The organism is Streptomyces antnestii, from assembly GCF_004005495.1.
Taxonomy (GTDB): Bacteria; Actinomycetota; Actinomycetes; order Streptomycetales; family Streptomycetaceae; genus Streptomyces; species Streptomyces antnestii.
Window position 1 is genome coordinate 1 of the sequence record NZ_RZYA01000012.1, and the last position, 56,460, is coordinate 56,460.

A 56,460-nucleotide genomic window follows, 5' to 3' on the forward strand; every position below is an offset into this window, starting at 1 on the left:
GCTCGGCGTTCCGCTCGGCCTCTTCGTCCCCTGGACCGGCAGGGGGACGGGCGCACTCGCCCAGGCCCTCCCTAAACGCCGACCATGCGGGGCCGATCACTCCGCCGGTGCCGCCGCCTCGCCCCGGGAGACATCCCGGGTCCGGCAAGGCCGACTAGCCCGTGCGGCCACCGTCCTTCCGGGGCCTCTTCCCCCCGGCGGCCGGGGGGAAGAGGCCCCGGAAGGACGGGCCGCCGCCGTCGGGAGGAAGGCCGCCGGGCCGGCGCTGAGGCCCGGCGCGCCTGGCGGGCCCCGCCCCGGTCATGGCGGGGGGAGGAAGCGCGTCGTCCGGCTTACAGGACTCGTACCGTCTGGCTTCAGGGGCCTCGTACCGCCCGGATTCAAGGGCTCGTACCGTTCGGCTTCAGAGGCAGGCCCGCACCACTGGGATTCAGGGCCCCGCCCCGCCCGGCGCATGGCGAACCGGCCGCCCTGCGCGTGGCGAACCGGCCGGTCGGGTGGGGTGTGGGACGTGTCCGCCACGCGGACCTCCGCCGCGCCACTCGGCGCGGGCCGGATAACGTGGGAGCACCATGAGTGCTTCGCAGCCCCGTCACCCCGCCGACGTCCCGGTCGCAGTTCCGGACGACGTCCCGACGCTCCTCGTCAAGATATTCGGCAAGGACCGCCCCGGCATCACCGCCGGGCTCTTCGACACCCTCGCCGCCTACTCCGTCGATGTCGTCGACATCGAGCAGGTCGTCACCCGTGGCCGCATCGTGCTGTGCGCCCTGGTCACGGAGCCGCCGCCCGGTCTCGAGGGCGATCTGCGGTCCACCGTCCACAGCTGGGCGGAGTCCATGCGGATGCAGGCCGAGATCATCTCGGGCATCGGCGACAACCGCCCGCGCGGGCTCGGCCGCTCGCTCGTCACCGTGCTCGGTCACCCGCTGACCGCGGAGACGACGGCCGCCATCGCCGCCAAGATCACCGGCACCGGCGGCAACATCGACCGTATCTTCCGGCTCGCGAAGTACCCCGTGACCGCGGTCGAGTTCGCCGTCTCCGGCACCGAGACCGAGCCGCTGCGCACCGCGCTGGCGACCGAGTCGGCGGCGCTCGGCGTCGATGTCGCGGTCGTCGCGGCCGGGCTGCACCGGCGCGCGCAGCGTCTCGTCGTCATGGACGTCGACTCGACGCTCATCCAGGACGAGGTGATCGAGCTCTTCGCGGCTCACGCCGGCTGCGAGGACAAGGTCGCCGAGGTGACCGCGGCGGCGATGCGGGGCGAGCTCGACTTCGAGCAGTCGCTGCACGCGCGCGTGGCACTGCTCGAAGGGCTCGACGCGTCGGTCGTCGACAAGGTCCGCAGCGAGGTCAGGCTCACCCCGGGTGCCCGGACCCTGATCCGTACGCTGAAGCGGCTCGGCTATCAAGTGGGCGTGGTCTCGGGTGGGTTCACGCAGGTCACGGACGATCTGCAGGACCGGCTCGGGCTCGACTTCGCCCAGGCCAACACCCTGGAGATAGTCGACGGGAAGCTGACCGGCCGGGTCACCGGCGAGATCGTGGACCGCGCGGGCAAGGCGCGTCTGCTGCGCCGGTTCGCCGCGGAGGCCGGGGTGCCGCTCGCGCAGACCGTGGCGATCGGTGACGGTGCCAACGACCTGGACATGCTGAACGCGGCGGGGCTCGGCGTCGCCTTCAACGCGAAGCCCGTGGTCCGCGAGGCCGCGCACACCGCGGTGAACGTGCCGTTCCTCGACACCGTCCTCTACCTCCTCGGCATCACCCGCGAAGAGGTCGAGGCGGCGGACGCCCACGACGACTGAGTGACGACTGAGTGACGACTGAGTAGGGTCACCTCACTCGTGCCGCTACGCCGACGGGCCCCGGTATCCGTGCGATACCGGGGCCCGTCGGCGTATCAGGGTCCGGTCCGGCGGCGCCGCGGGACCGGGGCCGTCACTTGGACGGCGCCCAGTAGTCGAGGAGGGTGGCCGCGCCCGGTTCGACCGCCTTCCAGGGGCCGGTGAAGGACAGGACCGCGAAGGCGGAGGTCGGGAAGCCGCGCCGGGCCATCCGCTCCCCCGCGTCGCCCTCGACCTTCCCGGCGAGGACATCGGCGAGCCCGTGGATGCCGGGGTTGTGGCCGATCAGCACCACGTTCCGCACGTCGTCCGGGGTCTCGTTGAGTACGGCGATGAGCTCGCCGGGCGAGGCCTCGTAGATCCGCTCCTCGTACACGGTCCTGGGCCGCTGGGGCAGCTCCGAGACGGCGAGCTTCCACGTCTCGCGGGTCCTCACCGAGGTCGAGCAGAGGGCCAGCTCGAGGTCGATACCGGAGTCGGCGAGCTTGCGGCCGGCGACGGGGGCGTCCTTGCGTCCCCTCTCCGCGAGCGGCCTCTCATGATCGGAGACCTGGGGCCAGTCCGCCTTCGCATGTCGGAAAAGGACAATCCTGCGGGGTTCTGCGACGCTCATGGGTCCCAGCTTCGCACGAAACCCGCCATAGGGCGCTGGGAGTTGACGTGCTCGACCTGCAAGGGTGAACAAGGCCTCCGGGGCCGCTCACGGGGCCGTGTGCAGCACCGCCTGCTGGATGCGGGCGAGGAGGTGGCCTAGCGCCGGGTCGCCGGTCGCGGCGTGCGCGTCGGCCGGATTGCGTATGAGAAGCAGGAGCGCGGCGAAGGTGATCGCGGGCAGGACGATCGCCCACCACGGGAGCCTGATGTCGACGCCGCCCGCTTGCGCCGGGTGGGGCCGGGTGTGCGTAGGGGCCGACATGACGCCTCCGGGGTCCTCGAGATGCTCGGTGCCGTGGCCGCGGTGTTCGCGGTCACATCTCGAAGGTACGGAAGCCGGGGCCCTCAACCCATCCGGTGATCCACCCAGTTGACCCTGAGACTGCCCCCCTAGGGGTTGGTGGGGCCAGCACCAGTGGATGGTGGGGCCGGCACCACCGTCCCCGGCCACAAGGGTCCGGGGACGCGGGTCACGGTGACGGTGACGGGATCGAAGCGCTGATCACGGTGACGTGGTGATCACGGCGAGGCGATCGACGCGATGACCGCGATGATCACGGTGATGGCCAGCATCGCGCCGAGCACCATGAGGAGCTTCTTCTGGCCGTTCTGGGGGTTCGGATCGAGCACAGGCGACATGCGGCCAGTCTCGCACCCTTTGCCCCGGCTTCCGGAGCCGGGGTGGGGTCCGTCCCGGCTTCCGGAGCCGGGACGGAGACGGGCCGGAGCCGGGCAGAACCCCGCCTGGCGGTCAGCGCGCGGCGGCCGGAGCCAGCTCGTCCTCGACCGTACGGTTGCGGCCCGCGAAGACGCCGACCACGATCTGCGGCACCATCAGCGCGGCCATGAGCGCGATCGGCATGCCCCAGCCGCCGCTGTGCTGGTAGAGGACGCCGACGAGGAGCGGCCCAGGGATCGAGATCAGGTAACCGGTGGACTGGGCGAAAGCGGAGAGCTTGACGACGCCGGCGCCCGTGCGGGATCGCATGCCGACCATGGTGAGGGCCAGCGGGAAGGCGCAGTTGGAGATGCCGAGCAGGACCGCCCAGATCCAGGCTCCGGAGGCCGGGGCGAAGTACAGGCCCGCGTAACCGGCCAGGCCGCACACGCCGAGGAAGACCACCATCGGGCCCTGGCTGGGCAGCCGGGCGGCGACGCGCGGGATGACGAAGCCGAGCGGCACACCCATCACCATGCAGACGGCGAGCAGCACACCGGCGGTCGAGGCGGAGACCCCGGCGTCGCGGAAGATCTGCGCCATCCAGCCCATGGTGATGTACGCCGCCGTGGCCTGGAGGCCGAAGAAGAAGGCGAGCGCCCAGGCGGTGCGGCTGCGGGCGATGCGCAGACCGCCGCCCTCGGCGCCGTCGGCGGGCGCGGCCTCGGCCGGTGCGGCCCCGCTCTCCTGCGCGGCGTCCTTCCGGCGTCGGACCAGCGGGAGCCAGGGCAGCACGGCGGCGGCGCCGAGGAGGGCCCACACGGCGAGGCCGGTCTTCCAGCTGCCGCCGAGGGCGCTGGTCACCGGGACGGTGATGGCGGCGGCCGTCGAGGTGCCCGCGGCCAGGGCCATCGAGTAGAGGCCGGTCATGGTGCCGACCTTGTCGGGGAACCAGCGCTTGACGATGACGGGCATCAGGATGTTGGCGACCGCGATGCCCATCAGGGCGAGGGCTGTGGCGGCCAGGAAGGCGACCGTGTTCCCCGTGTAGGGGCGGATGACCAGGCCGGCGGCGATGGCGGCCATGCCGAAGCAGACGACGGCGGCGGGGCCGAAGCGCTTGGCGAGCCGGGGCGCGGTGACGCCGAAGATCGCGAAGCAGAGCGGCGGCACGGAGGTGAGGACGCCCGCGACGCTGCCGCTCATGCCGAGCCCGTCGCGCACCTCTTCGAGGAGGGCGCCGAGGCTGGTGATGGCGGGGCGCAGGTTCAGAGCGGCGAGGACGATGCCCACTGTCATCAGACGCACGGTCCACGTGCGCGTGGGGGCTGATTTCGCTTCGGGTGCGGTCTCGGTTCGTAGCGGGGTCTGTGTCATCGTCGGGGTTTCCTCACTGGCCATGAACCCATCTTAGATTCATGGGATGATTGGATGTCCAATCGATCAGGGTCACACTGGTCACATCACACCGTCCGCCCCCGGTTCGCCCCGGACACTGCACCAAGGACCGTCATGCCCCTGACCTCCCCCAGGCGCTCGGCTCTCTCCGAACAGGTCATCGCCGAGCTGCGCGCCCAGATCTCGTCGGGCGAGTGGCCGGTCGGCTCGCGCATCCCGACCGAGCCCGAACTGGTCGAACAGCTCGGTGTCGCCCGCAACACGGTGCGCGAGGCCGTGCGCGCGCTCGCCCACAACGGCCTGCTCGACATCCGGCAGGGCTCGGGCACCTATGTCGTCGCGACCAGCGAGCTGGCGGGTGTGATGCAGCGCCGCTTCGCGGACGCCGACACCCGGCACGTCGCCGAACTGCGGTCGACCCTGGAGTCCAGCGCGGCGAGCCTGGCCGCGCAGCGCCGTACCGAGCGCGATCTCAAGCAGCTCGACGCACTGATGGTGCGCCGTGAGGACGCGTGGGAGTCGGGCGACGCGGAGGCGTTCGTGGCGGCCGACGCGACGTTCCACCTGGCGGTCGTGGCCGCGTCCCACAACGACGTGATGACGGCGATGTACGCGGATCTGGGCGAGGTCCTGCGGGACGTCCTGCGCGGCGACGTGGGCGAGCATCTGACGCCCGAGAACCACATGGACCACACGCGTCTGCTCGACGCGATCCGGGCGGGCGACGCCGAGGCGGCCGCGGCGGAGGCGGCGAGCTACCCGTTCCTGTGCCGCTGAGGCCTCCCCGGCCGGCCCGCGGACCGGTGAGCCGACGACGGCCCTCGCGCATCAGTCGCCAGTCCTGACCTCCTGACCCATCATTCGCCGGTCCTGCCCCCCTCAGTCGTCAGTCCTCGCGTGGCTGACCCAGGCCGAGCGGACCTCTTTCCAGCACCGGCCGGTGAGCCGCACGGTCTCGGCCGCACCGGCCGGGCGCGGCGCGCCGTCGCTGTCGATGTCCCACCAGCGGTCGCACTCGATGTGGAGGCTGACCGCGTCGGTCTCCGGATACGGGTTGTGGCAGTACGCCGTCACCTCCGAGCCGGTGACGGCCACCCGGCAGTCAGCCCCGAACGGTTCGGTCCTACGGTCGCCGTCGGACACGCGCGCGTGGGGTGCGGTTCGAGCGGTGTGGGAAGCGGCGTCGTACGGCACCGCGAGGAGGAGGACGAGGATCGCGATGACCGGGACACCACGCTGGGAGAGGCGCACAAGGGGGACCTCCTCGGCCGTACGGGTGAGGGGGAACGCCCTCTCAGCCTGCGTGACGGCCCCGCGCGCCCGCCCGGCCGGTGGGCCGAACGGGTGACGCCCCGCTCCCCGCGCGGTGCGGGGAGCGGGGCGTCGGCCACGTAAGGGCTGTCAGGCGGGTACGAGCGATCAGGCGCCGATCGCGTGCAGGCCGCCGTCGACGTGGATGATCTCGCCGGTGGTCTTCGGGAACCAGTCGCTCAGCAGGGCGACGATGCCGCGGCCGGCGGGCTCCGGGTCCTCCAGCTTCCACTCCAGCGGGGAGCGGCTGTCCCAGACGGCGGCGAGCTCGCTGAAGCCGGGGATCGACTTCGCGGCCATCGAGCCGAGCGGACCGGCGGAGACCAGGTTGCAGCGGATGTTCTGCTTGCCGAGGTCACGCGCCATGTAGCGGCTCGTGGCCTCCAGGGCGGCCTTGGTCGGGCCCATCCAGTCGTACTGCGGCCAGGCGAACTGCGCGTCGAAGGTGAGGCCGACGATGGAGCCGCCCTCGGTCATCAGCGGCAGCAGCGCCATCGTCAGCGACTTCAGGGAGAAAGCGGAGACGTTCATGGCGGTGGCCACGGACTCGAACGGCGTGTTCAGGAAGTTGCCGCCGAGCGCGTCCTGCGGCGCGAAGCCGATGGAGTGCACGATGCCGTCGAGACGGTCGCCCAGGTGCTCACGGACCTGGCCCTCCAGACGGGCGAGGTGCTCGTCGTTCGAGACGTCGAGCTCCAGGACCTTGACCTTGTCGGGCTGGGGCAGCTTCTTGGCGATGCGCTCGGTCAGCGTCGGCCGGGGCCAGGCGGTGAGGATGATCTCCGCGCCCTGCTCCTGGGCCAGCTTCGCGGCGTGGAAGGCGATGGAGGACTCCATCAGCACACCGGTGATGAGGATCTTCTTGCCCTCGAGGATTCCAGACGAGTTCGTCATCGTGCTCAGTGACCCATTCCCAGTCCGCCGTCAACCGGGATGACGGCTCCAGTGATGTACGAGGCGTCGTCGGAGGCGAGGAACTTCACCGTGGCGGCGATCTCCTCCGGCTGCGCGTAGCGGCCGAGCGGCACCTGCTTCACGATGCCCTCGCGCTGCTCGTCGGTGAGCGCCTTGGTCATGTCGGTGTCGACGAAACCGGGCGCGACGACGTTGAAAGTGAGGTTGCGCGACCCGAGCTCACGGGCGAGGGAACGCGCGAATCCGACCAGACCCGCCTTCGACGCGGCGTAGTTCGCCTGACCGGCGGAGCCGAGCAGGCCGACCACGGAGGAGATCAGCACGACGCGGCCCTTCTTGGCGCGCAGCATGCCGCGGTTGGCCCGCTTCACGACGCGGAAGGTGCCGGTGAGGTTGGTGTCGAGGACCGACGTGAAGTCCTCCTCGGACATGCGCATGAGGAGCTGGTCCTTGGTCACGCCGGCGTTGGCCACGAGGACCTCGACGGGACCGTGCTTGTCCTCGATCTCCTTGTAGGCCTGCTCCACCTGCTCGCTGTCGGTGATGTCGCACTTGACGGCGAGGAAGCCGGCCTTCTCCAGCTCGGCGGCGTCGCCCGAGCGGTACGTGATCGCGACCTTGTCGCCGGCGTCGGCGAAAGCACGGGCGATGGCGAGGCCGATGCCCCGGTTTCCTCCGGTGACGAGAACCGAGCGGCTCAACGGATCACCCTTTCGATAGCGGGTCTGGTACCTCGAAAACCTATCGGTACCGCCCGGGATACGGAGAATCGGCCACCGACAGTGGCGCCGGACAGTCGCTGTCGGGTCCCTACAGAAAAGTGTGGCCGCGGGGGCCGCCGACGCGACATGATCGGAGCTGACCGGTGCCCGCGTCCGGGGACGGCCGGCGCCCGAGGCTCCTGACAGCGCTCCACACCAAAGGGAGACATCCGTGCCCCATACGATCGATGAAGCCTTCACGGCGCTGCCGCTGCGGGCCCTCGCCGACGCCGCGCTGGCCCGCGCGCGGGCCCTCGGCGCCGACCACGCGGACTTCCGCCTGGAGCGGGTGCGCAGCGCGGCCTGGCGGCTGCGGGACGCGCGTCCGGCGGGCTCGTCGGACACCACGGACCTGGGGTACGCCGTACGGGTCGTGCACGGCGGGACCTGGGGTTTCGCGTCGGGCGTGGATCTGACGATGGACGCGGCGGCGAAGGTGGCCTCGCAGGCGGTGGCGATGGCGAAGCTGTCGGCGCAGGTCATCAAGGCGGCCGGGTCGGACGAGAGGGTCGAGCTGGCCGCCGAGCCGGTGCACGCCGAGAAGACATGGGTGTCCGCGTACGAGATCGATCCGTTCGCCGTGCCGGACGAGGAGAAGGCCGGGCTGCTCGCCGACTGGAGCGCGCGTCTCCTCGGGGCGGACGGGGTCGACCATGTGGACGCCTCGCTGCTGACCGTGCACGAGAACAAGTTCTACGCGGACACGGCGGGGACGGTGACGACGCAGCAGCGCGTGCGGCTGCACCCGCAGCTGACGGCGGTCGCGGTGGACGGGTCGAGCGGTGAGTTCGACTCGATGCGGACGCTCGCGCCGCCGGTGGGGCGCGGCTGGGAGTACCTCACCGGGACCGGCTGGGACTGGGACCGTGAGCTGGCCGAGATCCCGGAGCTGCTCGCCGAGAAGATGCGGGCGCCCAGCGTCGAGGCGGGCCTGTACGACCTGGTTGTCGACCCGTCCAACCTGTGGCTGACCATCCACGAGTCGATCGGCCACGCGACGGAGCTGGACCGGGCGCTCGGCTACGAGGCGGCGTACGCGGGCACGTCGTTCGCCACCTTCGACCAGCTCGGCAAGCTGAAGTACGGCTCCGAGATCATGAACGTGACGGGTGACCGCACCGCCGAGCACGGCCTCGCGACGGTCGGGTACGACGACGAGGGCGTCGCCGGGCAGTCCTGGGACCTGGTCAGGGACGGCACGCTCGTCGGCTATCAGCTGGACCGGCGCATCGCGAAGCTGACGGGCTTCGAGCGGTCGAACGGCTGCGCCTACGCGGACTCCCCCGGCCATGTGCCCGTGCAGCGCATGGCGAACGTGTCACTCAAGCCGGACCCGGGCGGCCTGTCGACGGAGGACCTGATCGGGGGCGTCGACCGCGGCATCTACGTCGTCGGCGACCGCTCCTGGTCGATCGACATGCAGCGCTACAACTTCCAGTTCACCGGGCAGCGCTTCTACCGCATCGAGAACGGCCGGCTCACCGGTCAGCTGCGCGATGTCGCGTACCAGGCCACGACCACCGACTTCTGGGGTTCGATGACGGCGGTCGGCGGCCCGCAGACGTATGTCCTCGGCGGCGCGTTCAACTGCGGAAAGGCCCAGCCGGGCCAGGTGGCGGCGGTGTCGCACGGCTGCCCGTCCGCCCTCTTCAAGGGCGTGAACATTCTCAACACCACGCAGGAGGCCGGACGATGACTCGACTGAGCACTCGTACGAACAAGCCGCACGAGATCGTCGAGCGGGCCCTCGAACTGTCCACGGCCGACGGCTGTGTGGTCATCGCCGACGAGCACTCCACCGCCAACCTGCGCTGGGCGGGCAACGCGCTCACGACGAACGGGGTCACGCGCGGGCGCACCCTCACGGTCATCGCGACCGTCGACGGCAAGGAGGGCACGGCCTCCGGTGTCGTCTCCCGCTCGGCCGTGACCGCGGACGACCTGGAGCCCCTGGTGCGGGCCGCCGAGGCCGCCGCCCGGGGCGCGGCCCCCGCGGAGGACGCCGGGCCGCTGGTCTCCGGTGTGCCGCACTCCCCCGACTTCACGGACGCGCCGGCCGAGACGTCGTCGGCCGTCTTCGCGGACTTCGCGCCCGCGCTCGGCGAGTCGTTCGCCCGCGCCCGAGCGGGCGGCCGCGAGCTGTACGGCTTCGCCAACCACGAGCTCGTATCGAGCTATCTCGGTACGTCGACGGGCCTGCGCCTGCGGCACGACCAGCCGAACGGGACCCTGGAGGTGAACGCGAAGTCGCCGGACCGGACGCGTTCGGCGTGGGCCGGCCGCTCCACGCGCGACTTCAAGGACGTCGACCCGGGCGCGCTCGACGCCGAGCTTGCGCGGCGCCTCGACTGGGCGCGCCGCCGTATCGAGCTGCCCGCAGGGCGCTACGAGACGCTGCTGCCGCCGACCGCGGTCGCCGACCTGCTGATCTACCAGCTGTGGTCGGCCGCGGCCCGGGACGCCGCCGAGGGCCGGACGGTCTTCAGCAAGCCGGGCGGCGGCACGCGGGTCGGCGAGCGGCTCACGGAGCTGCCGCTGACGCTGCGCAGCGACCCGAACGAGCCGGGCCTGGAGTCGGCCCCGTTCGTCCTCGCCCACGCCTCGGGCGACAGCGCCTCCGTCTTCGACAACGGGCTGCCGCTCGCGCCGACGGACTGGGTGCGCGAGGGCGAGCTGGCGCATCTGACGACGACCCGGCACAGCGCGGGCCTCACGGGTCTGCCGGTGGCCCCGGCGATCGACAACCTGATCCTGGACGGCGGCGAGGACCGCTCCCTGGACGAGATGGTCGCGGCCACCGGGCGCGGGCTCCTGCTGACCTGCCTCTGGTACATCCGCGAGGTCGATCCGGCGACGCTGCTGCTGACCGGCCTGACCCGGGACGGCGTGTACCTGGTGGAGGACGGCGAGGTGGTCGGCGAGGTGAACAACTTCCGGTTCAACGAGTCCCCCGTCGGCCTCCTGGGACGCGCCGTGGAGGCCGGGCGCACGGAAAAGACACTGCCCAGGGAGTGGAGCGACTGGTTCACCAGAGCTGCGATGCCGGCCCTGCGGGTGCCGGACTTCAACATGAGCTCGGTCAGCCAGGGCGTCTGACCGCCCCGGTCCCGGCCGTAGACTGGCGCGTACCCATCAGCACTTCTCGAGGAGACACACGACCGTGACGGACATCGTCGACGAGCTGAAGTGGCGGGGCCTGTTCTCCCTGTCCACCGACGAAGATGCACTGCGTAAGGCGCTCGCGGACGGTCCCGTCACGTTCTATTGCGGCTTCGACCCGACCGCGGCCTCCCTGCACGTCGGCCACCTGGTCCAGGTGCTCACCGTGCGCAGGCTCCAGCAGGCGGGCCACCGCCCGCTGGCGCTCGTGGGCGGGGCCACGGGCCAGATCGGTGACCCGCGGCCGACGGCCGAGCGCACCCTGAACGACCCGGAGACGGTCGCGAACTGGGTGAACCGGCTGCGTTCGCAGATCGAGCCGTTCCTGTCCTTCGAGGGCGAGAACGCCGCGGTCATGGTGAACAACCTGGACTGGACGGCCGGCATGTCGGCCATCGAGTTCCTGCGCGACATCGGCAAGCACTTCCGCGTCAACAAGATGCTCACGAAGGACTCGGTCGCCAAGCGCCTGGAGTCCGACCAGGGCATCAGCTACACGGAGTTCAGCTACCAGCTCCTGCAGGGCATGGACTTCCTGGAGCTGTACCGGCGCTACGGCTGCACGCTCCAGCAGGGCGGATCCGACCAGTGGGGCAACCTCACCGCGGGTCTCGACCTGATCCACCGCCTGGAGCCGGACGCCACCGTGCACGCGATGGCGACGCCGCTGATGGTCAAGGCGGACGGCACCAAGTTCGGCAAGTCCGAGAGCGGCGCCGTCTGGCTCGACCCGGAGATGACGACCCCGTACGCGTTCTACCAGTTCTGGCTGAACGTGGACGACCGGGACATCTCGACCTACATGCGGATCCTGTCCTTCAAGTCCCGCGAGGAGCTGGAGGAGCTGGAGAAGGTCACCGAGGAGCGGCCACAGGCGCGGACCGCCCAGCGTGCCCTGGCCGAAGAGCTGACGACGCTGGTGCACGGCGCCGACCAGTGCGCTGCCGTCATCGCCGCGTCCAAGGCGCTGTTCGGGCAGGGCGATCTCGGTGAGCTGGACGAGGCGACCCTCGCGGCCGCGCTGTCCGAGCTGCCGTACGCGAAGGTCGACGAGCTCGGCACGGTCGTGGACCTGCTCGCCGAGGTGGGTCTCGTGGCGAGCAAGTCGGCCGCGCGGCGCACGGTGAAGGAGGGCGGCGCGTACGTGAACAACGTGAAGGTCGCTTCCGAGGACGCCGTGCCGGCCCGCGAGGACCTGCTGCACGGGCGCTGGCTCGTGCTGCGCCGCGGCAAGAAGAACCTGGCGGCGATCGAGGTCGCCGGCGCCTGAGCGCACCACGCAAGAGAAGGGCGGCCCCGCACCTGGTGCGGGGCCGCCCTTCTCTTGCGTGTCAGGTGCGTTGCTTGTTGCCGCGCAGGGCCACCCAGGCCATGTCGCCGAGCCACACGATGACGACGGCTCCGGCCAGTTGGAGGAGGTGGCGGGTCCAGTCGATGCCCTTGGTGTCGTTGACCCCGATCCAGGTGGCGACCGAGTTGCCCACCACGCTGCCGAGGATGCCGAAGATCACGGTCAGCCACAGCGGGATCTGCTGCTTGCCGGGGATGATCGCCTTCGCGATCAGCCCGAGCACCAGACCCACGATGATCGCCCACAACCAGCCCATACTTTCGCCTCCTCCGTGGCGCGCGGCGCGCGTCTGCGCTCAGTCTTGGCCGATACGCCATACGGCGCATGTCGGGCGCGTCCGTACGCGGTGCGGCCCGATCGGGTGCGCCCAGGTGGGCCTGACCCGGTCTCCGCGACGGCGCAGGCCGGGCGTACCGTGGAAGCAGTCGGAACGGGGAGAGTCCGGCATGGGCAGGCAGGCGGTGGAACGTGATGCGGAAGCAGAGCAGCGGCGAGGTTTTCCGGATCACCGGGGCGAGGCAGAGTCTCGCCGAGGACGTCCGCGGCCGGCAGCGTCGCTATGTGATTTCGATGTCGGTCCGCACGGTGTCCGTGATCCTCGGTGTCGCGCTGTGGAATGTCGAGCGCCCGGTCGCGATCGCGGCCATGGTGATCGGTCTGCTGCTCCCCTACATCGCCGTCGTGATCGCCAACGCGGGCCGGGAGAACGCCCCTTCACTCCCGTCGACGTACGTTCGGGCGCCGGCACGGCCGATGCTCACGCCGCCCCCCGCGGCGGGTCCCGCGGAATCCGTTCCGGAGGACACGGCCGGGGCGCAGCACGAGGAAGAGCGTGATCACTCGGGCGACCGCGGCTGACCACGGACGATCCGCAAAGCTCAAGAAAAGCTCAGATCAATCATGTAGATCCGGTGCCGGGCGGACGGTCCCCCATGACATACTTCCTACGCGCTCCGCATCCCCCGTCGGAGCGACAGACCGACGCCGGGCAGCTCCCCCCGTGGCTGCTCGGCGTCGCCTTGTTTCCGGGGCCTTGTTCAGACGTAGTTGGTGGCCTTACCCGTGAGTGAAGAAACCCCGATCTGTTCCGCCAAGGGCTGCCGCGCAGACGCTGTCTGGGTGCTCGCATGGAACAACCCCAAGCTGCACACGCCGGACCGGCGCAAGACGTGGCTCGCGTGCGAGGAGCACCGCGAGCACCTCTCCCAGTTCCTGGGTGTGCGGGGCTTCCTCAAGGACGTGGTGGCCCTCAAGGACTGGGACGCCTGACCGACCGGGATTGCTGACCGACCGAGATTCCTGACCGACCCCGCACCTGCCTCGGTCAGCCGCCGATCGCCGACATCGGGCGCTCGGGCTGGAGGAACGTCGGGTCGTCCAGACCGGAACCGGCCTTCTTTCCCCACATCGCGAGCTTCCAGATGCGGGCGATCTCGTCGTCCCCGCTGTCCGAGCGCAGGGCCGCCCGCAGGTCCGTCTCCTCGGTGGCGAACAGGCACGTGCGGACCTGTCCGTCGGCGGTGAGCCGGGTGCGGTCGCAGGCCGAGCAGAACGGGCGGGTGACGGAGGCGATGACGCCGACGCGCTGCGGTCCGCCGTCGACCACCCAGCGCTCGGCGGGGGCGGAGCCGCGCTCCTCGGAGCCCTCGGCCGTGAGGTCGAAGCGCGTCCGCAGGGACGCCAGGATGTCACCGGCGGTGATCATGCCGTCGCGCTTCCAGCCGTGCTGGGCGTCGAGGGGCATCTGCTCGATGAAGCGCAGCTCGTAGTCGTGCTCGACGGCCCAGGCGAGGAGGTCGGGGGCCTCGTCGTCGTTCAGCCCCGGCATCAGGACGGAGTTGACCTTGACGGGGGTCAGGCCGGCCTCGCGGGCGGCTTCGAGGCCCTCGATGACGTCCTTGTGGCGGTCGCGGCGGGTGAGGGTCTTGAAGACGTCGGGGCGCAGGGTGTCGAGCGAGACGTTCACCCGGTCGAGGCCGGCCGTCTTGAGGGCTGCGGCGGTGCGCTTGAGTCCGATGCCGTTCGTCGTCAGGGACATCCTGGGGCGGGGCTCCAGCTGGGCCACGCGCTCCACGATGCCGACGAGGCCGGGGCGCAGCAGGGGCTCGCCGCCGGTGAACCTGACCTCGGTGATGCCGAGCTGCGTGACGGCTATCCGGATGAGGCGGACGATCTCGTCGTCGGTCAGCAGGTCGGGCTTGGCCAGCCACTGCAGTCCCTCTTCGGGCATGCAGTACGTACACCGGAGATTGCACCGGTCGGTCAGTGAGACGCGGAGGTCGGTGGCCACTCGGCCGTAGGTGTCGATGAGCACGTGGGCCCCCTCTCCGATGCGGGTCAGATACGTGTGAGCCTACGTGATGGGTCTGACAGTCGTGGGCGCCCGATCCCACGGGAGCGGGACGGCCGCGTCGTAGGTCTCTACGACAACCAGCGGCGCGGCCGTCCGGATCCGCAGGTCAGTGGGCTCCCGTGCCGGTCAGGGACCGGACTTCGAGCTCCGCGTACTTGCCGGCGTCGGCCTTCTCCTTGGACAGGAGGGTGCCGAGCCAGCCGAGCAGGAAGCCGACGGGGATCGAGATGATGCCCGGGTTCTCCAGCGGGAACCAGTGGAAGTCGACGCCCTTGAACATGGACGTCTTCGGGTTGCCGGACACGACGGGCGAGAACAGCACCAGGAAGACGGCCGTGAAGAGGCCTCCGTAGATCGACCAGAGGGCGCCCCGGGTGGTGAAGCGCTTCCAGAAGAGGCTGTAGAGGATCGTCGGCAGGTTGGCGGAGGCGGCGACCGCGAAGGCGAGCGCGACCAGCCCGGCCACGTTCAGGTCGCGGGCGAGGGCGCCGAGGCCGATGGAGACGATGCCGATGAAGACGGTCGCCCAGCGGGCCGCCTTCATCTCCTCCTTCTCGGAGGCGTTGCCCTTCTTGATGACGTTCGCGTAGATGTCGTGCGCGAACGAGGAGGACGAGGCGAGGGTGAGGCCCGCGACGACCGCGAGGATCGTGGCGAACGCGACCGCCGAGATCGTGGCGAGGAGGATCGCGCCCCACGACGAGTCGACGCCGCCCAGGTGCAGGGCGAGCAGGGGCGCCGCGGTGTTGCCCGCCGGGTTGGAGGCGATGATCTCGTCCGGCTTGATGAGGGCGGCGGCGCCGAAGCCGAGGGCGATGGTCATCAGGTAGAAGGCGCCGATGATGCCGATCGCCCAGTTCACGGACTTACGGGCGGCCTTCGCGGTGGGGACCGTGTAGAAGCGGATCAGGATGTGCGGCAGGCCCGCGGTGCCGAGGACGAGCGCGATGCCGAGCGAGATGAAGTCGATCTTCGACGTGGGCGTGGCGCCGTACTTGAGGCCCGGCTCCAGGAACGCGGCGCCCTTGCCGCTGTTGGAGGCGGCCTTGCCGAGCAGGTCGGAGATGTTGAAGTGGAACTTCAGCAGGACCAGGAAGGTGAGCAGGAGCGTGCCCGCGATGAGGAGCACGGCCTTGACCATCTGGACCCAGGTGGTGCCCTTCATGCCGCCGATGGTGACGTACACGATCATCAGGACGCCGACGAGGGCGACGATGCCGACCTTGCCCGCGTCGGACGTGATGCCGAGCAGCAGCGAGACGAGGACGCCCGCGCCCGCCATCTGTGCGAGCAGGTAGAAGATCGAGACGACGATCGTGGAGGTGCCGGCGGCGGTGCGGACCGGGCGCTGGCGCATCCGGTAGGCGAGGACGTCGCCCATGGTGTAGCGGCCGGAGTTGCGCAGCGGCTCGGCGACCAGGAGCAGGGCGACGAGCCAGGCGACGAGGAAGCCGATGGAGTAGAGGAAGCCGTCGTAGCCGAAGAGGGCGATGGCGCCGGCGATGCCGAGGAACGAGGCGGCGGACATGTAGTCGCCGGAGACGGCGAGGCCGTTCTGGAAGCCGGTGAACTGGCGGCCGCCCGCGTAGAAATCGGCGGCGCTGCGGGTCTGGCGGCCCGCCCAGACGGTGATCACCAGGGTGGCGAGGACGAACACCGCGAACAGGGAGATGATCAGCGGCCGGTGCTGTGTCGCCTCACCCGCGGCGAGTACCTGCGTGACTGCGGGGCTCATGCGCCGCCCTCCATCCGGGACTTGATCGCCTCGGCCTTGGGGTCGAGCCTGTTGGCGGCGTGGCGGGAGTACCACCAGGCGATGAGGAACGTGGTCAGGAACTGGGCGAGGCCCAGGACGAGGGCGACGTTGATGTTGCCGAAGAGCTTGGTGCCCATGAAGTCGCCCGCGTAGTTCGACAGCAGGACGTACAGCAGGTACCAGGCGATGAAGGCGACGGTCAGCGGGAAGGCGAACGAACGGTGCGTGTGGCGCAGTTCGGCGAACTCCGCGCTCTCCTGCTCAGCGATGAATTCCGCCGTGGTGGGCGGTGCGGGTCGGGTGCCGGAGCCGCCTTTCGACGGTGGCGGTGCATCGGTGGCCACGGAGTCTCCTCGCGGTACGGGTGCGGCGGGTGAAGCGGACATGGCGTTCTCGGACCTCATAGTGACGTGGATCACGTGGGCCGGGTGGCGATGGTAGGGCCGCCCGACGTGATCCGACAGGGGGCGTCGATCGTGCGCGTGCCCCCTGCTCAACGTCACGGGGACACGCGCGCGTCGGTTCAACTGCCTTGCCCGGTCATGCGTTTTCTTTGGGAAATCATTGCTGGCCTGCGAGGACCCGGGATACGTTCACCCCTGCACCACGCGTCATGTACCTGCCCGGGCACCACTGTGTTCGGGCTTTTCCATATACGACGGATGATGTGGAGATCCCATGGCTCATCTGCGCTCCAGACGCCGCCCAGCTCTCACCCTGCCGCTCGGCCTCGCGCTCACCGCTTCCCTCGGCTTCCTGCCCGGCGCCGCGTCCGCCGCGCCGGCCGACTCCCCCGCGCCCGCGGCCCGTTCGGCCTCGGCCGACGCCGGGTCGCTCGCGTACGTCGTGAACACCGGGACGGACCAGCGCACCCTCGCCTCCGTGAAGAAGGCGATCGCCACGGCCGGCGGCACGGTCGTCGTCTCGTACGACAAGATCGGTGTGATCGTCGTCCACTCGTCCGCCGCCGACTTCGGCAGGCGGATCCGCGCGGCCGACGGCGTGACCTCGGCGGGCGCCACCCGTACGTCCCCGCTGAAGGCGGCCGGCACCACGGACGAGGGCGCCGCCCGGGTCCTGTCGAAGGATGAGGTCAAGTCCCTTGCCGCGCAGGCCACTTCGGGTGACGAGCCGCTCGAGGCCGACCAGTGGGACCTGCGGGCGATCGGCGCCGACAAGGCCGCGAGGATCAACCCCGGCAGCCGCGACGTCACGGTCGGCGTCATCGACACCGGCGTGGACGACACCCACCCGGACCTCGCCCCGAACTTCTCGGCGTCGCAGTCCGCGAACTGTGTCGGCGGCAAGGCCGACACCTCGCCCGGCGCCTGGCGCCCGTACAACCCGGCCGAGGACTACCACGGCACGCACGTCGCCGGTGAGATAGCCGCGGCCCGCAACGGCATAGGCGTCGCCGGGGTCGCTCCCGGCGTGAAGGTCGCGGGCATCAAGGTCAGCGACCCGGACGACGGCCTGTTCTACCCGGAGAACGTGGTCTGCGCCTTCGTGTTCGCCGCCGACCACGGCATCGAGGTCACCAACAACAGCTATTACGTGGACCCCTGGCTCTACAACTGCATGGACGACCCGGACCAGAAGGCCATCGTCGACGCGGTGAACCGGGCCCAGCTGTACGCCCAGAAGAAGGGCACCGTGAACGTCGCGTCCGCCGGCAACTCCGGCGACGACCTGGACTCCGACGCGATCGTCGACGACTCCAGCCCCGACGACGCGACGCCGGTCACCCGCACCATCGACCCGCACGAGTGCTTCGACGTGCCGACGCAGCTGCCGGGCGTCGTCACCGTCAGCGCCACCGGAGTCACGAACCTCAAGTCGTACTACTCCAGTTACGGCAAGAACGTCATCGACATCGCGGCCCCGGGCGGCGACAAGTACGTGAGCCCCACGGACACCCCGTCCAAGAACGGCCGCATCCTGTCCACGATGCCGGGCGGCCAGTACGGCTTCCTCCAGGGCACGTCGATGGCGTCCCCGCACGCGGCCGGTGTGCTCGCCCTCCTGAAGTCGGCGCACCCGGAGGCCACCCCGGCGCAGCTCCAGGCCCTCCTCAAGGCGCAGGCCGACAACCCGGGCTGCCCGGACAAGCCGTACGACTGGAACGGCGACGGCAAGGTCGACGCCACCTGCACGGGCGGCGGCCGCGTCAACAGCTTCTACGGCTTCGGCATCGTCGACGCGCTCGACGCCGTCAAGAAGTGACGCACCGGCCCGCCGCCCCGCACCCCCGAACCACGACGATCCCTGGAGACACCATGACGGCGCCTCTCGCGCGCTCTCGCACCCTCCGCCGTTCCATAGCCGTCCCGGCCGGGATGGCCATGGCCACGGCGCTCGCGTTCCTGCCGAACGTGACGGCCTCGGCCGCCGGCCGGGCACCGCAGGCGGCCCCGGCCGCGACGAGCGGCCCCTCGCTCAGCTATGTCGTCAACGTCCGCCCTGGGGCTGGTAGTTCAGGGGTTCAGAAGGAGATCGCCGCGGCCGGCGGCACCGTCGTCATCGCGTACGACAAGATCGGTGTCATCGTCGCGCACTCCTCGAACCCGGACTTCGCGAAGACGATCCGCGGGGCCCGCGGGGTCGAGTCGGCGGGTGCCACGCGCACCGCGCCGCTGCCCGCCCAGTCGACGACCGACGTCGGCACCCCGAAGGCGCTGACCGCGGCGCAGGTCAAGGCCGCCGCGGGCGAGGCCACGGCCGGCCAGGACCCGCTGGAGCCGTTGCAGTGGGACCTGCCCGCCATCAAGGCGGACAAGGCGCACGAGAAGTCCCTGGGCAGCAGGGACGTCACCGTCGCCGTGATCGACACCGGCGTCGACGACACCCACCCCGACATCGCGCCGAACTTCGACCGCGCGGCGTCCGCGAACTGTGTGTCGGGCAAGCCGGACACCACGGCGGGGTCCTGGCGTCCCACCGCGGCCGAGAGCCCGCACGGCACGCACGTCGCGGGTGAGATCGCGGGCGCCAAGAACGGCGTCGGCATCACGGGTGTCGCCCCGGGCGTGAAGGTGTCCGGCATCAAGGTCGGCAACCCGGACGGCTTCTTCTACACAGAGGCCGTGGTGTGCGGCTTCATGTTCGCGGCCGAACACGGCGTCGACGTCACCAACAACAGCTATTACACCGACCCCTGGTACTTCAACTGCACCGACGACCCGGACCAGAAGGCCCTGGTCAAGGCCGTCGCGCGGGCCTCGCAGTACGCGGAGAAGAAGGGCGCCGTGAACGTCGCGGCGGCCGGCAACGAGAACTACGACCTCGCCTCCGACAAGATCACCGACCCGTCGAGCCCGAACGACACGACGCCCGGCGGCCGCGTGATCGACCCGTCCAAGTGCTTCGACATCCCGACCCAGCTGCCGGGTGTCGTCACGGTCGCGGCGACGGGCGCCAAGGGCCTCAAGTCGTCCTTCTCCAACTACGGTCAGGGCATCATCGACATCGCGGCCCCCGGCGGCGACTCGACGAAGTACCAGATGCCGGCCCCGCCCGCCGTGAGCGGCCTGATCCTCGGCCCGGTGCCGGGCGGCAAGTGGCAGTACATGGCCGGTACGTCGATGGCGTCCCCGCACGTCGCCGGCGTCGCCGCGCTCATCAAGTCGACCCACCCGCACGCCTCGGCGGACGCGGTGAAGGCGCTCCTGTACGCGCAGGCCGACGCGACGCCGTGCACCGACCCGTACGACATCGACGGCGACGGCAAGGTCGACGCGGTGTGCGAGGGCGGCAGGAACAAGAACGGTTTCTACGGGCACGGCATCGCCGACGCCCTGGACGCCGTGACCAAGTAGCCGCTTCAGCAGGGCAGTTCAGGTGGGCCGGGCGCTGCGCCCGGCCCACCTGTGTCGCTGCGGAGGCCGTGCGCGATAGTGCCCGCATGACACATGCACCGGTGGATGAGGGAACGCGGGCGGCCTGGGCGGCGCTCGGCGGCGACCCGGCCCTGACCTCGCACATCACGTCCGTCGTACGGGAAGGGGCGCTGCGCGCGCGGCTGCCCGTGATCGACCTGGCACGCGCGTGCGTGGGCGCGTGCTCGCTGGCCGCGGCCGAGCTGGCCGCGCGGCGCACCGGGCGGCCCGTGCCGCGGGTCGCCCTCGACGACGGCGCCCTGGCCACCTCGTTCGTCAGCGAGCGGCATCTGCTGATCGACGGGCGCGCGAGTGTCAACTTCGCGCCGCTGTCCCGGTTCTGGCGCACGGCGGACGGGTGGCTGCGCACCCACGCCAACTATCCGCACCACCGGGCACGGCTCCTGGCCGCGCTCGGGCTCGGCGACGACGCGTCCGTGGAGCGGGTCGCCGCGCTGCTGGCGGAGCGCTCCGCCGCCGAGGTCGAGGTGACCGTGTACGCCGCCGGGGGCCTGGCCGTCGCCCTGCGGACCATGGACGAGTGGGCCGCGCACCCTCAGGGAGCGGCGATCGCCGCGCGGCCGCTGCTCGACCGGGAACGGCTCGACAAGGCGGCGCCCCGGTCGCTGCCCCCGCTCACGGGCGACCCGCTGCTGCCCGCGTCCGGCCTGCGCGTCCTCGACCTGACGCGGGTCACGGGCGGGCCGGTCGCCACGCGCACTCTCGCCCTGTTCGGCGCGGACGTGCTGCGCGTCGACGCCCCGCAGCTGCCGGAGGATCCGGACGCGCACGCGGACACCGGGTTCGGGAAGCGGTCCACGCGGCTCGATCTGACGGCCGCGGCGGACCGACGCGTCTTCGACGACCTGCTCGCGGGCGCGGACGCCGTCGTGACCGGCTACCGGCCCGGCGCGCTCGACCGGTTCGGCCTCGCCCCCGAGGCGCTGGCCTCGCGCCGCCCGGGGATCGTGGTGGCGCAGCTGTCCGCGTGGGGCGCGTACGGGCCGTGGGGCGGGCGGCGCGGCTTCGACAGCGTGGTGCAGGTGGCCACGGGCATCGCGGCGGTGGAGGGGTCCGCCGAGCAGCCGGGGGCGCTGCCCGCGCAGGCGCTGGACCACGGCACGGGGTACCTCCTCGCGGCGGCCGTACTGCGCGCCGTCACCGAGCAGTTGGACACGGGCGGCACGCGCGCGGCGCGGCTCGCGCTCGCGGGGACGGCACGGTGGCTGACGCGGGGGCTGACACGGAGGCTGGCACCGGGGCTGACACCGGGTCTCGCGCACGGCGAGGCCGCGGCCACCGACACGTACGACCCCAAGGACCCGGCCCGCTGGCTGACCGAGACCGACAGTGCCGTGGGTCGACTGCGGCACGTGCTGCCACCGGCCGCCTTCACCGGAGGCCCTGTCAACTGGGCGCGCCCGTCGGGATGTTGGGGGACCGACGCGCCCGAGTGGCGGCATGGAGGCTGACGCCGGGTGCTCACGGCGCGGGATCACACCAACTGAGCCCACCCATCCCGGGGCGGGGTCACGTCGCGCCCGAGTAGCGGCACGGAAGCTGACGCCGGGTGCTCACGGCGCGGGACCACACCAACTGAGCCCACCCATCCCGGGGCGGGGTCACGTCGCGCCCGAGTAGCGGCACGGAAGCTGACGCGAGGGCCACGCCAACTGCGCTCACCCGTCCGGGGGGGGGCGGGGTCACGTTCGCGCGCCGAGTGGCGGCATGGCTGAAGGCTGGCCTTCAGGCGGAATGGTGCTGCGTCAGTTGTTTTCCCGGACTTGCCCGGGTCTGTGGGGACTGGTGAACATCTCGCGGTGAACTCCCCGCGAACGGCCACCGATCCTCCCGCGCCCGCCGAGCGCGACACCGGCGTCTCCTCGCGGCGGCGCCGCCTTCGCGGCCGGGGCGACCTCACGGCCGCCTACGTGCCCGCGCGTACGGAGGTCGCCACCCTGGCCGTGGTGGTCGCCGTGTCGGCCGCGCAGCGCCGGCTGCGCGGCCAGCGCGATCTGGGGGCCACGTGCGTGCCCGCGCGTACCGAGGTCACGGCCCTGGCCGTGGTGGTCGCCGTGTCGGCCGTCCCGACCGCGCTGCCGCTCCCGATCCGCTGGTCGTGAACCCCCGCGCGCGGGGCGTCAGTTGGTGACCAGCACCTTGAGCGCGGTGCGCTGGTCCATCGCCTTGTAGCCGTCGGGGACGCCTTCGAGGCCGACCGTCAGGTCGAAGACCGGGGACGGGTCGATCGTGCCGTCGAGGATGTCGGGCAGCAGCTGCGGGATGTACGTCCGCACGGGCGCGACGCCGCCGCGCAGCGCGATGTTCCGGTCGAACATGACGCTGAGGTCGAGTCCGGTGCCGCTGCCGTGCGGCACGCCGACGAAGCCGATGGCGCCGCCGTCGCGCGTGATGTTCACGGCCGTGCTCATGGACTGCTGGGTGCCGACGGCCTCGATCACGGCGTGGGCGCCCTGGCCACGGGTCAGCTCGCGGACGGCCTCGATCGCCGCGTCGCCGCGCTCCGCGACGACGTCGGTGGCGCCGAAGCGGCGCGCGATGTCGGTGCGGACCTGGTGGCGGCCGAGGGCGATGATCCGCTCGGCGCCGAGCCGCTTGGCGGCGAGGACCCCGCACAGGCCGACGGCGCCGTCACCGACGACGGCGACCGTGGCGCCCTCGCGCGCGCCCGCGCCGAGCGCGGCGTGGTGGCCGGTGCCCATGACGTCGGAGAGCGTGAGCAGGGCGGACAGGAGGTGGTCGTCGGAGGCGGCGTCGGCGGGCAGCTGGACGAGGGTGCCGTCGGCGTACGGGACGCGGACGGCTTCGCCCTGGCCGCCGTCGTAACCGACCGCGCCCCAGAAGCCGCCGTGCTCGCAGGAGGTGGTGAGGCCCTCGGCGCAGTAGTCGCAGACGCCGTCGGACCACATGAAGGGGGCCACGACCAGGTCGCCGCGCCGCACGCCCGTCACCTCGGAGCCGGTCTCCTCGACGATGCCGAGGAACTCGTGTCCGATGCGCTGGCCGGGCTGCCGGGCCGCCTCGCCGCGGTAGGCCCAGAGGTCGCTGCCGCAGATGCAGGCCCGCAGGACCCGGACGACGGCGTCGGTGGGGAGCTGGACGACGGGTTCCGGCACGTTCTCCACGCGCATGTCGAACGGTGCGTGGATGGTGGTGGCGCGCATGTGTGGGGGTCCTTCGTGCTGGTCAGAGGCGCCGCTGACGGATCGCGTGCGGGGCGTCTCAGGTGAGGCTCGGGTTCCTTTCACCGTACGCCGCCGCCGGTGCGGAGGGCGCGCCGAGGGCCCCCAGGGCGCCGCGGGCCAGGAGGTACTGGGCCGCGAGGTAGGTGAGCATCACCCAGAAGTCGGGGCGCGGGAGCTGCGGCCAGTCGGCGACCCCGGTGGCGATGAGGGTGTCGGACAGCAGGAACAGCGCGCCGCCCCACCCGGCGGTGCGGCCCAGGCGCGACGAGCCGTACGCCATCGCGGTCAGGAGCAGGCTGTATCCGGCGACGGGCCCGCGCATGTCGGCCGGCAGGTCGGGCCACAGGAGCGCCACGGTCGTGACGAGCGCGACGCCGTACGCGGCGGCGAGCAGCCGGCCACGCGCGCGTGCGGTGCCGTGGCGCTTGAAGAGGACGAGGTAGCAGACGTGTCCCGCCGCGAAGGACCCCATCCCGGCGAGGAAGGCGACGTCGGCGTGGAGGAGCAGCAGGACGTCGCCGCCCCAGCCGAACAGCAGGGCCGCGATCAGGAGCCGGGGGCCGCGGCGCACGGCGACGTACCCGGCGAGCAGCGGCATGAGGAGCGGTTTGGCCACGGTGTGCGGGGCGTGGGCCCCCGCGAGGAGGGCCACCAGGTCGACGGCGGTCACCAGGACGAAGGCGGCGAGCAGCAGGCGCGCCGCGCGCTCACGGGCCGGGGCGGGACCGGGAGCCGGAGTCACGCGGCGCCCTCGGCGGCCTTCTCCGGCGCCGCGCCCGTACCCGTACCCGTCTCGTCGGCCCGCGCCGCCCGGACGGGCCCCGGCTGCCAGCCCGGCCCGCCGAACACCCTGCCGCCGCGCTCGCGCCAGCTGGTGGCCGCCCTGAGGTCCCTGGCGATGGCCGCGTACTCGTGGGTGGCGACCCGGAGCGGGTTGTACGTGTCGATGTTCTTGGTCAGGCCGAACACGGGCCGCTCGACCTCGGGCACGAACGAGCGGAAGAGCCGGTCCCAGACGATGAGGATGCCGCCGAAGTTGCGGTCCAGGTAGCCGCCCTGGGAGGCGTGGTGGACGCGGTGGTGGGAGGGGGTGTTGAGGACGAACTCGAAGGGGCGGGGCAGCTTGTCGATGCGCTCGGTGTGGATCCAGAACTGGTACACGAGGCTGACCGACGAGCAGAACGCGACCGCCGCGGGGTGCACGCCCAGCGCGATGAGCGGCACGTAGAACGGCCACACCGTGAGCGTCGTCCACGGCTGGCGCAGCGCGGTCGAGAGGTTGAACTTGCGGCTGGAGTGGTGCACGACGTGGCACGCCCACAGGATGCGGATGACGTGGTGCTCGCGGTGCGACCAGTAGTAGAAGAAGTCCTGCGCGAGCAGCATCAGGGGGATCGTCCACCACAGGACGGGCACGCGCAGCGGCGTCAGCTCGTAGACCGCCGTGTAGATCGCGACGATCGGGATCTTCCACAGGAAGTCGAAGACGAGGCTGCCGAGCCCCATGCCGATGCTGGTCGCGGCGTCCTTGACCTCGTAACCCGCGGCGTCCTCATCGGGATGGATGCGTACGCTCACGATCTCCAGGACGGTGAGCAGCACGAAGGCCGGGATCGACCAGAGCACGACATCGGGCAGGTTCGGCGACATGCCTGCACCGTAGGGCTCCTGGTCGGTGAGGGCTAGGGGTTGTTACCGACAAGTATTACCGAGGGTAAGACGCGAGTTGTTGGCGCCTTCCGCCATTGATCTTCCGGCGCTCATCACACCCCCAGTGCCCGTCACACCCCGGCCGCCCCGAGCAGCGACCCCGCCCCGTACGTCACGGCCATCGCGAGCGCCCCGCCCGCCATGTTGCGCCACACCGCGGGCCGCACCGCAGCCGAGCCCATCCGCGCGCTGCTCCAGCCGGTGGCGGCGAGCGCGGCGAGCACGGAGACCACCGTGACAGGCAGGCGCCAGCCGCTCGGCGGCAGGACGATCGCGAGCAGCGGGAGCAGCGCGCCCACGGTGAAGGCGAGGAAGCTCGCCCAGGCGGCGTGCCAGGGGTTGGTGAGCTCGTCGGGGTCGATCCCGAGCTCCACGCGCGCGTGCGCCCGCAGCGCGTCGCGCCTGGTGAGCTGTACGGCGGCTTCCCGCGCCACCTCGGGGCTCAGCCCGCGATCCTCCAACAGGCCGGTCAGCTCCAAGAGTTCGGCCTCGGGTTCCTCGCGCAGCTCCCGTTTCTCCTGGGCGAGCGCCGCCTTCTCCGAGTCACGCTGCGTGGACACGGAGACGTACTCCCCCGCCGCCATCGACATGGAGCCGGCGAGGAGTCCCGCCAGGCCCGCCGTCAGGAGTGTGCCGCGGTTCTCGGTGGCGCCGGCCACGCCGACGACGAGCCCGGCGGTGGACACCACCCCGTCGTTGGCCCCGAGCACGGCGGCGCGCAGCCAGTTGAGCCGCGCTCCGAGCGCGCCGCCGTGGGACTCCTCGTGCGGTGCGTCCTGCACTTCGTCAGTCACGCGAAGAGCATCGCACCGCGGGTCACCAGATCCGAACCGACCCACCACGGGCGAACACCGGGCTGGTCGCGTCCTCCGGTGGCTCCTTGAGGGGTTCGTCCAGTTCCTGGACGGTCGGTCCGACGCGGGCGGCGATCGGGTCGAGCAGGCCCAGGTCGAACCCGTAGACGCGGGCCGCGTTGCCGCCGGCCATCGCCGCGATCTCGTCACGCGGCAGCCCCGCGTACGCGACCCGCAGACCTTCGCGCGTGTACGGGTACGTGCCCTCGTCGTGCGGGTAGTCACTGCCCCACATGATCTTGTCGAGGCCGATGCGGGCGCGCAGCGGCACCTCGTGCGGGCGCATGAAACTGGCCCCCACGTAGCAGTTGTCCCGCCACACCTCGGAGGGCCCCTTGCCCATCGAATCGGCGAGCCCCGCACCGAACTTGGACTCCGCCGTGTCCGCCCGCGTCGAGGCGGCCACGAGACGCCCGTGGTAGTAGTCCAGCATGTCCAGGACCCCGGGGATCCAGCCCGAGCCCTGTTCGGTCAGGACCAGTTTCAGCTCCGGGTGCCGGCGGAACGCGCCACCGAAGACCAGGTGCCACAGCGCGCGGTGCGAGAACCACGTCGTCTCCACCATGAACACGGCGCGCGCGGCCGGTTCGTCGCCGAGCGGCGGGGACGCCGAGCCGGCGTGGTGATTGACCGGCACGCCGAGCTCGGCGCAGGCGGCCCAGATCGGGTCGTACACCGCCGAGTGCAGCTCGGGCAGGCCCGAACCCGGCGGTGTGCCGGGCAGCAGGAGGCCGCCCTTGAGCCCGGCGGCCGCGGCCCACCGGATCTCCTTGACGGCCTCGTCGACGTCGTTGAGGAGGATCTGGAAGACGCCCGCCCGGCGCCCGGGAGCCGCGGCGCAGAAGTCGGCGAGCCAGCGGTTGTGCGCGCGCAGGCCCGCCCAGCGCCGCTCGAACTCCTCCCGCGTGGGCGCCGGGGCCATCAGGGACGCGGACGGGAAGAACGGCGGGATCGTGTTCGGGAAGACGACCTCCGCGACGATCCCGTCCGCCTCCAGTTCGGCGACCCGGCGCTCGGAGTTCCAGTTGCGGTCGGCCGTGTCCGCGAGCAGGTCGGCGTACGGGTTGACGTACGTGGCCGCCCACGCGTCGAACGCGTCGTGGTGGCGGGACTCCAGGTAGGGCCGGTAGTCGAGGAGGTCGGCGCCCGCGTGGCAGTCGGCGGAGATGACCGTGTAGCGGTCGCTCATGGGGTCACTCCGAGGGTCGGGAAGTCGTGGTCGGTCAGCCAGTGGCGGCCCACGTCGCGCGAGCGCGCCCAGGAGGCCTCGACGGCGCTCTGGTCGGCGTCCTGCCCGAGATCGGCGGGGGTCGGCCCGATACGGCGGGCCAGCGGGGCCAGCTTGTCCGTGTCGAAGCCGAACACCTCCGCGGCGGCCAGGCCCAGCATCCTGCGGGTCTCCGCGACCGGGATGTCGTGGAAGGTCCTCCGCAGCCACGCGCGGGTGTCCGGCCAGGTGCCCTCGGGGTGCGGGAAGTCGCTGCCCCAGAGGATGTTGTCGACGCCGATCTCGTAGCGCTGGGCGAGCTCGCGGCGCTTGGTGTTGGTGGCGCAGATGAACACCTGGCGGTCCAGGTACTCGTGCGGCGGACGCTTCAGCTCCGCGAACGGGGAGAGCTTCTTGCCGCCGTGCGCGCCCAGATAGAGCCGGTCCATGAACCAGAGCAGGTTGGGCAGCCACCAGCAACCCGACTCCGCCACACCGAACTTGAGTCCGGGGTGGCGCTCGAAGACGCCCGCCCACAACAGGAACCAGAGCGGCCGCGCGGGCCACCAGGTGACCTCGGAGACGTAGATGCCCAGGTGGTCGCCGTACTCGTGGCGCGGGGCCGCGCCGGAGTGGGTGACCATCGGCATGCCGGTCTCGGCGGCCGCCGCCCAGATCGGGTCGTAGCGGGGGTCGTGGTAGGGGGCCTTGTCCACCCACATGGAGGGGATCATCAGCGCCCCGAGCCCGGACTCCTTGGCGCGGTGGATCTCGGCGACGACCTTGTCCACGTCGCCGGTGATGGGCAACAGGGCGACCCCGCAATGCCGTTCGGGGTTCTGGGAGACGAACTCGGCGAGCCACCGGTTGTGCGCCTGCGCGCCCGCCATGCCCAGGTCGGGGTCCTGGTCGCCGGAGAGTCCGAGGCCGACGCCGAAGGGCGCGGCGGTCTGGCTGTCGACCGCGTCCGCGTCCGGGAAGACGACCTCGGCCGCCACCCCGTCCCCGTCCAGTTCCTTGAGCCGCTGGGTGGCGTCCCAACCCCCCTTCAGCCCTTCCTCGTTGTCGGTGAACCACTTGTTCGCGAACGCCTCGTTGCGCACCCCGAGCCGGGTCATCTCCTCGCGGCGGCGGTCCCGTCCGGCGAGGAACTCGTCGAAGTCCCGGTGGAACCGGGCGTCCAGGTAGGGCCGGTACTCCTCGGTGGGAAGCCCGGCGTGGCAGTCGGAGGAGATGATCAGATAGGGATCCTCGTTGCTCATCGTGTGTCCCCTCAGTCGAGAATGAAGCTCTCCAGGTACGCCGGGTCGGCCCGGTCCAGCATCGACTGCGACCTGGCCTTGATCTGCCGGTCGCTGTGCTCGCTCTCGGGAAGCAGCCAGAACCGGCCGGCCGCGACGCCCTCGGCGACCAGGTCCGCCACTTCCTCGACCGGCGTGAACCGCACCTCGTTCCCGGACTCCTTCATGGCGGCCTCCCATTGGTCGAGGCTGCGATAAGGCGTCTTACGGGGATGCTGCTTCGCATACCGCTCGGGCCGGTTGCGGTGCGACTCCCACAGGCCCGTACGCAGCATGTGGGGGCCGGGGAAGAGCACCGAGGCACCCACGCGCGCGTGCTCCGCCTTCAGATGCGCGTACAGCGACTCGGTCATCGTCACCACTGCCGCCTTCGTGACCGCGTACACGGACGCCGTCGGCAGGGGCGCGATCCCGCCGTCCCCGGACGAGGTGTTGACGACGTGACCCTCGTCGCCGGCCGCGATCATGCGCGGCACGAACGCCTGGACGCCATGGAAGACACCCCACACGTTGACGGCGAACGCCCACTTCCAGTCATTCGGTTCGTGCTGCCACATGCGGCCTTCGGCACCCGAGCCGACGCCCGCGTTGTTGCACAGCACATGGCAGGCGCCGAACGTCTCGTACGTGTCGTCGGCGAGCGCCATCACCTGCTCACGCTCGCTCACGTCGACCACGCGCGCGTGCACCGTCGCACCGTCCGAGCGCAGCGACTCGGCGGCCTTCTCCAGGGCGGACTCCTCGACGTCGGCGAGCACGACCTTCAGGCCGTCCGCCGCGAACCGCCGCGCCATGGCGAGCCCGATCCCGCTCGCCGCGCCCGTGACGACGGCCACCTGTCCCGCTTCGAGCCGCATCAGACGCTCCCCTCGGGCGGCCCGTCGAGGATCTGCTGAGGGTCGTCGTAGCGCTGGTGGATGTACGGCAACAGGGCCTGGGCGCTGACCCGTTCGACGATCTTGCCCGTCTGGTCGGTGGTCTTCTCGCCGATGGTGATCTCGACAAGGGAGCGGACCGGCAGATCGGCGACCGGGTCGTACATCGACTCGCGCAGGACCACGTCCCCGGTGACCTGCTCCAGCTTGCGGACCTTCTCGTTGCGTACGCAGTGCACGAGCACCGGCTCCACGTCGAAGCCCGAACCGTCCACCGCGGGAAGGAACTTGAAGTAGAAGTCCGTCTTCCGCGCGGGCTCGGGCAGTGGCAGCGGGCCGCTCACCGCGCCGCGCACCTCCACGAAGGCGATGCCGTGCCGGGCCAGCGCCGCCCGCACCACGAGGCCGTCCCGCTCGACCGTCACCTCGCCCAGTTTCTTGGGTTCGCCGAACACCTCGCGGCCGCCGATCAGGGCCCGCTCGTGGGTCATCGGCATGACGAGCGGATACCAGCCCTCGACGCCGCCGTGCTCCGCGGCGACGGCGACCGAGCCCGCGCCCAGCGGGTAGCCCGGCAGATCGACCTTGCTGATGTTGGCCCGCACCAGGGGGCGCGCGGTGGGCTTGAGCGGGGGCGGGAGGACCGCGGCGACCGCGTCCGGGTCGCTCTCCCAGACGGCCACCACCCCGGTGGACCAGATGTCGGGAAGCTTGGAGCTCGCGGTGCGCGCGGCGGCGATCTCCGCCTCGGTGCGCGCTCCGTATCGAATGCGTGCCATGTCGAATCACCCTTCGTCGGCGCGGAGTTGCGTGGACGGGTGTGCACTTGCGGATGCTCTGTAACACAGTTACAACAGCTTCCGTGAAGGGTAAAGACACGCGCACACATCTCGACCGGGAACAGGTGCTCGCCGCCGCCGCGAAGCTGGTGAAGCAGCAGGGCCCGCAGTCGCTGACGATGCGGAAACTCGCCGCCGAGCTCGGCACGGCCGTCACCTCGATCTACTGGCACGTCGGCAACCGCGAGTCCCTGCTCGAAGCCCTCGTCGAGCGGACCGTCGCCGACCTCGGGGAGATCCGCCCGCGCGGCACCACCCCGGAGCAGCGCGTCGCCTCCGTCGCCGGCGCCCTGCGCCGCCAGCTGCGCGAGCACCCGCACCTCGTCGCGATGGTGCACGAACGCGGCCTGACCGAACGGATGTTCCTGCCCGCACAGCAGGCCCTCGTGCGCGAGGTGCACGCCGCGGGCCTGCACGGCAGCCGTGCCGCCGGCGTCGTACGGGCCGTGCAGTTCCATGTCGTCGGCCATGTCCTGGTGGAGCGCCAGCGCGAGCGCGCGCCCGCGCAACGGCCCGGCGAGGAGGAGCTGTGGGGCGCGCTGACGGCGGCGGGCGACCCGGCGCTCGCCCGCGCGCTCAGCGTGCCGGCCGACCCGGAGAAGGTGTTCGACACCTCCGTCAGGGCTCTGGTCTCAGGCCTGTTGCGGACATAACGGGCGTGACCGCGGGGCCGGGCGACAGAACTGTCGGTCGTGGCCCGTATCCTCATGGACCATGCTCGAAGACCAGACGACCGCCGCGTCCGCCGCCCCGTGGCCGGCCGCGTATCCGCAGGGATACGCGGTCGTCGACGTGGAGACCACCGGCCTCTCCCGGAACGACCGGATCATCTCCGCAGCCGTCTACCGGCTCGACGCCCAGGGCGAGGTCGAGGACCACTGGTACACGCTGGTCAACCCCGAGCGCGACCCCGGCCCCGTCTGGATCCACGGCCTGACGAACGACGTGCTCGAAGGCGCGCCCCTCTTCAAGGACATCGCCGAGGAGTTCGCGGCCCGGCTCGACGGCCGCGTGCTCGTCGCGCACAACGCGGTCTTCGACTGGTCGATGATCGCCCGCGAGTACGCCCGCGCGGAGCGCACCGCCCCGGTCCGCCAGCGGCTGTGCACCATCGCGCTGTCCAAGGAGCTCGGCCTCCCGCTGCCCAACCACAAGCTGGAGTCCCTCGCCGCCCACTTCGGCGTCGTCCAGCGCAACGCGCACCACGCGCTCGACGACGCGCGCGTGCTCGCCGAGGCGTTCCGGCCGAGCCTGCGGGCCGCCGCGAGCGGCGGGGTGCGGCTGCCCCTCCTGGAGTGCCGGCCGCTCACCGAGTGGACGGACGGCGCGGCGCGGATCGGCCGTCAGGGTTCGGCGCCCTCGTCGTCCACGCCCTACGGAGGGGGCGGCAGCTGGCGCCCCTCGCGCAAGCGGCAGCCGTGCCCGTACCCGAACCCCGGCCGTTACGAACCGGGCAAACCTCTCAAGCAGGGCATGCGGGTGGCGTTCTCCGGAGACACCTCCGTGGACCGCCAGCTCCTGGAGGACCGCGCCGTGGAGGCCGGACTCCACATCGCGACGAGCCTGTCCCGGCTCACCAGCCTCCTCGTCACGAACGACCCCGACTCGTACACGTCGAAGGCCGTCAAGGCGAAGCAGTTCGGGACCCCGGTCATCGACGAGGCGGCCTTCGGGCAGCTCCTGCGGGACGTCGCCCCGGCGTCAGACGGGTGATTGCGCGGCGACTCGCCCGCCCGCCGCTCGCCCCGCGCGACCGCGACGCCCACCCTGTGGCGCATGGCACGTTGTGAAGTCTGCGGAAACGACTACGGAATGTCCTTCGAAGTGCACGCGCAGGGCGCGGTGCACGTATTCGACTGCTTCTCCTGCGCCATCCACCGCATGGCGCCGATCTGCGAGCACTGCCGGTGCCGCATCGTCGGCCAGGGAGTAGAGGTCGACGGGCACTGGTACTGCGGGGCGCACTGCTCCCGCGCGGAGGGGAGGGTGGGGATCGTCGACAAGGTCTGACCCACTGCCCCTGCGGCCCCCTCGGACACACCCCCGTGATGTCACCCCACGACCGAGTTGTACGGTCGTGGGGTGTACCGCTTCCTGTTGTCCCGGCAGTGGGTGATCCTCACCCTCATCACCCTCCTCCTCATCCCCACGATGATCGAGCTGGGCTTCTGGCAGCTGCACCGTCACCAGCACCGGGTCGCGCAGAACCAGCAGATCGGTGACGCGCTCGCCGCGAAGCCGCTGCCCGCCGAGCGGCTCACCTCCCCCGGGAAGCCCGTCCCCCGGGCCGAGATCCACCGCCGGGTCTTCGCGAAGGGGACGTTCGACACCGCGCACGAGGTCGTCGTGCGGCGCCGCACGAACTCCGACAGCGAGGTCGGCTTCCACGTCCTCACCCCGTTCGTCCTCGACGACGGCAAGGTGCTCCTCGTCAACCGCGGCTGGATCCCGGCCAACGGCGCGCAGACCGACTTCCCGAAGATCCCGGCGCCCGCGCGCGGCGAGGTCACCGTCACCGGCCGGCTGATGGCCGACGAGACGACCGCCGCGAGCGGCATCAAGAACATCAAGGGCCTGCCGGCCCGTCAGATCATGCTGATCAGCAGCGGCCAGCAGGCCAGGGCGCTCGGCGAGCAGGTCCTCGGCGGCTTCATCGAGCAGACGGCGCCGGACCCGAAGGGCGGCACCCCTCAGCTGATCCCCGCCCCCGACCACAGCGACATCGGCCCGCACATGGCGTACGCGGTGCAGTGGTGGCTGTTCTCGGCCGCGGTCCCCGTCGGCTGGGTCGTCCTCGTACGGCGCGAGCGCCGCGACCGCGCGGAGGCGGCGACGGCGGAGAAGACCCCCGCGGGCCCCGAGCCCGCCACGGTGTAGGGCACACGAACGCCGGGGCCCGCCCCGCGCTCACTCGCCCGGCCCCCGGTGGGATTGGCGGCCCGGTCAGCCGGGAACCCGCCTCACGTGCACCGACCCCTTGAGGACTACGCGCTCATCGGCGACCAGCAGACGGCCGCCCTCGTCTCACGTGCCGGCTCCGTCGACTGGCTCTGTCTCCCCCGCTTCGACTCGGCCGCGTGCTTCGCGTCCCTGGTCGGCGGCCATGACAACGGCCACTGGCGGCTCGCCCCGAAGGGCGCGGGCGACTGCACCCGCCGCTCCTACCGTCCCGGCACGCTGATCCTCGACACGGAGTGGGACACCGACGAGGGCAGCGTCCGGGTCACCGACCTGATGCCGCAGCGCGACCGGGCCCCCGACCTCGTACGCGTCGTCCAGGGCCTCAGGGGCCGCGTCACGATGCGCGGCACCCTGCGGCTGCGCTTCGACTACGGGTCGATCGTGCCGTGGATGCGCCGGGCCGACGGCCACCGCGTGGCCGTCGCGGGTCCCGACTCGATGTGGCTGCGCAGCGAGCCCCCCGTCCGCACCTGGGGCAAGGACTTCGCCACGCACTCCGAGTTCACCGTGGAGGAGGGCGAGACGGTCGCGTTCGTACTGACCTGGCACCCGTCGCACGAGCCGCGCCCGGACCTCATCGACCCTCTCGAGTCGCTGCGCAGCTCCGAGCAGGCGTGGCAGGAATGGTCGGCGCGGTGCCGCTACCAGGGTCCCCACCGGGACGCGGTCCTTCGCTCCCTGCTCACGCTGAAGGCGCTCACGTTCGAACCGACCGGCGGGATCGTCGCCGCGCCCACGACGTCGCTGCCCGAGGAGCTCGGCGGCGTCCGCAACTGGGACTACCGGTACTGCTGGCTGCGCGACTCGACCCTCACGCTCGGCGCGCTCGCGTCGGCCGGCTATCTCGACGAGGCCGAGGCGTGGCGGAGGTGGCTGCTGCGCGCGGTCGCGGGCGACCCGGCGGACCTGCAGATCATGTACGGGCTCTCGGGCGAGCGCCGGCTGCCCGAGACCGAACTGCCGTGGCTGGCCGGATACGCCCGGTCCACCCCCGTGCGCGCGGGCAACGACGCCGTGCACCAGCTCCAGCTCGACGTGTACGGGGAGGTGATCGACTCGCTCGCCCTGGCGCGGCGCGCGGGCATGCCCTCCGAGCCGCACGCGTGGCGGCTGCAGCTGGCGCTCATCGAGTTCCTGCGCACGGCCTGGCGCGAGCCCGACCAGGGACTGTGGGAGGTCCGTGGTCCGCGCCGGCACTTCGTGCACTCCAAGGTGATGGCGTGGGTAGCGGCGGACCGCATCGTGACCGCCCTGGAGGAGGACGCCGGCCTGGCGGGCGACCTGGACGCCATGCGGCAGCTGCGCGACGACATCCACCGCGATGTCCTCGCGCGCGGATTCGACGCGGAACGCAACACGTTCACGCAGTTCTACGGCTCGACGGAGCTCGACGCGTCGCTGCTCCTGATCCCCCGCGTCGGCTTCCTGCCGCCCGACGACCCGCGCGTGGTCGGCACGGTCGAGGCCATCTGCGACGAGCTCTGCGAGAACGGCCTGGTGCGCCGCTACAGCGCCGAGGCGACCGGCGTCGACGGACTCCCGGGCCGCGAGGGCACCTTCCTCGTCTGCTCGTTCTGGCTCGCCGACGCGCTGCATCTGACGGGCCGCACGAAGGAGGCGCGCGAGCTGTTCGAACAGCTCGTGGCGACCGGCAACGACGTGGGCCTGCTCGCCGAGGAGTACGACCCGGTGTCGCGGCGCATGCTCGGAAACTTCCCGCAGGCGTTCAGCCACATCGGTCTGGTGGGCACCGCCTACACCCTGTTCGGGACCGGGTAGGGGTGTCCGGCAGGATAGGAACCATGGATCTTGGACTGAAGGACCGTGTCTACGTCGTCACCGGCGCCACCCGCGGCCTGGGCAACGCCGCCGCGCGTGAGCTCGTGGCCGACGGCGCGAAGGTGATCATCACCGGGCGGGACGAGAAGCGCGTGGCCGAGGCCGCGGACGCGCTGGGTGAGAACGCCGTCGGGGTCGCCGCCGACAACGCCGACCCCGCCGTCGCGGGCCGTCTGATCGCGGCCGCGCGCGAGCACTTCGGCGGCTTCGACGGCGTACTGATCAGCGTCGGCGGGCCGGCCCCCGGCTTCGTGGCGGACAACACCGACGCGCAGTGGGAGTCGGCCTTCGAGTCGGTCTTCCTCGGCGCCGTGCGGCTCGCGCGCGCGGCGGCGGCCGAGCTCGGCGAGGGCGGCGTCATCGGCTTCGTCCTCTCCGGTTCCGTGCACGAGCCGATCCCCGGCCTGACCATCTCCAACGGTCTGCGTCCCGGGCTCGCCGGGTTCGCGAAGTCCCTGGCGGACGAGCTGGGTCCGCGCGGCATCCGTGTCGTCGGGCTGCTCCCCGCGCGGATCGACACGGACCGGGTCCGTGAGCTCGACGGGCTCTCGGCCGACCCGGAGGTGACGCGCGCCGCCAACGAGGCGCGGATCCCGCTGCGCCGCTACGGCACCCCGGAGGAGTTCGGGCGCGCCGCCGCGTTCTTCCTGTCGCCGGCCGCGTCGTACCTCACCGGTGTGATGCTCCCGGTGGACGGCGGGTTCCGGCACGGATTTTGAGCCGGACCTCTGAGCCGGTCTTCTGAGCCGGTCTTCTGAGCCGGACCGAGAGCGCCTAGGGCGCTAAGTCACGCGCTCCGCGCGGTGCTTGACCGCGCGGAGCCGCACCTCGGCCGGCAGGGCGGCGAGGCCCGCGGAGTCCCGTGCGTGGGCGAGAGCCTCCTCGCTGATCCGCCGGAGCGCCGTCCCGGCTTCCGCGTGCGGTGCGAGGACCAGGCCCATACGGACGCGCGGTGTGGAGCGCCGCCCGGTCAGGAGGGCCCCGGCCCGCTCGACGCCGTCGAGCGACTCGGCCTCGCCGGCGAGCACCCCTTCGAGCGCGCGGCCGCGCAGCAGCGCGCCCTCGCCGTCCCCGGTGTCGACGAGGACCTCGGAGAGCCGGCGCCGGCGCAGCTGGGCGACCAGCCACCACAGGGCGAGCAGCACGCAGACGGCGAGCACGGCGATGACGGCGGGCCACCACCAGCCGTCGTCGTGCCACCGCTCGCGGTCCGCCGTGCTCAGCAGCACGTCGTGCCGCCCGTCGTAGATCCACCAGGACGGCGGGTGCGCGCCGAGGCCGACGGCGAGGACGGACCCGCCGAACGCGACGAGGATCAGGCCGACAAGTCCGACGACGACCCGGTTCACGGTCCTGAGCACGGGCTCACCCCTTCTTTCCGGGCCGCGCCACCCGCACGGAGAGGCCGGGCGTCCTGGTGAGCCCGAGCCCCTGGACGGCCTCACCGACCACAGTGTCCAAGTCAGCGCGTACGTCGTCGAGTTGGCGGAAGTGTGAGACGGCCCGCACCTCGGCCCGGTGGCGTTTCATCCGGACCCGGACGGACTGCACACCCGACACCTGCATGGCCCGGTCGCGCAGCACCATGGCGGCGGCGTCACGGTCAAGGCCGGCCCGAACATCGGTGTGGGCGCGCCGCATCGGCAGGACGGCGCGCAGTCCGGGCGTCACGGCGAGCACGACCAGCCAGAGCCCGAGCGCTGCGGCCACGCCGGCGCCGGTCAGCACCCACACGTCGTTCAGCGGCCGGTGCGCGAGTTCGCGGGCGAGGACGCGGCGCCAGTGCATCGCGGAGTGCCCGGCCCGCACGGCGGCGACGTCGTACAGCAGGATCCCGGAGGCGCCGAGGACGACGACGGCGACCAGGGCGGCGGGGATGCGGCGCGGCGACCAGAAGCGGCCGTCGGCGCCGTGGCCCTCCGGCGTGGGCCGCCCGGTGTAGGTGGCCGCGGATCCCGACTGGTCGAGGCGGCCCGGCCCGTCCTGCTCCCGCTCGACGACGGGCACGGGCTGTGTGGGCTCGCTCATCGGATCCTCCCCTTGGCGCCGCCGCGGTCGTGCGCCGAGTGCAGCCGTTCCACCTGGACGGCCACCTCGGGCACCTCCATCCCCGCCAACGCCCTTACCCGCTCGGCGACTTGGCGACGCACGGCGCCGCACTGCGCTCCGATGTCGCCGGGATAGTCCAGTTCGAGACTGATCCGTACGCGGGCGGAGTCATGGCGTACGGAGACGGCGGCGTGCGGCGGAGCCCCGTCGGCGGGAACCGCGGGGAGGGCCTCACGTGCCGCCTGTGCGGCGATCTTCGCCACGACCCGGTCGGCGATCCGGGTCGCGCCGCGCTCGGCGGGCGCGACCTGCGTCGTCACCCGTCACCGCCGCCGGTCGCCGCGCGTACGGAAGAACTCGCCGGGTTCCAGGTCCCCTTCGAGGAACCGGCCGGCGACGAATCCGATGGCGCCGAGCGCCGCCACCAGGAGGAAGGCCCCGAATCCACCGAAGTATCCGGCGAATCCGAGGGCCATTCCGGCGATCATGCCGATCACGGCCAGGTTCATCGAGCGCTCCTCCTCAGGGCAGGCTCGCAGGCTGATGACTACTGGAGCCGGGACTCCGGCTCCTCGTCCTCTTCCTCGGGCAGCTTCACGTCGCTGACCGCGATGTTGACCTCGACGACCTCCAGGCCGGTCATGCGCTCGACGGCGGCGACCACGTTCTCGCGCACGTCGCGGGCGACGTCGGCGATCGACACCCCGTACTCCACGACGATCTCCAGGTCGAGGGCCGTCTGCACCTCGCCGACCTCGGCCTTGACGCCGCGCGACACGGACTTGGTGCCGCCGCCGGGTACCCGGTCGCGTACGGCTCCGAAGGTGCGGGACAGGCCGCTGCCCATCGTGTGGACGCCGATGACGTCCCGCGCGGCGAGGCCGGCGATCTTCTCCACCACACCGTCGGCGATGGTGGTGCGCCCTCGCGTCCCGGGGGAACCGCCGCCCCGCTTGGTCACACTGGTCTTCCCCCCGGTCGCCTCGGCCGTCGTTTCTGCGGTGTCGGTCATCTCGGGTCGTCCCTTTCGAAGAGGTTCTCTCAGGTCGTTCTCCGGGAGTAACTGCTCTTTCGACCACACTAAGTGCGGTTCCCCGGTCGCGCGCCAGGGATACGGCAGGCTGGAGCAATGAGCGCTGACCGATGGACGCAGGCAGTACGGCACCAGCTCGGCCTGGGCAGGCTGGTGCCGCTGGGCGGGCCGCGTGACGGTTCCTGGCTCGCCGAGTCGGCGGCGCGGCCCGCGTTGCGCCGCGCGGTGCGGTCGGTGCCGGGGGTGAGCCTCGGAATCCTGCGGATCGAGCTCGCCGACCCGCACGGCACGTACGAGTCGGCCGTGCCGGCGCCGCCGAGTGCCCTGCCGCCGGGGCCGCTGAGGATCGTCGCCGAGTGTGCGGCCGCGCCGGACGAACCGCTGCCCGCCGCGGCGGCCCGGCTGCGCGCGGCCCTGACGGAGGCGGCGGCCGCCCGCCTGGGCCTCGCGGTGACGGAGGTCGACCTGCGGGTGACGGCGCTGCTTGACGACGGCCGGGCGGTCTCCGACGCCACGGAGCCGGGCGCGGATGCGGAGGCCGGCGTCACCGAGAGCGGCCGGACCGAGGCCGACAGCGACGAGAGTCGGGCCGGGCGGGCCGCGCTGGCCGTACCGGGGGTGGCACGGCTGACCGGCGCACTGGGTGGCCTGGGGCGCCCGGTGCACATCGGGGAACACCCGGAGGGCACGGCCGCGCTGCCCCGCCGCCATGTGCGGATCGAACTGGCCGTGTCGGGCGGGCGGCGGGTGCTCGATGTGACGCGGGACGTGCGGACGGCGGTCACCGCGGCCCTGGCGGATCATCCGTCAGTGGCCGTCCTGGTGACCGCCGTCAACTAGAGGCGGCGCGGCGGGCGTCAGTCGCCGAGTCCCGCGAGGTCGCGCAGCCGACGTCCCTGAGCGGCGCGCTCGGCGGCGCGCTGCTCCTCGTACGAGCGGGTGGAGACGCCCTGGAGCAGGGCCTTGGTCTCGATGACGGCGTCGCGGGGCGCGGCGATGAGGGCCTCGGTGAGGTCGCGCGTGGCGGCGTCGAGCTGGTCGGCGGGCACGACGAGGTTGGCGAGGCCGATGCGGGCCGCCTCGTCGGCGTGGACGTAGCGGCCGGTGACGCAGATCTCCAGGGCGCGCGCGTAGCCGACGAGGGAGACGAGGGGGTGCGTGCCGGTGAGGTCGGGCACCAGGCCGAGGCTGGTCTCGCGCATGGAGAACTGCACGTCCTCGGCGGCGATCCGCAGATCGCAGGCGAGGGCGAGCTGGAACCCGGCGCCGATCGCGTGTCCCTGCACCGCGGCGACGGTCACGATGTCGCTGCGCCGCCACCAGGTGAACGCCTCCTGGTACTCGGCGATGGTGTCGTCGAGCACGTCGTCGGAGCCACGCGCCAGGTCGATGAAGGACGGCTCGCCGTCGAAACCCTCAGGCGTGAACGCCTGACGGTCGAGGCCCGCGGAGAACGAGAGGCCCTCCGCGCGCAGCACGACGACGCGCACGCTGCCCGGCAGGGACTGCCCGGCGGCGGCCAACGCCCGCCACAGAGCGGGACTTTGGGCGTTGCGCTTGTCCGGGTTGGTCAGCGTCACCGTGGCGACGGAGTCGTCGACGGTGAGGCGGACCCCGTCCTTGTCGAATACCGGTGCGAACTTGCCGGTTCCGGTGTCGAGCGAAGCCATGTATGCCTCCGATGGTGTGCGCAGTCGGCCGAGGGCGTCTCTACACCCTGAAACTACTGCACAGTAACCAACCGGCCGGTCGGCGGACCGACCGGGTGGTCACCATCGAAGCCTGTGCACTGCCCGGGTCAGCCGGCCGCGGTCGCCTTCTTGCCGCGTGTAGCCCCGCCACGACCTCGCAGCGTGACTCCCGACTCACTGAGCATCCGGTGCACGAAGCCATACGAGCGGCCGGTCTCCTCGGCCAGCGCTCGGATGCTCGCACCGGAGTCGTACTTTTTCTTCAGGTCTGCCGCGAGCTTGTCGCGCGCGGCGCCGGTCACCCGGCTGCCCTTCTTCAGAGTCTCGGCCACCCGTGCCTCCTCATGGGAAGTGCGCTCTGGACTTCTCATGATCACCCCTCCCGGGCTTCCTGGCCACCCATTCGGCAAGGTCCGTACGAGGAGCTTGTGCGCACGGGAAGCCGTGGGCCCGGATGGAATGAGGAGTTCCGGGCGCGCTACCGCGGGCCCCGAATCGAGGCCCGCCATGAAGGTCCAGGTCAGCGCCCTGTCGCCGGGCACAAGGGGGCGAGCCGGGGTGCGGCGGCGAAATCCGTGTAGGACACACCGCGGTACGAGGAGATCTCACTCAGATGATGGATCACGGATCGGCCGAATGATCCATACCGAGTGGATCAGCCTTTCGATCAAGCCGTGCTGACGGCCGACCGTGATCGTGCGGGCCCGGACGCGGGCGCCGGAGGGGGTCAGGCGAGGCTGACCAGGTCCGCGTAGTCCTGGCCCCACAGGTCCTCGACACCGTCGGGCAGCAGGATGATGCGCTCCGGCTGGAGCGCGTCCACGGCGCCCTCGTCGTGCGTGACGAGGACGACGGCGCCCTTGTAGGTGCGCAGCGCGCCGAGGATCTCCTCGCGGCTGGCGGGGTCGAGGTTGTTCGTGGGCTCGTCGAGGAGCAGGACGTTCGCGGACGACACGACGAGCGTGGCGAGCGCGAGGCGGGTCTTCTCACCGCCGGACAGGACACCGGCCGGCTTGTCGACGTCGTCGCCGGAGAACAGGAACGAGCCGAGCGTCTTGCGCACCTCGACCAGGTCCAGGTCCGGGGCGGCGGAGCGCATGTTCTCCAGGACGGTGCGCTCGGGGTCGAGGGTCTCGTGCTCCTGCGCGTAGTAGCCGAGCTTGAGGCCGTGGCCCTCGATGACCTCGCCCGTGTCCGGCTTCTCGGCTCCGCCGAGCAGCTTGAGCAGGGTGGTCTTGCCCGCGCCGTTGAGGCCGAGGATGACGACGCGCGAGCCCTTGTCGATGGCCAGGTCGACGTCGGTGAAGATCTCCAGGGAGCCGTACGACTTCGACAGACCCTCGGCCATGAGCGGCGTCTTGCCGCACGGGGAGGGCTCGGGGAAGCGCAGCTTGGCGACCTTGTCGGAGACACGGACCGCGTCGAGCCCGGCGAGCAGCCGGTCGGCACGCTTGGCCATGTTCTGCGCGGCGACGGTCTTGGTCGCCTTGGCGCGCATCTTGTCGGCCTGGGAGTTGAGGGCCGCGGCCTTCTTCTCGGCGTTCTGGCGCTCGCGCTTGCGGCGCTTCTCGTCGGCCTCGCGCTGCTGCTGGTAGAGCTTCCAGCCCATGTTGTAGACGTCGATCTGGGAGCGGTTCGCGTCCAGGTAGAACACCTTGTTGACGACCGTCTCGACGAGGTCGACGTCGTGGGAGATCACGATGAATCCGCCGCGGTACGTCTTCAGGTAGTCGCGCAGCCAGACGATGGAGTCGGCGTCAAGGTGGTTCGTGGGCTCGTCGAGGAGCAGGGTGTCCGCGTCGGAGAAGAGGATGCGGGCCAGCTCGATACGGCGGCGCTGACCACCGGAGAGCGTGTGCAGGGGCTGGCCGAGCACCCGGTCCGGCAGGTTGAGCGCGGCGGCGATGGTGGCGGCCTCGGCCTCGGCGGCGTATCCGCCCTTGGTGAGGAACTCCGTCTCCTGGCGCTCGTACTGCTTGAGCGCCTTCGCGCGCGTGGCGCCCGTGCCGTTGGCGATGCGCTGCTCGTTGTCGCGCATCTTCTGGATCAGGGTGTCGAGGCCGCGCGCGGACAGGATGCGGTCGCGGGCCAGGACGTCGAGGTCACCGGTGCGGGGGTCCTGCGGGAGGTAGCCGACCTCTCCGGAGCGGGCGATGGTGCCGCCGGCCGGGACGCCCTCACCGGCGAGGCACTTGGTGAGGGTGGTCTTGCCCGCGCCGTTGCGCCCGACCAGGCCGATGCGGTCGCCCTTGGCGATGCGGAAGCTGGCGTTCTCGATGAGGATGCGGGCGCCGGCGCGCAGTTCGATGCCGGATGCGGTGATCACGGGGAAGTACTCCAGGAAAGGATTAACGGCTGGTTGACAGGGCGAGGGCCGGTCGGCGCCGCTAAACCACCCAGAGAAGGAACGTCATACGAGCCAGTTTAACGGTGGGATGCAAACGCTTTTGCCGGGCCGCTCTCCCGGGCCGTCCCGCGCGGCCCTCGCGGTGCGACACGTTCCGGTGAGCGGGGCCCGCTCACCGGGCGGATTGTCGGTGCCGGGTGCCAGTCTGGAGAAGGCAGCACGTTCCGGGCCGGCGAAGAAGGAGTGAGCACAGTGAGCGGTACGCAGGGCACACGGGGGCCGAGCCTCTTCCCGACATTGCTGTACGCCGACGCGAGGGCCGCGATCGAGCAGCTGACCTCGGCCTTCGGCTTCACCGCCGCCGCGGTGCACGAGGGCGACGGCGGCACGGTGGCGCACGCCGAGCTGACGTTCGGGAACGGCGCGGTGATGCTCGGCTCGAAGGGCCGCGGAGGCCGCTTCGACGAGGCGATGAAGGGCGCGGGGCCGACCGGGATCTATGTCGTCGTGGACGACGTGGACGCCCATCACCGCCGGGCCGTCGAGCACGGCGTGGAGATCCTCATGCCCCCGGCGGACCAGGACTACGGCTCCCGCGACTACATGGCGAGAGACGCCGAGGGCAATGTGTGGAGCTTCGGTACGTACGCCCCCCGAGGTGCCGGCCTGACCGCGGGGGCGGTGCGTCACACGCCGCCGGTGTGCACCTGGAAGGCGGCCCGGCGCACGGCCTTGGCGAGCGCCGGGTCCGGGTGCGCGGCGGCCAGCGCGACGAGGACCTGGACGGTCCGCGGGTGCCCGGCCTTCCTGACCTCGTCGAGGAGGGCCGGCACGGTGGGCTGTACCGCCGACTCCAGATGGCGCACCAGGAGCTGGGCCTCACCGTGGTCCGCGACGGCCGCGGCGGTGTCCACCCACAGCCACGTCGTCTCCTCCCGGGTCAGCACCAGATGCACGTCCTCGGGATCGGCGCCCTCGTACTCGGCGAGCCACAGCAGCGCGTACGGCCGCAGGGACGCCTCGTCGGCGACGGATCTCACCACGGGCTCGGCCGGGGCGCCCACGACGCGCAGGGCCTCGAAGGCGAGTCCGCGCAGCAGGGCGTCCTCGCCGCGGGCCGCCGCGATCAGCTCGGTGACGGCGCTGCCGACGGGCCGGGCGGCGAGCCAGGCGCGGTACTCGGCGCGTGCCGCGTTCGGCCGCAGTCGCGCACAGCCCCTGAGCATGTCCTCCGCGGCCTGCTCGATGTTGCCCGCCGGGGACTGCGCGGCCACGCAGATCTGCTCCAGCTTGACCCAGACCGCCCAGCTGCCCAGGGGCGTGAGGGTGGCCTGGCCGTCGGCGTACGTGAGGGCGCCGACGGCGGCGAGGCCGCGCAGGGCCCAGTCGAGCAGCGGGGGCAGGGGCGCGCTGGCGGGAACGGCGGGCTCGGGCTGCGGGCCGTAGGGGATCTCACAGCGCTCCGTGCGCAGTTCCTCGACGCGCTGGCCGAGGAGGTCGAGAAGTTGCGGAACCGGAACCGGCCCCGCGGACAGCTGAAGGAAGGAGAGCACCTGCGGCATCGCCTCGACGACCTCGGCGACCGCGGGGGCCTCCAGGCTCCCCTCGGCCGGGTGCGCGAGCGACCACGCGTCGAACAGCGCGACCCAGCCGCGCAGCACGGCGGTGTCGTCGCGGTCCCAGGCGCGCAGGCGCCAGCCGGGGCGCGCGGTGTCGCCGTGCACCTCGACGAGGCCCGCGAGGCGCGCGGTGTCCCAGTCGGCACGGACCTGCCGCGGGGTCAGGTCCAGGTCGGCCGCCGCGCGTTCGGCGGTGGCCACGGAGAGCGCGCCCCTGCCGTCGGGGGTGCCGTGCCCCCTGCCCGGGCTGAGGGCGGCGTCGGCCCAGCGGGCCACCCGCACGGCGCCGGCGAGACCGCGGCGGGCCATGCGGGCCAGTTCCGCCGCGGGTGGGGTGCCCTCCGGCGGGCGGGGCGCGGGGCGGGGCGGGCGCGCCTGGGTGGCCACGCCTTCGGGCCGCACGGGGGCGGCGGCGAGGGCGCGGGGGCGGACGAGTCGGAGCCTGGAGTCGCGCGGGATACGGGACGTCACGGGGGCAGTCTTCCGGTTGACGGTCCGAAAACCCAAACGGAATGGTTCCGGGGCTCCGCGCGGGCGGCACGGGAGGGTCCGCGAAGGGGCCCGGAGCGGGGTCTACGCGGGCCTTCCTGCGCATCTGCGCCGCACGGCCGGCGACCGTTCCGGGCACGACCGGCGCGCGGCCCCGGCACCACCGGCGCACGCCCCCGTCCGCCCGGCGCGGCTACATGTGCGGCGTCAGGAAGCGGCGCAGGGCCTCCTCGTACGTGTCCGGGTCCGCGTTCCACATGGCGCCGTGCGGGGCGTCGGTCACCGTGAGGAGAGTGACCAAGTCGGGCCGCCGGTCAGCCAGTTCCCGGGACAGGCGCCAGGGCGCGAGCTCGTCGTCGGGGCCGTGCGCGACCAGCGTGGGCACCCGGAGCGCGGCGGCGTCGGCCAGGCCGTGGGAACGATCGCCGTGCAGGCCCGTGCGGCCCTGTGCCGCGCGGACCGCGAGCGGCAGCAGCGGGCCGGGAACGCGACGGGCGTCCGCGAGGGCACGCAGCGTCACGTCCCAGGCGAGGACGGGTGAATCGAGGACGAGACCGGCGATGCGGTCCCGCAAAGCGGAATGCGCCGCCGCGTGCAGCGCCATGGCTCCGCCGGTCGACCAGCCGTGCACGACCACCCGCTGGGCGCCGTACCGCACGGCGTAGCGGATCGCCGCGTCCAGGTCGCGCCACTCCGTCTCGCCGAGGTGCCCGAGGCCGTCCGGGGAGCGGGGCGCGCCGAGGTCACCGCGGTAGGCGAGGTCGAGGACGGGGAATCGGTGCCGGTGCAGGAACTCCATGAGGACCATGGGCTGCTCGCGCGTGGTGCCCAGGCCGTGGACCGTGATGACCCATGTCGGGCGGGCGCCGGGGACGAACCACGCCGGAAGGGCGCCCAGTTCGCCCGGAATGTCGACGTCGGCATGATCGAGGCCGAGGGCCGCCTTGGGATCACCGATGTACACCTGGGGCGTGAGCCAGGCCTTGGCGCCGGGTTCCAGGGAGCCGTGGGTGACCCGCTCCAGACGGCGCACGACGGTGTCCGCGGCATGCGGCACGGAGTCGAGAACGGACCCGACCACGGCGTGGAAGCCGTCACCGCTCAGGCCGTACGTCCCGCGCCGCAGGGACGCCAGGTCCCGGGTCAGCGTGATCGTGCCGCCGGTGGTGGAGTGGACCGTGAGGCGTGGCTCGGTGGGCAGTGGCCGTCCGGCGGGCGCCTTGAGGGCGGCGTCGCTGGCGAACCGGCCGGCCGCGACCGCGGCCGCGGTCGCACCGATGACGGCGGTGACGGCAGCGGCCGTCGCTCTGGCGGTGCGCACCGTCCCAGTGTCCGCGCCCCGGCGCTCCCCGGCCAGTGGGGAGCGCCGGCGATGCGGCACACAGGGCCCCGGCTCACCCCCGCTGCCCGTACCCCCGCAGCTTCTCCTCCACCTCGCGCACCTGGTCGCGGGTGAGCAGGGCCGGGGCGAGACGCGGATGGGAGCTCGCGGTGAGCCAGACGCGGCACAGCCATTCCAGCTGGGCGGTGCGGTCGTACGCGGCGGCGAGCGAGTCGCCGTAGGTGAGGGTTCCGTGGTTCTGGAGCAGGCAGCCGGTCCGGCCCTCCAGGGCACCCAGCACGTTCCCGGCCAGCCGCTCGGTGCCGTACGTCGCGTACGGGGCGACCCGGACCGGGCCGCCGAGCGCGGCCGCCATGTAGTGGATCAGCGGGAGCTCGGGCACGAGGGTGGAGACGGCCGTGGCGTGGACCGCGTGGGTGTGGACGACGGCGCGGGCGGGGGTGGCGCGGTAGACCGCAAGGTGCATGGGGAGTTCGCTGGTGGGCTTGAGGGTCCCGGCGCGCCGCTCGCCGTCGAGCCCGACGGCGACGAGGTCGTCCGGGGTGAGCTCGTCGTACGGGACCCCGCTGGGCGTCACCAGGACGGTGTCGCCCACCCGTACCGACACGTTTCCCGAGGTCCCGACGACCAGGCCGTCGGTGACGGTCCGCCGCGCCGTCGCCACGAGCGCGTCCCACGCCAGGGCGAGTTCACCCTCGTCCCGCCGCGCACCGTCCGGTTCCTCGGCCATGCCCGCATCCTTCCAGCCGCCGGCCGGGGCCGCCCGGGTGACCAGGATCTCTTCGGCGGCTCACGGGCCCCGTTGCGGAGGTTCACGCGCGGCCGACGGAAGCCCTGCTTCCGCTCAACCCGGCGCCGATTCCGCTTCTCGAACACCCGGGTGCCGCCGCCCCGTTCCCAGCGGAATGGCGGCACTCCACATAGGGTCACTGTGCGGCCTGCCCCAGTTCATCTTCCGTTCACCCAGGTTGCCTACGGTCACCGTGCCACTGACGTCCAACAGAAGCCTGGGTAAATGGAACACATCACGCTTCTCCTCGGGATCGTGATCGTCACCGCTCTCGTGTTCGATTTCACGAACGGTTTCCACGACACTGCCAACGCGATGGCGACGACCATCTCGACCGGCGCTCTCAAGCCCAAGACGGCGGTGGCCATGTCCGCCGTGCTCAATCTGGTCGGCGCCTTCCTCTCCGTGGAGGTCGCCAAGACGATCTCCGGCGGCATCATCAACGAGGACGGACTGAAGACCGAGGTCATCTTCGCCGCGCTGGTGGGCGCCATCCTCTGGAATCTGCTGACGTGGCTGGTGGGCCTGCCCTCCAGCTCGTCCCACGCGCTCTTCGGCGGCCTCATCGGCGCCGCCGTCATGTCGATGGGCTGGTCGTCGATCGACGGCGGCACCGTCGTCACCAAGATCCTGCTGCCGGCCGTCGCCGCGCCGCTCGTGGCGGGCATCGCCGCGATGCTGGCCACCCGGCTGACGTACAAGATCGGCAGCAGGACCGACCAGAAGGCGACCGCCAAGGGCTACCGTGCCGGGCAGATCGCCTCCGCGGGTCTGGTCTCCCTGGCGCACGGCACGAACGACGCGCAGAAGACGATGGGCATCATCACGCTCGCCCTGATCACGGGCGGCGTCCTCGACCCCGGTGCCAACCCCCCGATGTGGGTCATCGTCTCGGCCGGTACGGCCATCGCGCTCGGTACCTACCTCGGCGGCTGGCGCATCATCCGCACCATGGGCAAGGGCCTCACGGAGCTCGCGCCGCAGCAGGGCTTCGCCGCCCAGACCAGTGCCGCGACCGCGATCCTCGCCTCCTCGCACATCGGCTTCTCGCTCTCCACGACGCAGGTCTGCTCCGGCTCCGTGATGGGCGCCGGCCTCGGCCGCAAGGGCGGCGTGGTCCGCTGGTCGACCGCGACCCGCATGTTCGTCGCCTGGGGTCTGACCCTGCCGGCCGCCGGTCTGGTCGGCGCGGGCGCCGAGTTCCTCACCAAGCAGGGCACGTGGGGCGTCGCCGTCACCGCGTTCCTCCTCATCGCGGGCGCGGCCACGATCTGGGCCCTGTCGCGGCGCAACTCGATCGACCACACGAACGTCACGGACGACGACATCGACGCCGACACCGCCGCTGTGCCGGCGGAGCCCGCCGGTGTGGTGACCACCGCGATCGCGGCCGTCACCCCGCCCCCGGCCGGCACGGTCACCCCGGCCGGCACGGTCGTGGACCCGGACGTGAAGACCACCCTCTCCGCCTCCTCCACCGCGCCGTCGGCGGAGCCCGCGCGACCGGCCACGGTCTAAGGAAGCAGCAGCGCTATGCATATCGACTGGGCAGCACTCGGCTCCGTGTTCGGAGTCAGCCTCGTGATCACGGTGGCCCTGGTGGGCCTGTTCACCCTCGGCATCGTCGGCCTCACCAAGCGGGAGTCGGCGGCGGCGCAGGGCGGTTCGGCGGCGCTCGCCGTCTCCGGCGCGTACGTCTGCTTCGCCCTGTGCGCGGCGGCCGTCGGCTACGGGATCTTCCTGATCGTGGCCTGACCGGGACGTGAGCCATTGAAGGCGGGGTGCGGGACGCGACAGCGTCCCGCACCCCGCCTTCGTGTGGGCCTCAGCACACTCTCCCGCCGCAGGTCAACGGCAAGTTGACGGGGTTCGCGGAGCGTGGTGGACTTCCCGTGCCATCTACGGCAGCAGGAGAGGAAGCCGGTGCGATTCCGGCGCGGTCCCGCCACTGTCACCGAGGTCCCCAGGACCCGGAAGCCAGGAACTCTCGCCGCCGGTCTCTTCCAACCAGGGCGTGGACACCCTGAGTGAGGACATATCGCCATGCGCGGCTGTCAGTTGCGGGCTCTCCCGCCGAGAACCAGTACGAGGGTTCCGTTCGCCGTAGCGGCGGGCTGATTCCGTGCGGGCCGAGCGTGTTTTCGCGTACGGCGGCGCCGCCGGGCTTCTCGGTGACCTCCTGTTCGGCGATCCTCGCCGCGGGCATCCGGTCGCCGCGTTCGGGCGGGCCGCGGGCGCTGTCGAGCGGGTGCTGTGGCGTGACCACCGCGGGTGGGGCGCGCTGCACACCGTCGTGTGCGCCGGGGGCGCCGCCGCCCTGGGTGGTCTCGCCGCGCGTGCCGTGCGCCGCTCCCCCGCCGCTTCCGTCGCCCTGACCGCCGCCGCCACCTGGGCGGTCGTCGGCGGTACGTCGCTCGGGCGCGAGGCGCGCGCCATCGGGGGCGCGCTGACCGCCGGTGACGTGGACGGCGCCCGTGAGCGGCTGCCGCATCTGTGCGGACGTGACCCGCAGGCGCTCGACGCGGACGGGATCGCGCGGGCCGTCGTGGAGTCCGTCGCCGAGAACACCTCCGACGCCGTCGTGGGCGCCCTCGTGTGGGGCGCCGTGGCAGGAGTCCCCGGGCTCGTCGCGTTCCGGGCCGTGAACACGCTGGACGCGATGGTCGGGCACAAGTCGGCGCGGTACGGCCGGTACGGGTGGGCGTCCGCGCGCCTCGACGACGTGACCGGCTGGCCGGGGGCGCGCCTCACCGGTGTGCTCGCCGCCGTCGCCGGCGGGCGTCCGCGCGGCGCGCTGAGGGCATGGCGTGCGGACGCCGCGAAGCATCCGAGTCCCAACGCCGGTGTCGTGGAGGCCTCGTTCGCGGGGGCGCTCGGGGTGCGGCTCGGGGGGACGTTGTCGTACGGCGGGCGTGTGGAGCACCGGCCCGTGCTGAACGCGCCGGGCCGGAGTGTGGAGGTCGCCGACGTCGAGCGGGCCGCCCGTCTGTCGCGGCGCGTGAGCTGGCTGGCGCTCGGCGTGTGTGTCGCCGGGCGGGCCCTGTGGTCGCGGAGGGGAAAGTCATGAGTGGTGGCGGACTGCTGGTGGCGGGGACCACCTCCGACGCCGGGAAGAGCGTGGTCACGGCGGGGATCTGCCGGTGGCTGGTGCGTCAGGGGGTGAAGGTCGCGCCGTTCAAGGGGCAGAACATGTCCCTGAACTCGTTCGTGACGCGCGAGGGCGCCGAGATCGGCCGGGCGCAGGCGATGCAGGCGCAGGCCGCCCGCGTCGAGCCGAGCGCCCTGATGAACCCCGTACTCCTGAAGCCGGGCAGTGACCGGAGCAGCCAGGTGGTGCTCATGGGCAAGCCGGTGGGCGAGTTGAGCGCGCGGGGCTATCACGGAGGCAGGCAGGCCGCGCTCCTCGACACCGTCGTGGGATGCCTGGAGGAACTCCGGGGCAGCTATGACGCCGTGATCTGTGAAGGGGCGGGCTCTCCCGCCGAGATCAATCTGCGTCGCACCGACATCGTCAACATGGGCATCGCGCGGGCGGCCAGGCTGCCCGTCCTGGTCGTGGGTGACATCGACCGGGGTGGCGTCTTCGCGTCGTTCTTCGGGACGGCGGCCCTGCTGAGCGCGGAGGACCAGGAGCTCCTCGCCGGGTTCCTGGTCAACAAGTTCCGCGGCGACGTGTCCCTGCTCGAACCCGGTCTCGACATGCTCAAGGGCCTCACCGGGCGGCCGACGTACGGGGTGCTGCCCTTCCAGCACGGCCTCGGCATCGACGAGGAGGACGGGCTCCGCGTGTCGCTGCGCGGCTCCGTGCGCGAGTCGCGGACCACGGCTCCCGTCGGCGAGGACGTGCTGCGGGTCGCCGTCTGCGCCGTGCCGCTGATGTCGAACTTCACGGATGTGGACGCGCTGGCCGCCGAGCCGGGCGTCGTGGTGCGGTTCGTGGACCGGGCCGAGGAGCTCGTCGACGCGGACCTGGTCGTCGTGCCCGGAACGCGCGGCACCGTCAAGGCACTTGAGTGGCTGCGCGAGCGTGGGCTCGCCGACGCCCTCGCGCGGCGCGCCGCCGAGGGGCGCCCCGTCCTCGGTATCTGCGGCGGCTTCCAGGCGCTCGGTGAGCGCATCGAGGACGACGTCGAGTCGCGCGCCGGGACCGTGGACGGGCTCGGGCTGCTTCCCGTACGGGTGCGGTTCGAACGCGAGAAGACCCTCGCCCGGCCCGTCGGCGAGGCGCTCGGCGAGCGCGTCGAGGGCTACGAGATCCATCACGGCGTCGCCGAGGTCTCGGGCGGCGACACCTTCCTGGACGGCTGCCGCGTCGGCTCCGTCTGGGGCACGCACTGGCACGGCTCGCTGGAGTCGGACGCCTTCCGCCGGGCGTTCCTGCGGGAGGTGGCGGCCGACGCGGGCCGCCGCTTCGTGCCGGCGCCCGACACGTCGTTCGGCGCGCTGCGCGAGGAGCAGCTCGACCGGCTCGGCGATCTGATCGAAGAACACGCGGATACGGACGCGCTGTGGCGGCTCATCGAGTCGGGCGCTCCGTCAGGACTGCCTTTCATTCCACCGGGAGCGCCCGCATGAGCACTGTGTTGTTGTTGTCGACCGCGGACACCGATCTGCTCGCGGCGCGGGCGTCCGGCGCCGCGTACCGGATCGGGAATCCGACCCGGGTCGACGTGGAGAGCGAGCTGCCGGGCCTGCTCGACGGCGTGGACGTCGCCGTCGTGCGGCTGCTCGGCGGGAAGCGGGCCTGGGAGGACGGGCTCGCGGCACTGCGGGCTTCGGGTGTGCCGACGGTGCTGCTCGGCGGCGAGAGCGTGCCGGACGCGGAGCTGATGGCCGAGTCGACCGTGCACGCGGGCGCCGTGGCGGAGGCGCTGCGGTATCTCGTCGAGGGCGGTCCCGACAACCTCGTGGAGCTGGCCCGCTTCCTCGTCCAGGACGTGCTGCTCAACGGGCACGGCCGGGCGGACGGCGCGCAGGAGCGCCACAGCGCCGAGCCGCGGAAGATGCCCGAGTTCGGGGTGCACGGCGTCCGTGAGCGCGTCGAGGGCCGCCCCACGGTCGGCGTGCTGTTCTACCGGGCGCACGAGCTGTCCGGGAACACCGCGTTCGTGGACACGCTGTGCGACGCGATCGAGGCGCGCGGGGTCAACGCCCTTCCGGTGTACTGCGGTTCGCTGCGGGGCGCCGACGCGGGCCTGTACGAACTCCTCGGCGCGGCCGACACCCTCGTGGCCACCGTCCTCGCGGCGGGCGGCACGCACGCGTCGCAGGCGTCGGCGGGCGGTGCCGAGGAGGCGTGGGACATCGGCGCGCTCGCCGACCTGAACATCCCGGTCCTGCAAGGCCTTTGCCTCACGTCGTCGAAGGCGGCCTGGGAGGCATCCGACGCGGCGCTCTCGCCGATGGACGCGGCGATGCAGGTCGCGATCCCCGAGTTCGACGGGCGGATCGTCACGGTGCCGTTCTCCTTCAAGGAGGAGGGCCCTGACGGTGTCCCGGTGTACACGGCGGACCCCGAGCGGGCGGCGCGCGTCGCCGGCATCGCGGTCCGGCACGCGCGCCTGGGCCACAAGCCCAACGCGGAGAAGAAGCTCGCCGTCGTCTTCACGGCGTACCCGACGAAGCACTCGCGGGTCGGCAACGCGGTGGGCCTGGACACGCCCGCGTCGGCGGTGCGCGTCCTGGACGCGCTGCGCGAGGCCGGTTACGGCGTCGAGGGCTACCCGGACAACGGCGACGAGCTGATCCACCGGCTCATCGAGGCGGGCGGTCACGACGTCGAGTGGCTGACGGAGGACCAGCTGGCGGCGGCGCCCGCGCGCGTGCCGCTGGCCGACTACCGGGCCTGGTTCGACAAGCTGGCGCCCGGGCTGCGCGACGGCATGCTGGAGGCGTGGGGCGAGCCGCCGGGTTCGTTGTACGTCGACGGCGACGACATCGTGCTGGCGTCCCTCCAGTTCGGCAACGTCGTGGTGATGATCCAGCCGCCGCGCGGCTTCGGCGAGAACCCGATCGCGATCTACCACGACCCGGACATGCCGCCGTCGCACCACTACATGGCGGCGTACAGGTGGCTGGAAAACAGTTTCGGTGCGGACGCGGTCATCCACATGGGCAAGCACGGCACCATGGAGTGGCTGCCGGGCAAGGGCCTCGGCCTGAGCGGGAGTTGTGCCCCGGACGCGGTGCTCGGTGAGCTGCCGCTGATCTATCCGTTCATCGTGAACGACCCGGGCGAGGGCACGCAGGCCAAGCGCCGCGGGCACGCCACGGTCGTCGACCACCTGGTCCCGCCGATGGCGCGCGCCGACACGTACGGCGACCTGGCGAAGCTGGAGCAGCTGCTCGACGAGTACGCGCTCGTCTCCGACCTGGACCCGACGAAGGCCCCGGCCGTGCGCGCCCAGATCTGGACGCTGGTCAAGGCCGCCGAGCTGCACCACGACCTGCATGTCGACGAGCAGCCGGACGACGGCGACTTCGACGAGTTCGTGATGCACATCGACGGCTATCTGTGCGAGATCAAGGACGTGCAGATCCGTGACGGTCTGCACATCCTGGGTGGCGGCCCGGTCGGCGAGCCGCGCGTGAACCTCGTGCTCGCCGTGCTGCGGGCCTCGCAGGTGTGGGGCGGCACGGCGAACGCGCTGCCGGGCCTGCGGGCCTGTCTGGCCGAGCACTTCGGGCTCGTCGAGAAGGAGCTGCTCGGTGAGCCGGGCGCGCCGGTGAAGGTGCCGGTGGAGCTGACGAACCTCGTCGACGGGCCCGCCCGCAGCGGCGCCGACGCGATCGACCTCCTGGAGCAGCTGTGCCGGCGCGCGGCCGAGGGCATGGAGGAACGCGGCTGGGACGCGGCCGCGGTCCCCGCCCTCGTACGCGAGGTCGTCGGGACCGAACTCCCGGACGCCGTCGCGGTGTTGGAGTTCGCGTGCCGTGAGGTCGTGCCGCGGCTCGCGCGCACGACGGACGAGATCGGGCACATTCTGCGCGCCCTCAACGGCGGGTACGTGCCCGCCGGGCCGTCCGGGTCGCCGACACGCGGTCTGGTCAACGTGCTGCCGACGGGCCGCAACTTCTACTCCGTCGACCCGAAGGCGATCCCGTCGCGGCTCTCGTGGGACGTCGGGCAGGCGCTCGCCGACTCGCTGGTGGCGCGCTACCTCGCCGACACCGGCGAGTACCCCAAGTCCGTGGGCCTGACGGTGTGGGGCACCTCGGCGATGCGTACGCAGGGCGACGACATCGCGGAGATCCTCGCGCTCCTCGGCTGCCGCCCGGTGTGGGACGACGCGTCGCGCCGCGTGACGGGCTTCGAGATCGTGCCGGTGGCCGAACTCGGCCGCCCCCGCATCGATGTGACGGTCCGTATCTCCGGCTTCTTCCGCGACGCGTTCCCGCACGTCGTCGGCCTGCTCGACGACGCCGTGCAGGCGGTCGCCGCACTCGACGAGAGCCCCGAGCAGAACTACGTACGGGCGCATGTCGAGCAGGACGCGGCCGAGCACGGCGACCGGCGGCGGGCCACGGCCCGCATCTTCGGGTCGAAGCCGGGCGCGTACGGGGCGGGCCTGCTGCCGCTGATCGACGCCCGCAACTGGCAGTCCGACGCGGACCTCGCCGAGGTGTACGCGGTGTGGGGCGGCTACGCGTACGGGCGCGGGCTCGACGGGCGGGCCGCGCGCGGCGACATGGAGACGGCGTTCCGGCGCATCAACGTGGCGGCGAAGAACGTCGACACCCGCGAGCACGACCTCGTCGACGCCGACGACTACTTCCAGTACCACGGCGGCATGGTCGCCATGGTGCGGCACCTGACGGGCGCCTCCCCCGAGGCGTACGTCGGTGACTCCGCCGTGCCCGACCAGGTGAAGACCCGCACGCTCGGCGAGGAGACGCACCGCGTGTTCCGGGCGCGGGTCGTCAACCCGCGCTGGATGGCGGCGATGCGGCGCCACGGCTACAAGGGCGCCTTCGAGATGGCGGCCACCGTCGACTACCTCTTCGGGTACGACGCGACGGCCGGCGTCGTCGACGACTGGATGTACGAGAAGTTGTCGGCGGAGTACGTCTTCGACGGCGAGAACCAGGACTTCATGCGCAAGTCGAATCCCTGGGCCCTCAGAGGCATCACCGAGCGGCTGCTCGAAGCAGCGGACCGCGGCCTGTGGGCGGAGCCGGACCAGGAGACCCTGGACCGGCTCCGGGCGACCTACCTCGAACTTGAGGGAGATCTGGAGGGGGACGCATGAGGCCCCTCGGAACCCCCGCGTCTGCGGGGAGCACGTCATCCCGCGCAGTGCCCACGGGTTTGACTTCGGACCACCCCCGCGCCTGCGGGGACCATGACTCGACCCTGACCGCTGGGCGCCCGCAGTGCGCGCAGAATTGCCATGAGGCACTCGAAGGAGTGATCCGCGCATGAGTACGCCTTACCCGTTCACTGCTCTGGTCGGGCAGGACGACCTGCGGCTCGCGCTGCTGCTCAACGCCGTGTCCCCGGCCGTGGGCGGCGTGCTCGTGCGTGGCGAGAAGGGGACGGCCAAGTCGACGGCCGTGCGTGCCCTGTCCGCGCTCATGCCCTCCGTGGACGTCGTTCCCGGGTGCCGGTTCTCCTGCGCCCCGGCGGCCCCGGACCCGGCGTGCCCGGACGGGCCGCACGAGGCCGGGCCCGGCACCTCGCGCGGCGCCCGCATGGTCGAGCTGCCCGTCGGCGCTTCCGAGGACCGGCTCGTCGGCGCGCTCGACATCGAGCGGGCGCTCGCCGAGGGCGTGAAGGCCTTCGAGCCGGGACTCCTCGCCGACGCGCACCGCGGGATCCTGTACGTCGACGAGGTCAATCTGCTGCACGACCATCTGGTCGACCTGCTGCTCGACGCCGCCGCCATGGGTGCGTCATACGTGGAGCGCGAGGGCGTGTCCGTGCGGCACGCGGCGCGCTTCCTGCTCGTCGGCACGATGAACCCCGAAGAGGGCGAGCTGCGGCCGCAGTTGCTCGACCGGTTCGGTCTGACCGTGGAGGTCGCCGCGTCGCGCGAGCCGGACCAGCGCGTCGAGGTCGTCAAGCGGCGCCTCGCCTACGACGACGACCCCGAGGGCTTCGCCGGGAAGTGGGAGGGCGAGGAGTCCGCGGTCCGCGCGCGGATCATCGCCGCGCGGGAACTGCTTCCGTCCGTGCGGCTCGGTGACGGCGCGCTGCGGCAGATCGCGGCCACGTGCGCCGCGTTCGAGGTGGACGGCATGCGCGCGGACATCGTGATGGCGCGTACGGCGACGGCTCTCGCCGCGTGGGCGGGCCGCACGGACGTGCTGGCCGAGGACGTGCGGCAGGCGGCGCTCCTTGCGCTGCCGCACCGCAGGCGCCGTAACCCGTTCGACGCGCCGGGACTCGACGAGGACAAGCTCGACGAGACTCTGGAGGAGTTCGGGGGGCAGGACGACGATCCTGATCCGGATGGTGACGGGGGCGGCGACGGGCCCGGTGGCGGGCAGCCCCCGCAGGACGCACCCGAGGGTCAGGGCCCGGACGCGGGCGGCGAGCAGGCCGCCGACATCCCCGCGCAGGGCGAGCCCTCCGAGAGCGGTACCGCACAGGCCCCCGCCGGTGGCGGTGAGCAGGCCGCCGCGCGGGCCTCCGAGCCGTTCCGTACGAAGATGCTGAGCGTTCCGGGCCTCGGTGAGGGCGCGGCCGGGCGGCGCTCGCGGGCGCGTACCGAGCACGGGCGTACGACGGGTGCGCGGCGTCCTCAGGGCGCGCTCACCAAGCTGCACCTGGCCGCGACGGTGCAGGCCGCGGCCCCGCACCAGCGGGCGCGCGGGCGCTCCGGGCGCGGGCTCGTGGTGCGGCGGGACGATCTGCGGCAGGCGACCCGGGAGGGCCGCGAGGGCAACCTCGTCCTGTTCGTGGTCGACGCCTCCGGGTCGATGGCCGCGCGGCAGCGGATGAGCGCCGTGAAGGGCGCCGTCCTGTCGCTGCTCCTGGACGCGTACCAGCGGCGGGACAAGGTGGGACTCGTGACGTTCCGCGGATCGTCCGCCGATGTCGCGCTGCCGCCTACGTCGTCGGTGGACGCGGCAGCCGTACGTCTGGAGTCGCTGCCCACGGGTGGGCGTACGCCGTTGTCCGCAGGCCTGTTGAAGGCGCACGACGTGCTGCGCGTGGAGCGGCTGCGGGATCCGGCGCGCCGGCCGCTGGTGGTCGTGGTGACCGACGGGCGCGCGACAGGCGGGCCCGAGCCGGTGGCGCTCGCGGGACGCGCGGCGCGGCTGC

Annotated in this window: 54 protein-coding genes, 1 pseudogene and 1 riboswitch (1 of these 56 only partly in view); of the genes and pseudogenes, 25 read left to right on the forward strand and 30 right to left on the reverse strand. The window is 72.1% G+C overall.

Annotation, left to right across the window (positions count from 1 at the left end):
• The first annotated feature begins 572 nt into the window (after positions 1-572).
• Positions 573-1,811: a phosphoserine phosphatase SerB gene (gene serB / locus EOT10_RS23695; protein ID WP_127830328.1), complete on the forward strand. Its 1,239-nt coding sequence runs from the start codon at positions 573-575 to the stop codon at positions 1,809-1,811.
• Between the two features lie 133 nt (positions 1,812-1,944).
• Here the strand turns inward: serB and EOT10_RS23700 are convergent, their stop codons facing one another.
• The 4 genes from EOT10_RS23700 to EOT10_RS23710 form a co-directional block, all read right to left on the reverse strand.
• A complete protein-coding gene (locus EOT10_RS23700) occupies positions 1,945-2,463 on the reverse strand; it encodes a SixA phosphatase family protein (RefSeq protein ID WP_127830329.1) in 519 nt (172 codons plus the stop codon).
• A gap of 87 nt (positions 2,464-2,550) precedes the next feature.
• A complete protein-coding gene (locus tag EOT10_RS23705) occupies positions 2,551-2,766 on the reverse strand; it encodes a hypothetical protein (protein WP_127830330.1) in 216 nt (71 codons plus the stop codon).
• A gap of 257 nt (positions 2,767-3,023) precedes the next feature.
• Positions 3,024-3,134 (reverse strand): SGM_5486 family transporter-associated protein, encoded by a 111-nt coding sequence (locus tag EOT10_RS42640; protein ID WP_262985440.1) that lies wholly within the window; start codon positions 3,132-3,134, stop codon positions 3,024-3,026.
• A gap of 121 nt (positions 3,135-3,255) precedes the next feature.
• Positions 3,256-4,563, reverse strand: a complete 1,308-nt coding sequence (locus EOT10_RS23710; RefSeq protein WP_127830331.1) for a CynX/NimT family MFS transporter — start codon at positions 4,561-4,563, stop codon at positions 3,256-3,258.
• 111 nt (positions 4,564-4,674) lie between these two features.
• Here EOT10_RS23710 and EOT10_RS23715 point away from each other — a divergent pair, with 111 nt between their 5' ends.
• Entirely contained in the window at positions 4,675-5,337 is a 663-nt protein-coding gene (locus EOT10_RS23715; RefSeq protein ID WP_127830332.1) for a FadR/GntR family transcriptional regulator, read from the forward strand.
• Positions 5,338-5,439: 102 nt separating this feature from the next.
• Here the strand turns inward: EOT10_RS23715 and EOT10_RS23720 are convergent, their stop codons facing one another.
• The 3 genes from EOT10_RS23720 to fabG all read right to left on the reverse strand — a co-directional run bounded on the left by EOT10_RS23720 (position 5,440) and on the right by fabG (position 7,487).
• The gene (locus EOT10_RS23720; protein ID WP_127830333.1) at positions 5,440-5,811 is read right to left on the reverse strand and encodes a hypothetical protein; all 372 of its coding nucleotides are present in this window, start codon (positions 5,809-5,811) and stop codon (positions 5,440-5,442) included.
• Between the two features lie 168 nt (positions 5,812-5,979).
• Positions 5,980-6,765: an enoyl-ACP reductase FabI gene (fabI, locus tag EOT10_RS23725; RefSeq protein WP_127830334.1), complete on the reverse strand. Its 786-nt coding sequence runs from the start codon at positions 6,763-6,765 to the stop codon at positions 5,980-5,982.
• Positions 6,766-6,770: 5 nt separating this feature from the next.
• Positions 6,771-7,487, reverse strand: a complete 717-nt coding sequence (gene fabG / locus EOT10_RS23730; protein WP_127830335.1) for a 3-oxoacyl-[acyl-carrier-protein] reductase — start codon at positions 7,485-7,487, stop codon at positions 6,771-6,773.
• A 232-nt stretch (positions 7,488-7,719) separates the two neighbouring features.
• Between fabG and EOT10_RS23735 the strand changes: the two genes are divergently transcribed.
• From EOT10_RS23735 to tyrS, 3 genes are all read left to right on the forward strand, one after another.
• Entirely contained in the window at positions 7,720-9,243 is a 1,524-nt protein-coding gene (locus EOT10_RS23735) for a TldD/PmbA family protein (protein WP_127830336.1), read from the forward strand.
• A gap of 5 nt (positions 9,244-9,248) precedes the next feature.
• Positions 9,249-10,643, forward strand: a complete 1,395-nt coding sequence (locus tag EOT10_RS23740; RefSeq protein WP_127830539.1) for a metallopeptidase TldD-related protein — start codon at positions 9,249-9,251, stop codon at positions 10,641-10,643.
• A gap of 64 nt (positions 10,644-10,707) precedes the next feature.
• Positions 10,708-11,976: a tyrosine--tRNA ligase gene (gene tyrS, locus EOT10_RS23745; RefSeq protein WP_127830337.1), complete on the forward strand. Its 1,269-nt coding sequence runs from the start codon at positions 10,708-10,710 to the stop codon at positions 11,974-11,976.
• A gap of 61 nt (positions 11,977-12,037) precedes the next feature.
• Here the strand turns inward: tyrS and EOT10_RS23750 are convergent, their stop codons facing one another.
• A complete protein-coding gene (locus tag EOT10_RS23750; RefSeq protein ID WP_127830338.1) occupies positions 12,038-12,313 on the reverse strand; it encodes a GlsB/YeaQ/YmgE family stress response membrane protein in 276 nt (91 codons plus the stop codon).
• Positions 12,314-12,528: 215 nt separating this feature from the next.
• Between EOT10_RS23750 and EOT10_RS23755 the strand changes: the two genes are divergently transcribed.
• Both EOT10_RS23755 and EOT10_RS23760 read left to right on the forward strand, forming a co-directional pair.
• On the forward strand, positions 12,529-12,915 hold the full coding sequence (locus EOT10_RS23755; protein ID WP_127830339.1) for a DUF3099 domain-containing protein: 387 nt from the start codon (positions 12,529-12,531) through the stop codon (positions 12,913-12,915).
• A gap of 204 nt (positions 12,916-13,119) precedes the next feature.
• The gene (locus tag EOT10_RS23760; RefSeq protein ID WP_127830340.1) at positions 13,120-13,326 is read left to right on the forward strand and encodes a hypothetical protein; all 207 of its coding nucleotides are present in this window, start codon (positions 13,120-13,122) and stop codon (positions 13,324-13,326) included.
• Between the two features lie 55 nt (positions 13,327-13,381).
• On the opposite strand, the gene moaA is transcribed toward EOT10_RS23760, so the two are convergent.
• The 3 genes from moaA to EOT10_RS23775 form a co-directional block, all read right to left on the reverse strand.
• Complete coding sequence (gene moaA, locus EOT10_RS23765) at positions 13,382-14,371, reverse strand: GTP 3',8-cyclase MoaA (protein ID WP_127830341.1); 990 nt, start codon at positions 14,369-14,371, stop codon at positions 13,382-13,384.
• 145 nt (positions 14,372-14,516) lie between these two features.
• Positions 14,517-16,145, reverse strand: a complete 1,629-nt coding sequence (locus EOT10_RS23770) for a solute symporter family protein (protein ID WP_127830342.1) — start codon at positions 16,143-16,145, stop codon at positions 14,517-14,519.
• On the reverse strand, positions 16,142-16,510 hold the full coding sequence (locus EOT10_RS23775) for a DUF485 domain-containing protein (RefSeq protein ID WP_127830343.1): 369 nt from the start codon (positions 16,508-16,510) through the stop codon (positions 16,142-16,144). Before EOT10_RS23775 ends, EOT10_RS23770 begins: the two co-directional genes overlap by 4 nt.
• A 334-nt stretch (positions 16,511-16,844) precedes the next feature.
• Here EOT10_RS23775 and EOT10_RS23780 point away from each other — a divergent pair, with 334 nt between their 5' ends.
• From EOT10_RS23780 to EOT10_RS23795, 4 genes are all read left to right on the forward strand, one after another.
• Positions 16,845-18,389, forward strand: a complete 1,545-nt coding sequence (locus EOT10_RS23780; protein WP_127830344.1) for a S8 family peptidase — start codon at positions 16,845-16,847, stop codon at positions 18,387-18,389.
• A 53-nt stretch (positions 18,390-18,442) separates the two neighbouring features.
• Positions 18,443-19,981 (forward strand): S8 family serine peptidase, encoded by a 1,539-nt coding sequence (locus EOT10_RS23785; protein ID WP_127830345.1) that lies wholly within the window; start codon positions 18,443-18,445, stop codon positions 19,979-19,981.
• A gap of 86 nt (positions 19,982-20,067) precedes the next feature.
• The gene (locus EOT10_RS23790) at positions 20,068-21,513 is read left to right on the forward strand and encodes a CoA transferase (RefSeq protein WP_127830346.1); all 1,446 of its coding nucleotides are present in this window, start codon (positions 20,068-20,070) and stop codon (positions 21,511-21,513) included.
• Between the two features lie 348 nt (positions 21,514-21,861).
• A complete protein-coding gene (locus EOT10_RS23795; RefSeq protein WP_127830347.1) occupies positions 21,862-22,164 on the forward strand; it encodes a hypothetical protein in 303 nt (100 codons plus the stop codon).
• 18 nt (positions 22,165-22,182) lie between these two features.
• Here EOT10_RS23795 and EOT10_RS23800 read toward each other — a convergent pair whose 3' ends face one another.
• The 8 genes from EOT10_RS23800 to EOT10_RS23835 all read right to left on the reverse strand — a co-directional run bounded on the left by EOT10_RS23800 (position 22,183) and on the right by EOT10_RS23835 (position 29,973).
• Complete coding sequence (locus EOT10_RS23800) at positions 22,183-23,226, reverse strand: zinc-dependent alcohol dehydrogenase family protein (protein ID WP_127830348.1); 1,044 nt, start codon at positions 23,224-23,226, stop codon at positions 22,183-22,185.
• 58 nt (positions 23,227-23,284) lie between these two features.
• Positions 23,285-23,989: a lysoplasmalogenase gene (locus EOT10_RS23805; protein ID WP_127830349.1), complete on the reverse strand. Its 705-nt coding sequence runs from the start codon at positions 23,987-23,989 to the stop codon at positions 23,285-23,287.
• The gene (locus tag EOT10_RS23810) at positions 23,986-24,897 is read right to left on the reverse strand and encodes a sterol desaturase family protein (protein WP_127830350.1); all 912 of its coding nucleotides are present in this window, start codon (positions 24,895-24,897) and stop codon (positions 23,986-23,988) included. The genes EOT10_RS23805 and EOT10_RS23810 overlap by 4 nt, the downstream gene beginning before the upstream one ends.
• Positions 24,898-25,028: 131 nt before the next feature.
• On the reverse strand, positions 25,029-25,751 hold the full coding sequence (locus EOT10_RS23815) for a VIT1/CCC1 transporter family protein (protein ID WP_189491997.1): 723 nt from the start codon (positions 25,749-25,751) through the stop codon (positions 25,029-25,031).
• Positions 25,752-25,773: 22 nt separating this feature from the next.
• A complete protein-coding gene (locus EOT10_RS23820; protein WP_127830351.1) occupies positions 25,774-27,000 on the reverse strand; it encodes an amidohydrolase family protein in 1,227 nt (408 codons plus the stop codon).
• Complete coding sequence (locus EOT10_RS23825) at positions 26,997-28,280, reverse strand: amidohydrolase family protein (protein WP_127830352.1); 1,284 nt, start codon at positions 28,278-28,280, stop codon at positions 26,997-26,999. Before EOT10_RS23825 ends, EOT10_RS23820 begins: the two co-directional genes overlap by 4 nt.
• 11 nt (positions 28,281-28,291) lie before the next feature.
• Positions 28,292-29,176 (reverse strand): SDR family NAD(P)-dependent oxidoreductase, encoded by an 885-nt coding sequence (locus tag EOT10_RS23830; protein WP_127830353.1) that lies wholly within the window; start codon positions 29,174-29,176, stop codon positions 28,292-28,294.
• Complete coding sequence (locus EOT10_RS23835) at positions 29,176-29,973, reverse strand: acetoacetate decarboxylase family protein (protein WP_127830354.1); 798 nt, start codon at positions 29,971-29,973, stop codon at positions 29,176-29,178. Before EOT10_RS23835 ends, EOT10_RS23830 begins: the two co-directional genes overlap by 1 nt.
• Before the next feature lie 83 nt (positions 29,974-30,056).
• Between EOT10_RS23835 and EOT10_RS23840 the strand changes: the two genes are divergently transcribed.
• The 6 genes from EOT10_RS23840 to EOT10_RS23865 all read left to right on the forward strand — a co-directional run bounded on the left by EOT10_RS23840 (position 30,057) and on the right by EOT10_RS23865 (position 35,552).
• Positions 30,057-30,686, forward strand: a complete 630-nt coding sequence (locus tag EOT10_RS23840) for a TetR/AcrR family transcriptional regulator (protein ID WP_223281166.1) — start codon at positions 30,057-30,059, stop codon at positions 30,684-30,686.
• A 61-nt stretch (positions 30,687-30,747) separates the two neighbouring features.
• Entirely contained in the window at positions 30,748-31,746 is a 999-nt protein-coding gene (locus EOT10_RS23845; RefSeq protein ID WP_127830356.1) for a DEDDh family exonuclease, read from the forward strand.
• Between the two features lie 63 nt (positions 31,747-31,809).
• The gene (locus EOT10_RS23850) at positions 31,810-32,043 is read left to right on the forward strand and encodes a hypothetical protein (protein WP_127830357.1); all 234 of its coding nucleotides are present in this window, start codon (positions 31,810-31,812) and stop codon (positions 32,041-32,043) included.
• A gap of 72 nt (positions 32,044-32,115) precedes the next feature.
• A complete protein-coding gene (locus EOT10_RS23855) occupies positions 32,116-32,910 on the forward strand; it encodes an SURF1 family cytochrome oxidase biogenesis protein (RefSeq protein WP_127830358.1) in 795 nt (264 codons plus the stop codon).
• 87 nt (positions 32,911-32,997) lie between these two features.
• Entirely contained in the window at positions 32,998-34,773 is a 1,776-nt protein-coding gene (locus EOT10_RS23860; protein WP_127830359.1) for a glycoside hydrolase family 15 protein, read from the forward strand.
• 23 nt (positions 34,774-34,796) lie between these two features.
• Complete coding sequence (locus EOT10_RS23865) at positions 34,797-35,552, forward strand: SDR family oxidoreductase (protein WP_127830360.1); 756 nt, start codon at positions 34,797-34,799, stop codon at positions 35,550-35,552.
• Positions 35,553-35,615: 63 nt separating this feature from the next.
• Here EOT10_RS23865 and amaP read toward each other — a convergent pair whose 3' ends face one another.
• The 5 genes from amaP to EOT10_RS23890 are packed head-to-tail and all read right to left on the reverse strand — an operon-like array spanning position 35,616 to position 37,894.
• Positions 35,616-36,194, reverse strand: coding sequence for an alkaline shock response membrane anchor protein AmaP (gene amaP / locus EOT10_RS23870; protein ID WP_127830361.1), 579 nt, complete (start codon positions 36,192-36,194; stop codon positions 35,616-35,618).
• A 4-nt stretch (positions 36,195-36,198) separates the two neighbouring features.
• Positions 36,199-36,861 (reverse strand): DUF6286 domain-containing protein, encoded by a 663-nt coding sequence (locus EOT10_RS23875; protein WP_127830362.1) that lies wholly within the window; start codon positions 36,859-36,861, stop codon positions 36,199-36,201.
• A complete protein-coding gene (locus tag EOT10_RS23880; protein WP_127830363.1) occupies positions 36,858-37,202 on the reverse strand; it encodes an Asp23/Gls24 family envelope stress response protein in 345 nt (114 codons plus the stop codon). Before EOT10_RS23880 ends, EOT10_RS23875 begins: the two co-directional genes overlap by 4 nt.
• A gap of 3 nt (positions 37,203-37,205) precedes the next feature.
• Positions 37,206-37,391, reverse strand: a complete 186-nt coding sequence (locus tag EOT10_RS23885; RefSeq protein WP_127830364.1) for a hypothetical protein — start codon at positions 37,389-37,391, stop codon at positions 37,206-37,208.
• A 38-nt stretch (positions 37,392-37,429) separates the two neighbouring features.
• Complete coding sequence (locus EOT10_RS23890) at positions 37,430-37,894, reverse strand: Asp23/Gls24 family envelope stress response protein (RefSeq protein WP_127830365.1); 465 nt, start codon at positions 37,892-37,894, stop codon at positions 37,430-37,432.
• Positions 37,895-38,011: 117 nt separating this feature from the next.
• Here EOT10_RS23890 and EOT10_RS41380 point away from each other — a divergent pair, with 117 nt between their 5' ends.
• The gene (locus EOT10_RS41380) at positions 38,012-38,755 is read left to right on the forward strand and encodes an Asp23/Gls24 family envelope stress response protein (RefSeq protein ID WP_189492000.1); all 744 of its coding nucleotides are present in this window, start codon (positions 38,012-38,014) and stop codon (positions 38,753-38,755) included.
• 17 nt (positions 38,756-38,772) lie between these two features.
• On the opposite strand, the gene EOT10_RS23900 is transcribed toward EOT10_RS41380, so the two are convergent.
• The 3 genes from EOT10_RS23900 to EOT10_RS23910 all read right to left on the reverse strand — a co-directional run bounded on the left by EOT10_RS23900 (position 38,773) and on the right by EOT10_RS23910 (position 41,932).
• On the reverse strand, positions 38,773-39,585 hold the full coding sequence (locus tag EOT10_RS23900; protein ID WP_127830367.1) for an enoyl-CoA hydratase/isomerase family protein: 813 nt from the start codon (positions 39,583-39,585) through the stop codon (positions 38,773-38,775).
• Between the two features lie 128 nt (positions 39,586-39,713).
• The gene (locus tag EOT10_RS23905; RefSeq protein WP_189492003.1) at positions 39,714-39,938 is read right to left on the reverse strand and encodes a helix-turn-helix domain-containing protein; all 225 of its coding nucleotides are present in this window, start codon (positions 39,936-39,938) and stop codon (positions 39,714-39,716) included.
• Between the two features lie 395 nt (positions 39,939-40,333).
• Positions 40,334-41,932 carry an ABC-F family ATP-binding cassette domain-containing protein gene (locus tag EOT10_RS23910; RefSeq protein ID WP_127830368.1) on the reverse strand — a complete coding sequence of 533 codons (1,599 nt, stop codon included), beginning with the start codon at positions 41,930-41,932 and terminating at the stop codon, positions 40,334-40,336.
• Between the two features lie 273 nt (positions 41,933-42,205).
• On the opposite strand from EOT10_RS23910, the pseudogene EOT10_RS23915 reads away from it, so the two are divergent.
• Positions 42,206-42,619, forward strand: a pseudogene (locus EOT10_RS23915) (VOC family protein); the annotation flags it as partial.
• 20 nt (positions 42,620-42,639) lie between these two features.
• Here EOT10_RS23915 and EOT10_RS23920 read toward each other — a convergent pair.
• The 3 genes from EOT10_RS23920 to EOT10_RS23930 all read right to left on the reverse strand — a co-directional run bounded on the left by EOT10_RS23920 (position 42,640) and on the right by EOT10_RS23930 (position 46,133).
• On the reverse strand, positions 42,640-44,043 hold the full coding sequence (locus tag EOT10_RS23920) for a hypothetical protein (protein WP_189492006.1): 1,404 nt from the start codon (positions 44,041-44,043) through the stop codon (positions 42,640-42,642).
• A 211-nt stretch (positions 44,044-44,254) separates the two neighbouring features.
• On the reverse strand, positions 44,255-45,382 hold the full coding sequence (locus EOT10_RS23925; RefSeq protein WP_127830369.1) for an alpha/beta hydrolase: 1,128 nt from the start codon (positions 45,380-45,382) through the stop codon (positions 44,255-44,257).
• A gap of 73 nt (positions 45,383-45,455) precedes the next feature.
• Positions 45,456-46,133, reverse strand: a complete 678-nt coding sequence (locus tag EOT10_RS23930) for a class II aldolase/adducin family protein (RefSeq protein ID WP_127830370.1) — start codon at positions 46,131-46,133, stop codon at positions 45,456-45,458.
• Between the two features lie 285 nt (positions 46,134-46,418).
• On the opposite strand from EOT10_RS23930, the gene EOT10_RS23935 reads away from it, so the two are divergent.
• From EOT10_RS23935 to EOT10_RS23960, 6 genes are all read left to right on the forward strand, one after another.
• The gene (locus EOT10_RS23935) at positions 46,419-47,711 is read left to right on the forward strand and encodes an inorganic phosphate transporter (RefSeq protein WP_127830371.1); all 1,293 of its coding nucleotides are present in this window, start codon (positions 46,419-46,421) and stop codon (positions 47,709-47,711) included.
• Between the two features lie 15 nt (positions 47,712-47,726).
• Positions 47,727-47,948 carry a hypothetical protein gene (locus EOT10_RS23940; protein WP_127830372.1) on the forward strand — a complete coding sequence of 74 codons (222 nt, stop codon included), beginning with the start codon at positions 47,727-47,729 and terminating at the stop codon, positions 47,946-47,948.
• 110 nt (positions 47,949-48,058) lie between these two features.
• A riboswitch (cobalamin riboswitch) is annotated at positions 48,059-48,202 on the forward strand.
• A gap of 113 nt (positions 48,203-48,315) precedes the next feature.
• Entirely contained in the window at positions 48,316-49,260 is a 945-nt protein-coding gene (locus EOT10_RS23945; protein ID WP_127830373.1) for a cobalamin biosynthesis protein, read from the forward strand.
• Positions 49,257-50,768: a cobyric acid synthase gene (locus EOT10_RS23950; RefSeq protein ID WP_127830374.1), complete on the forward strand. Its 1,512-nt coding sequence runs from the start codon at positions 49,257-49,259 to the stop codon at positions 50,766-50,768. The genes EOT10_RS23945 and EOT10_RS23950 overlap by 4 nt, the downstream gene beginning before the upstream one ends.
• On the forward strand, positions 50,765-54,442 hold the full coding sequence (gene cobN / locus EOT10_RS23955) for a cobaltochelatase subunit CobN (RefSeq protein ID WP_127830375.1): 3,678 nt from the start codon (positions 50,765-50,767) through the stop codon (positions 54,440-54,442). Before EOT10_RS23950 ends, cobN begins: the two co-directional genes overlap by 4 nt.
• A 169-nt stretch (positions 54,443-54,611) precedes the next feature.
• Positions 54,612-56,460, forward strand: partial view of a putative cobaltochelatase gene (locus tag EOT10_RS23960; RefSeq protein ID WP_127830376.1) — the 5' portion only. 197 nt of this gene lie beyond the right edge of the window; 1,849 of the gene's 2,046 nt are visible here — the first part of the coding sequence; it begins with the start codon at positions 54,612-54,614; its stop codon lies beyond the right edge, outside the window.

Excerpts from the sequence above, each read along its gene's own strand:
- serB (WP_127830328.1), top strand. The coding sequence starts at position 573 with ATGAGTGCTTCGCAGCCCCGTCACCCCGCCGACGTCCCGGTCGCAGTT.
- EOT10_RS23700 (WP_127830329.1), bottom strand. The coding sequence starts at position 2,463 with ATGAGCGTCGCAGAACCCCGCAGGATTGTCCTTTTCCGACATGCGAAG.
- EOT10_RS23705 (WP_127830330.1), bottom strand. The coding sequence starts at position 2,766 with ATGTCGGCCCCTACGCACACCCGGCCCCACCCGGCGCAAGCGGGCGGC.
- EOT10_RS23710 (WP_127830331.1), bottom strand. The coding sequence starts at position 4,563 with ATGGCCAGTGAGGAAACCCCGACGATGACACAGACCCCGCTACGAACC.
- EOT10_RS23715 (WP_127830332.1), top strand. The coding sequence starts at position 4,675 with ATGCCCCTGACCTCCCCCAGGCGCTCGGCTCTCTCCGAACAGGTCATC.
- fabI (WP_127830334.1), bottom strand. The coding sequence starts at position 6,765 with ATGACGAACTCGTCTGGAATCCTCGAGGGCAAGAAGATCCTCATCACC.
- EOT10_RS23750 (WP_127830338.1), bottom strand. The coding sequence starts at position 12,313 with ATGGGCTGGTTGTGGGCGATCATCGTGGGTCTGGTGCTCGGGCTGATC.
- EOT10_RS23755 (WP_127830339.1), top strand. The coding sequence starts at position 12,529 with ATGCGGAAGCAGAGCAGCGGCGAGGTTTTCCGGATCACCGGGGCGAGG.
- EOT10_RS23770 (WP_127830342.1), bottom strand. The coding sequence starts at position 16,145 with ATGAGCCCCGCAGTCACGCAGGTACTCGCCGCGGGTGAGGCGACACAG.
- EOT10_RS23780 (WP_127830344.1), top strand. The coding sequence starts at position 16,845 with ATGGCTCATCTGCGCTCCAGACGCCGCCCAGCTCTCACCCTGCCGCTC.
- EOT10_RS23785 (WP_127830345.1), top strand. The coding sequence starts at position 18,443 with ATGACGGCGCCTCTCGCGCGCTCTCGCACCCTCCGCCGTTCCATAGCC.
- EOT10_RS23790 (WP_127830346.1), top strand. The coding sequence starts at position 20,068 with ATGACACATGCACCGGTGGATGAGGGAACGCGGGCGGCCTGGGCGGCG.
- EOT10_RS23800 (WP_127830348.1), bottom strand. The coding sequence starts at position 23,226 with ATGCGCGCCACCACCATCCACGCACCGTTCGACATGCGCGTGGAGAAC.
- EOT10_RS23810 (WP_127830350.1), bottom strand. The coding sequence starts at position 24,897 with ATGTCGCCGAACCTGCCCGATGTCGTGCTCTGGTCGATCCCGGCCTTC.
- EOT10_RS23820 (WP_127830351.1), bottom strand. The coding sequence starts at position 27,000 with ATGAGCGACCGCTACACGGTCATCTCCGCCGACTGCCACGCGGGCGCC.
- EOT10_RS23825 (WP_127830352.1), bottom strand. The coding sequence starts at position 28,280 with ATGAGCAACGAGGATCCCTATCTGATCATCTCCTCCGACTGCCACGCC.
- EOT10_RS23830 (WP_127830353.1), bottom strand. The coding sequence starts at position 29,176 with ATGCGGCTCGAAGCGGGACAGGTGGCCGTCGTCACGGGCGCGGCGAGC.
- EOT10_RS23835 (WP_127830354.1), bottom strand. The coding sequence starts at position 29,973 with ATGGCACGCATTCGATACGGAGCGCGCACCGAGGCGGAGATCGCCGCC.
- EOT10_RS23845 (WP_127830356.1), top strand. The coding sequence starts at position 30,748 with ATGCTCGAAGACCAGACGACCGCCGCGTCCGCCGCCCCGTGGCCGGCC.
- EOT10_RS23850 (WP_127830357.1), top strand. The coding sequence starts at position 31,810 with ATGGCACGTTGTGAAGTCTGCGGAAACGACTACGGAATGTCCTTCGAA.
- EOT10_RS23865 (WP_127830360.1), top strand. The coding sequence starts at position 34,797 with ATGGATCTTGGACTGAAGGACCGTGTCTACGTCGTCACCGGCGCCACC.
- EOT10_RS23875 (WP_127830362.1), bottom strand. The coding sequence starts at position 36,861 with ATGAGCGAGCCCACACAGCCCGTGCCCGTCGTCGAGCGGGAGCAGGAC.
- EOT10_RS23885 (WP_127830364.1), bottom strand. The coding sequence starts at position 37,391 with ATGAACCTGGCCGTGATCGGCATGATCGCCGGAATGGCCCTCGGATTC.
- EOT10_RS23890 (WP_127830365.1), bottom strand. The coding sequence starts at position 37,894 with ATGACCGACACCGCAGAAACGACGGCCGAGGCGACCGGGGGGAAGACC.
- EOT10_RS41380 (WP_189492000.1), top strand. The coding sequence starts at position 38,012 with ATGAGCGCTGACCGATGGACGCAGGCAGTACGGCACCAGCTCGGCCTG.
- EOT10_RS23900 (WP_127830367.1), bottom strand. The coding sequence starts at position 39,585 with ATGGCTTCGCTCGACACCGGAACCGGCAAGTTCGCACCGGTATTCGAC.
- EOT10_RS23930 (WP_127830370.1), bottom strand. The coding sequence starts at position 46,133 with ATGGCCGAGGAACCGGACGGTGCGCGGCGGGACGAGGGTGAACTCGCC.
- EOT10_RS23935 (WP_127830371.1), top strand. The coding sequence starts at position 46,419 with ATGGAACACATCACGCTTCTCCTCGGGATCGTGATCGTCACCGCTCTC.
- EOT10_RS23940 (WP_127830372.1), top strand. The coding sequence starts at position 47,727 with ATGCATATCGACTGGGCAGCACTCGGCTCCGTGTTCGGAGTCAGCCTC.
- EOT10_RS23950 (WP_127830374.1), top strand. The coding sequence starts at position 49,257 with ATGAGTGGTGGCGGACTGCTGGTGGCGGGGACCACCTCCGACGCCGGG.
- cobN (WP_127830375.1), top strand. The coding sequence starts at position 50,765 with ATGAGCACTGTGTTGTTGTTGTCGACCGCGGACACCGATCTGCTCGCG.